At 52.8% G+C, this 57,671-nt stretch carries 52 protein-coding genes (2 of these 52 cut by a window edge); 26 read left to right on the top strand and 26 right to left on the bottom strand.

Translation table 11 applies throughout. The features are described 5' to 3' along the window. The 5 genes in view from nirB to ACTJI9_RS13760 are tightly spaced (at most 5 nt apart) and all read left to right on the top strand, a layout consistent with a single transcriptional unit that may run on beyond the window. A protein-coding gene (gene nirB, locus ACTJI9_RS13780; protein WP_336442006.1) for a nitrite reductase large subunit NirB crosses the window boundary here: on the top strand, nt 1-2,301 show its 3' portion. It extends 159 nt beyond the left edge of the window; 2,301 of the gene's 2,460 nt are visible here — the last part of the coding sequence; its start codon lies off the left edge, out of view; its stop codon occupies nt 2,299-2,301. A gap of 5 nt (nt 2,302-2,306) precedes the next feature. After that, complete coding sequence (gene nirD, locus ACTJI9_RS13775) at nt 2,307-2,639, top strand: nitrite reductase small subunit NirD (RefSeq protein WP_440808681.1); 333 nt, start codon at nt 2,307-2,309, stop codon at nt 2,637-2,639. After that, entirely contained in the window at nt 2,639-5,299 is a 2,661-nt protein-coding gene (locus ACTJI9_RS13770) for a nitrate reductase (RefSeq protein WP_440808678.1), read from the top strand. Before nirD ends, ACTJI9_RS13770 begins: the two co-directional genes overlap by 1 nt. Further along, on the top strand, nt 5,220-6,416 hold the full coding sequence (locus tag ACTJI9_RS13765; RefSeq protein WP_337345102.1) for an SAM-dependent methyltransferase: 1,197 nt from the start codon (nt 5,220-5,222) through the stop codon (nt 6,414-6,416). Before ACTJI9_RS13770 ends, ACTJI9_RS13765 begins: the two co-directional genes overlap by 80 nt. A 2-nt stretch (nt 6,417-6,418) precedes the next feature. Then, the gene (locus ACTJI9_RS13760; RefSeq protein WP_336442010.1) at nt 6,419-6,739 is read left to right on the top strand and encodes a hypothetical protein; all 321 of its coding nucleotides are present in this window, start codon (nt 6,419-6,421) and stop codon (nt 6,737-6,739) included. Here ACTJI9_RS13760 and ACTJI9_RS13755 read toward each other — a convergent pair. Further along, a complete protein-coding gene (locus ACTJI9_RS13755; protein ID WP_115053790.1) occupies nt 6,736-7,776 on the bottom strand; it encodes an alcohol dehydrogenase catalytic domain-containing protein in 1,041 nt (346 codons plus the stop codon). The two genes, ACTJI9_RS13760 and ACTJI9_RS13755, sit on opposite strands and share 4 nt — an antisense overlap. A gap of 176 nt (nt 7,777-7,952) precedes the next feature. Between ACTJI9_RS13755 and ACTJI9_RS13750 the strand changes: the two genes are divergently transcribed. Continuing rightward, nucleotides 7,953-8,870 carry an AraC family transcriptional regulator gene (locus ACTJI9_RS13750; RefSeq protein WP_440808673.1) on the top strand — a complete coding sequence of 306 codons (918 nt, stop codon included), beginning with the start codon at nt 7,953-7,955 and terminating at the stop codon, nt 8,868-8,870. Between the two features lie 27 nt (nt 8,871-8,897). Here ACTJI9_RS13750 and ACTJI9_RS13745 read toward each other — a convergent pair whose 3' ends face one another. The 3 genes from ACTJI9_RS13745 to ACTJI9_RS13735 are packed head-to-tail and all read right to left on the bottom strand — an operon-like array spanning nt 8,898 to nt 10,602. Further along, the gene (locus tag ACTJI9_RS13745) at nt 8,898-9,413 is read right to left on the bottom strand and encodes a nuclear transport factor 2 family protein (protein WP_440808672.1); all 516 of its coding nucleotides are present in this window, start codon (nt 9,411-9,413) and stop codon (nt 8,898-8,900) included. A gap of 42 nt (nt 9,414-9,455) precedes the next feature. Then, nucleotides 9,456-10,190, bottom strand: a complete 735-nt coding sequence (locus ACTJI9_RS13740; protein WP_440808669.1) for an SDR family oxidoreductase — start codon at nt 10,188-10,190, stop codon at nt 9,456-9,458. 34 nt (nt 10,191-10,224) lie between these two features. Next, the gene (locus ACTJI9_RS13735; RefSeq protein ID WP_370878660.1) at nt 10,225-10,602 is read right to left on the bottom strand and encodes an Atu4866 domain-containing protein; all 378 of its coding nucleotides are present in this window, start codon (nt 10,600-10,602) and stop codon (nt 10,225-10,227) included. Between the two features lie 112 nt (nt 10,603-10,714). Here ACTJI9_RS13735 and ACTJI9_RS13730 point away from each other — a divergent pair, with 112 nt between their 5' ends. Next, nucleotides 10,715-11,611 carry a LysR substrate-binding domain-containing protein gene (locus ACTJI9_RS13730; RefSeq protein ID WP_115053794.1) on the top strand — a complete coding sequence of 299 codons (897 nt, stop codon included), beginning with the start codon at nt 10,715-10,717 and terminating at the stop codon, nt 11,609-11,611. On the opposite strand, the gene ACTJI9_RS13725 is transcribed toward ACTJI9_RS13730, so the two are convergent. From ACTJI9_RS13725 to bglB, 7 genes are all read right to left on the bottom strand, one after another. Continuing rightward, nucleotides 11,612-12,685 (bottom strand): ABC transporter ATP-binding protein, encoded by a 1,074-nt coding sequence (locus tag ACTJI9_RS13725; protein ID WP_440808665.1) that lies wholly within the window; start codon nt 12,683-12,685, stop codon nt 11,612-11,614. A 10-nt stretch (nt 12,686-12,695) separates the two neighbouring features. Beyond that, a complete protein-coding gene (locus ACTJI9_RS13720; protein ID WP_115053796.1) occupies nt 12,696-13,748 on the bottom strand; it encodes a carbohydrate ABC transporter permease in 1,053 nt (350 codons plus the stop codon). After that, nucleotides 13,748-14,785 carry a carbohydrate ABC transporter permease gene (locus tag ACTJI9_RS13715; protein WP_115053797.1) on the bottom strand — a complete coding sequence of 346 codons (1,038 nt, stop codon included), beginning with the start codon at nt 14,783-14,785 and terminating at the stop codon, nt 13,748-13,750. Before ACTJI9_RS13715 ends, ACTJI9_RS13720 begins: the two co-directional genes overlap by 1 nt. A gap of 84 nt (nt 14,786-14,869) precedes the next feature. Then, a complete protein-coding gene (locus tag ACTJI9_RS13710) occupies nt 14,870-16,135 on the bottom strand; it encodes an ABC transporter substrate-binding protein (RefSeq protein ID WP_440808662.1) in 1,266 nt (421 codons plus the stop codon). Between the two features lie 52 nt (nt 16,136-16,187). Beyond that, entirely contained in the window at nt 16,188-18,671 is a 2,484-nt protein-coding gene (locus ACTJI9_RS13705) for a hypothetical protein (RefSeq protein ID WP_440808659.1), read from the bottom strand. Beyond that, nucleotides 18,668-19,504: a 5-dehydro-4-deoxy-D-glucuronate isomerase gene (kduI, locus tag ACTJI9_RS13700; RefSeq protein WP_440808656.1), complete on the bottom strand. Its 837-nt coding sequence runs from the start codon at nt 19,502-19,504 to the stop codon at nt 18,668-18,670. Before kduI ends, ACTJI9_RS13705 begins: the two co-directional genes overlap by 4 nt. Then, nucleotides 19,501-20,601 carry a beta-galactosidase BglB gene (gene bglB / locus ACTJI9_RS13695; protein WP_440808896.1) on the bottom strand — a complete coding sequence of 367 codons (1,101 nt, stop codon included), beginning with the start codon at nt 20,599-20,601 and terminating at the stop codon, nt 19,501-19,503. The genes kduI and bglB overlap by 4 nt, the downstream gene beginning before the upstream one ends. A gap of 140 nt (nt 20,602-20,741) precedes the next feature. On the opposite strand from bglB, the gene ACTJI9_RS13690 reads away from it, so the two are divergent. Then, complete coding sequence (locus ACTJI9_RS13690; protein WP_115053801.1) at nt 20,742-21,785, top strand: LacI family DNA-binding transcriptional regulator; 1,044 nt, start codon at nt 20,742-20,744, stop codon at nt 21,783-21,785. 54 nt (nt 21,786-21,839) lie between these two features. On the opposite strand, the gene ACTJI9_RS13685 is transcribed toward ACTJI9_RS13690, so the two are convergent. The 3 genes from ACTJI9_RS13685 to ACTJI9_RS13675 form a co-directional block, all read right to left on the bottom strand. Beyond that, nucleotides 21,840-22,940, bottom strand: a complete 1,101-nt coding sequence (locus ACTJI9_RS13685; protein ID WP_115053802.1) for a porin — start codon at nt 22,938-22,940, stop codon at nt 21,840-21,842. A 565-nt stretch (nt 22,941-23,505) separates the two neighbouring features. Beyond that, nucleotides 23,506-24,429, bottom strand: a complete 924-nt coding sequence (locus tag ACTJI9_RS13680) for a hypothetical protein (RefSeq protein ID WP_440808653.1) — start codon at nt 24,427-24,429, stop codon at nt 23,506-23,508. 116 nt (nt 24,430-24,545) lie between these two features. Beyond that, nucleotides 24,546-25,157, bottom strand: coding sequence for a LysE family translocator (locus ACTJI9_RS13675; protein WP_115053804.1), 612 nt, complete (start codon nt 25,155-25,157; stop codon nt 24,546-24,548). Nucleotides 25,158-25,267: 110 nt separating this feature from the next. On the opposite strand from ACTJI9_RS13675, the gene ACTJI9_RS13670 reads away from it, so the two are divergent. Continuing rightward, nucleotides 25,268-25,729 (top strand): Lrp/AsnC family transcriptional regulator, encoded by a 462-nt coding sequence (locus ACTJI9_RS13670; RefSeq protein ID WP_115053805.1) that lies wholly within the window; start codon nt 25,268-25,270, stop codon nt 25,727-25,729. 470 nt (nt 25,730-26,199) lie between these two features. Here the strand turns inward: ACTJI9_RS13670 and ACTJI9_RS13665 are convergent, their stop codons facing one another. After that, nucleotides 26,200-26,856 (bottom strand): peroxiredoxin, encoded by a 657-nt coding sequence (locus tag ACTJI9_RS13665; protein ID WP_337345101.1) that lies wholly within the window; start codon nt 26,854-26,856, stop codon nt 26,200-26,202. 187 nt (nt 26,857-27,043) lie between these two features. Here ACTJI9_RS13665 and ACTJI9_RS13660 point away from each other — a divergent pair, with 187 nt between their 5' ends. After that, nucleotides 27,044-27,925 (top strand): MBL fold metallo-hydrolase, encoded by an 882-nt coding sequence (locus tag ACTJI9_RS13660; RefSeq protein WP_440808894.1) that lies wholly within the window; start codon nt 27,044-27,046, stop codon nt 27,923-27,925. 28 nt (nt 27,926-27,953) lie between these two features. Here ACTJI9_RS13660 and ACTJI9_RS13655 read toward each other — a convergent pair whose 3' ends face one another. Continuing rightward, nucleotides 27,954-28,472 (bottom strand): winged helix-turn-helix transcriptional regulator, encoded by a 519-nt coding sequence (locus ACTJI9_RS13655; protein WP_440808649.1) that lies wholly within the window; start codon nt 28,470-28,472, stop codon nt 27,954-27,956. A gap of 91 nt (nt 28,473-28,563) precedes the next feature. On the opposite strand from ACTJI9_RS13655, the gene ACTJI9_RS13650 reads away from it, so the two are divergent. Together ACTJI9_RS13650 and ACTJI9_RS13645 are read left to right on the top strand one after the other, a co-directional pair. After that, complete coding sequence (locus tag ACTJI9_RS13650; RefSeq protein WP_440808647.1) at nt 28,564-29,208, top strand: dihydrofolate reductase family protein; 645 nt, start codon at nt 28,564-28,566, stop codon at nt 29,206-29,208. 28 nt (nt 29,209-29,236) lie between these two features. Further along, the gene (locus ACTJI9_RS13645; protein WP_440808645.1) at nt 29,237-29,890 is read left to right on the top strand and encodes a glutathione S-transferase family protein; all 654 of its coding nucleotides are present in this window, start codon (nt 29,237-29,239) and stop codon (nt 29,888-29,890) included. A gap of 28 nt (nt 29,891-29,918) precedes the next feature. Here ACTJI9_RS13645 and ACTJI9_RS13640 read toward each other — a convergent pair whose 3' ends face one another. From ACTJI9_RS13640 to ACTJI9_RS13620, 5 genes are all read right to left on the bottom strand, one after another. After that, nucleotides 29,919-31,250: a sensor histidine kinase gene (locus ACTJI9_RS13640; RefSeq protein ID WP_307275693.1), complete on the bottom strand. Its 1,332-nt coding sequence runs from the start codon at nt 31,248-31,250 to the stop codon at nt 29,919-29,921. Next, a complete protein-coding gene (locus ACTJI9_RS13635; RefSeq protein ID WP_115053324.1) occupies nt 31,247-31,909 on the bottom strand; it encodes a response regulator in 663 nt (220 codons plus the stop codon). Before ACTJI9_RS13635 ends, ACTJI9_RS13640 begins: the two co-directional genes overlap by 4 nt. A 42-nt stretch (nt 31,910-31,951) precedes the next feature. Beyond that, on the bottom strand, nt 31,952-32,338 hold the full coding sequence (locus tag ACTJI9_RS13630; protein ID WP_307275688.1) for a diacylglycerol kinase: 387 nt from the start codon (nt 32,336-32,338) through the stop codon (nt 31,952-31,954). Further along, a complete protein-coding gene (locus ACTJI9_RS13625) occupies nt 32,335-33,975 on the bottom strand; it encodes a phosphoethanolamine transferase (protein WP_440808642.1) in 1,641 nt (546 codons plus the stop codon). Before ACTJI9_RS13625 ends, ACTJI9_RS13630 begins: the two co-directional genes overlap by 4 nt. A gap of 332 nt (nt 33,976-34,307) precedes the next feature. Beyond that, nucleotides 34,308-36,047 carry an ABC transporter ATP-binding protein gene (locus ACTJI9_RS13620; RefSeq protein WP_440808639.1) on the bottom strand — a complete coding sequence of 580 codons (1,740 nt, stop codon included), beginning with the start codon at nt 36,045-36,047 and terminating at the stop codon, nt 34,308-34,310. 314 nt (nt 36,048-36,361) lie between these two features. On the opposite strand from ACTJI9_RS13620, the gene ACTJI9_RS13615 reads away from it, so the two are divergent. The 9 genes from ACTJI9_RS13615 (at nt 36,362) to ACTJI9_RS13575 (ending at nt 45,883) form a co-directional block, all read left to right on the top strand. After that, nucleotides 36,362-37,504 carry an acyltransferase family protein gene (locus tag ACTJI9_RS13615; protein ID WP_354345227.1) on the top strand — a complete coding sequence of 381 codons (1,143 nt, stop codon included), beginning with the start codon at nt 36,362-36,364 and terminating at the stop codon, nt 37,502-37,504. Next, nucleotides 37,491-37,823: a hypothetical protein gene (locus tag ACTJI9_RS13610; RefSeq protein WP_440808636.1), complete on the top strand. Its 333-nt coding sequence runs from the start codon at nt 37,491-37,493 to the stop codon at nt 37,821-37,823. The genes ACTJI9_RS13615 and ACTJI9_RS13610 overlap by 14 nt, the downstream gene beginning before the upstream one ends. A gap of 373 nt (nt 37,824-38,196) precedes the next feature. Further along, complete coding sequence (locus ACTJI9_RS13605; protein ID WP_115053330.1) at nt 38,197-40,218, top strand: BTAD domain-containing putative transcriptional regulator; 2,022 nt, start codon at nt 38,197-38,199, stop codon at nt 40,216-40,218. A gap of 21 nt (nt 40,219-40,239) precedes the next feature. Beyond that, nucleotides 40,240-40,488 carry a hypothetical protein gene (locus tag ACTJI9_RS13600; protein WP_115053331.1) on the top strand — a complete coding sequence of 83 codons (249 nt, stop codon included), beginning with the start codon at nt 40,240-40,242 and terminating at the stop codon, nt 40,486-40,488. A 119-nt stretch (nt 40,489-40,607) separates the two neighbouring features. Continuing rightward, nucleotides 40,608-40,943, top strand: coding sequence for a hypothetical protein (locus ACTJI9_RS13595; RefSeq protein WP_307275670.1), 336 nt, complete (start codon nt 40,608-40,610; stop codon nt 40,941-40,943). 38 nt (nt 40,944-40,981) lie between these two features. Then, nucleotides 40,982-42,238 carry a YcaO-like family protein gene (locus tag ACTJI9_RS13590; RefSeq protein WP_115053333.1) on the top strand — a complete coding sequence of 419 codons (1,257 nt, stop codon included), beginning with the start codon at nt 40,982-40,984 and terminating at the stop codon, nt 42,236-42,238. A 9-nt stretch (nt 42,239-42,247) separates the two neighbouring features. Next, nucleotides 42,248-42,988 carry a TfuA-like protein gene (locus ACTJI9_RS13585; protein ID WP_336442127.1) on the top strand — a complete coding sequence of 247 codons (741 nt, stop codon included), beginning with the start codon at nt 42,248-42,250 and terminating at the stop codon, nt 42,986-42,988. 370 nt (nt 42,989-43,358) lie between these two features. Next, entirely contained in the window at nt 43,359-44,579 is a 1,221-nt protein-coding gene (locus ACTJI9_RS13580) for a glycosyltransferase (RefSeq protein WP_307275657.1), read from the top strand. A 14-nt stretch (nt 44,580-44,593) separates the two neighbouring features. Beyond that, nucleotides 44,594-45,883 carry a glycosyltransferase family 4 protein gene (locus tag ACTJI9_RS13575; RefSeq protein WP_440808631.1) on the top strand — a complete coding sequence of 430 codons (1,290 nt, stop codon included), beginning with the start codon at nt 44,594-44,596 and terminating at the stop codon, nt 45,881-45,883. A 334-nt stretch (nt 45,884-46,217) separates the two neighbouring features. On the opposite strand, the gene ACTJI9_RS13570 is transcribed toward ACTJI9_RS13575, so the two are convergent. The 3 genes from ACTJI9_RS13570 to ACTJI9_RS13560 all read right to left on the bottom strand — a co-directional run bounded on the left by ACTJI9_RS13570 (nt 46,218) and on the right by ACTJI9_RS13560 (nt 49,224). Beyond that, nucleotides 46,218-46,451: a hypothetical protein gene (locus ACTJI9_RS13570; RefSeq protein WP_162802518.1), complete on the bottom strand. Its 234-nt coding sequence runs from the start codon at nt 46,449-46,451 to the stop codon at nt 46,218-46,220. A gap of 146 nt (nt 46,452-46,597) precedes the next feature. After that, nucleotides 46,598-47,275, bottom strand: coding sequence for a sugar transferase (locus ACTJI9_RS13565; RefSeq protein ID WP_307275650.1), 678 nt, complete (start codon nt 47,273-47,275; stop codon nt 46,598-46,600). Between the two features lie 383 nt (nt 47,276-47,658). Beyond that, on the bottom strand, nt 47,659-49,224 hold the full coding sequence (locus ACTJI9_RS13560; protein ID WP_440808628.1) for a glucosamine inositolphosphorylceramide transferase family protein: 1,566 nt from the start codon (nt 49,222-49,224) through the stop codon (nt 47,659-47,661). 291 nt (nt 49,225-49,515) lie between these two features. Here ACTJI9_RS13560 and ACTJI9_RS13555 point away from each other — a divergent pair, with 291 nt between their 5' ends. Genes ACTJI9_RS13555 through ACTJI9_RS13545 form a run of 3 tightly spaced genes read left to right on the top strand, consistent with a single transcriptional unit; the run spans nt 49,516 to nt 52,791 of the window. Beyond that, nucleotides 49,516-50,979 carry an oligosaccharide flippase family protein gene (locus tag ACTJI9_RS13555; RefSeq protein ID WP_440808625.1) on the top strand — a complete coding sequence of 488 codons (1,464 nt, stop codon included), beginning with the start codon at nt 49,516-49,518 and terminating at the stop codon, nt 50,977-50,979. Then, the gene (locus ACTJI9_RS13550; protein ID WP_354345240.1) at nt 50,979-51,671 is read left to right on the top strand and encodes a N5-glutamine methyltransferase family protein; all 693 of its coding nucleotides are present in this window, start codon (nt 50,979-50,981) and stop codon (nt 51,669-51,671) included. The genes ACTJI9_RS13555 and ACTJI9_RS13550 overlap by 1 nt, the downstream gene beginning before the upstream one ends. Before the next feature lie 19 nt (nt 51,672-51,690). Then, a complete protein-coding gene (locus tag ACTJI9_RS13545) occupies nt 51,691-52,791 on the top strand; it encodes a hypothetical protein (RefSeq protein ID WP_440808623.1) in 1,101 nt (366 codons plus the stop codon). A 34-nt stretch (nt 52,792-52,825) separates the two neighbouring features. Here the strand turns inward: ACTJI9_RS13545 and ACTJI9_RS13540 are convergent, their stop codons facing one another. Together ACTJI9_RS13540 and ACTJI9_RS13535 are read right to left on the bottom strand one after the other, a co-directional pair. Next, nucleotides 52,826-53,308: a hypothetical protein gene (locus tag ACTJI9_RS13540; RefSeq protein WP_115053341.1), complete on the bottom strand. Its 483-nt coding sequence runs from the start codon at nt 53,306-53,308 to the stop codon at nt 52,826-52,828. Between the two features lie 5 nt (nt 53,309-53,313). Then, complete coding sequence (locus ACTJI9_RS13535) at nt 53,314-54,129, bottom strand: response regulator transcription factor (RefSeq protein ID WP_115053342.1); 816 nt, start codon at nt 54,127-54,129, stop codon at nt 53,314-53,316. 640 nt (nt 54,130-54,769) lie between these two features. Here ACTJI9_RS13535 and ACTJI9_RS13530 point away from each other — a divergent pair. Both ACTJI9_RS13530 and ACTJI9_RS13525 read left to right on the top strand, forming a co-directional pair. After that, entirely contained in the window at nt 54,770-55,678 is a 909-nt protein-coding gene (locus ACTJI9_RS13530; protein WP_307275637.1) for a hypothetical protein, read from the top strand. 107 nt (nt 55,679-55,785) lie between these two features. Then, nucleotides 55,786-57,671: the 5' portion of a hypothetical protein gene (locus ACTJI9_RS13525; RefSeq protein ID WP_440808619.1), read on the top strand. Its footprint extends 106 nt past the window's final position; the window shows 1,886 of its 1,992 coding nt (coding positions 1-1,886); its start codon is at nt 55,786-55,788; its stop codon lies beyond the right edge, outside the window.

Raw genomic sequence — 57,671 nt, 5'->3', positions numbered from 1 at the left:
CTTTCGGGTGAAAAGGATTTTGAAGAAATCATCATCCATGGCGATGGCTGGTACATCAAGCACGGCATTACCCTCTATAAAGGCCACAAGGTTATCAATATTGACCGCGAGGCGAAGACGGTTACCTCCGATGCTGGCACGACGGAAAGCTATGACAAGCTTCTCATCGCCACCGGCTCGGTGCCTTTCATTCTGCCACTTCCGGGCAAAGACCTTCCGGGCGTTTTGACCTATCGTGATCTTGATGATGTCAACGCCATGCTGTTGGCTGCGCAGTCACGGGCAAAGGCAATCGTTATTGGCGGTGGTCTGCTTGGACTGGAAGCGGCGGCGGGTCTTGCTTCACGCGGCATGGAAGTGACCGTGCTGCACGTCATGCCGACACTGATGGAGCGGCAGCTTGATCCGGCGGCAGGCTACCTGCTTGAAAAGGCTGTAGAGGCACGCGGCATTAAAGTCATCACCAAGGCCAATACCAAGGAAATTATCGGCGACGGCAAGGTTGAAGGCGTTTTATTGGCCGATGGCACCACATTGCCAGCCGATCTGGTTGTCATGGCAGTCGGCATCAGGCCGAACGGAAATTTGGCGAAGGATGCAGGATTGGAAATCAATCGCGGCATCGTCACAAATGCCGGCATGCGGACTTCGGATCCTGACATTTATTCCATAGGCGAATGCGCGGAAGTGGGCGGTCAATGTTACGGGCTTGTCGCGCCATTATATGAAATGGCACGCGTGGTTGCCGCGCAACTTGCAGGCGATACAAGCGCAGCCTTTGTTCACAGCGAAACGCCGACAAAATTGAAGGTCACAGGGATCAATCTGTTCTCCGTGGGCGATCTTGCAGAGGGAGATGACCGGCAGGAAATCGTGCTGCGCGATGCTGCCGCCGGTGTCTATAAGCGCCTTGTGCTGAAAGATGACCGGATCATCGGAACCGTGCTTTACGGTGAAACCTCCGATGGCGCATGGTTCCATGACCTCACCAAGAAACGCACCGACATTTCGGAGATGCGAGAGACCCTGATTTTTGGCCAATCCTATCAGGGAGGGTCCCCGTTGGACCCTATGGCGGCCGTTGCAGCCTTACCGGATGATGCGGAAATCTGCGGTTGCAACGGCATATGCAAGGGAAAAATCACCGGCGCGATCACATCCAAGGGCTTGAGTTCGCTTGATGATGTTCGCGCCCACACCAAGGCATCGGCCTCATGCGGCAGTTGCACGGGTCTTGTCGAGCAGCTGCTGACGCTGACGCTCGGCGACAAGTATAATCCATCAGCCGTTACGCCTATGTGCGGCTGTACGGATCTTGGTCATGATGATGTGCGCCGCCTGATCAAGGCAAAGGGGTTGAAGTCGATCCCCGCGGTCATGCAGGAGCTTCAATGGAAGACATCCTGCGGCTGCGCCAAATGCCGCCCGGCATTAAACTATTATCTCGTTTCCGATTGGCCGGATGAATATGCCGACGACTATCAGTCGCGGTTCATCAATGAGCGTGTGCACGCCAATATCCAGAAAGACGGCACTTATTCGGTCGTTCCCCGCATGTGGGGCGGTATGACCAACTCATCGGAATTGCGCGCAATCGCCGATGTTGTCGACAAGTTCGCGATACCTGCGGTCAAGGTCACAGGCGGCCAGCGCATCGACATGCTGGGGGTCAAGAAGGAAGACCTGCCCGCCGTTTGGGCCGATCTCGGCAAGGCCGGTTTTGTATCGGGCCAAGCCTACGCAAAGGGCCTGCGCACGGTCAAAACCTGCGTCGGGTCCGATTGGTGCCGCTTCGGTACGCAGGATTCAACGGGCCTCGGCATCCGCATTGAAAAGTTCATGTGGGGATCCTGGACTCCGGCAAAGCTGAAAATGGGCGTATCCGGCTGTCCGCGCAATTGTGCGGAGGCCACCTGCAAGGACATAGGAATCATCTGCGTGGATTCCGGCTATGAAATTCACTTCGCCGGTGCAGCGGGTCTGGATATCAAAGGAACGGAAGTGCTTGGTCTCGTCAGGACAGAAGACGAAGCGCTGGAGCACGTCGTTGCTCTGACGCAAATGTACCGCGAGCAGGCGCGCTATCTGGAACGCATTTACAAATGGGCCAAACGCGTCGGCCTCGATGAAATACGCCAGCAGATCATGAATGACACGGACAAGCGCAAAGCGTTTTTCGAGAGGTTCGTTTTCAGTCAGAAATTTGCACAGGTCGATCCGTGGTCGGAACGTGTATCGGGCGTGGACAAGCACGAGTTCCGGCCGATGGCGACGATCGGCTATGCGCAGGCAGCGGAGTAAAGGCCATGAGTGATTGGATTGCGATAGGTTCGATACACGATATTCCACGTCGCGGCGCTCGCTGCGTCATGACTCCGCAGGGAAAGATCGCAGTTTTCCGCACGATGGAAGATCAGGTTTACGCCATTGATGATCATTGTCCGCACAAGGGCGGCCCTTTGAGCCAAGGCATTGTGCATGGCGCATCGGTTACATGCCCTTTGCACAATTGGGTCATTTCGCTGGAAACAGGAAAGGCGCTTGGCGCCGATGAGGGCAGCGTCAGAACCATTCCGCTCAAGCTGGATGGGGACAGCATCCTCGCGCATCTGCAAATCACGGCTGTTGCGGCGGAATAATGCAGACAGCGACAGCAACAACTCGCACCACATGCCCCTATTGCGGGGTGGGGTGCGGCGTTCTCGCCACCAGGGAGGAGAGCGGGGCCATCGGCATCAAGGGTGACCCCTTGCACCCTGCCAATTTCGGGCGTCTTTGCTCGAAAGGTTCCGCTCTTGGCGAGACCGTTGATCTGGAAGGGCGATTGCTCCAGCCCAAAATGTTTGGCGAAGAAGCGGGCTGGGATGAAGCATTGGGGCTGGTGGCGAGCCGCTTTTCCGATGCGGTTCGCCAGCATGGGCCGGACAGTGTTGCATTTTATGTTTCGGGCCAGTTCCTGACAGAGGATTACTACGTTGCCAACAAGCTGATGAAAGGCTTCATCGGCTCGGCCAATATTGATACGAATTCGCGCCTGTGCATGTCTTCTTCAGTTGCAGGTCATGTGCGCGCCTTCGGTTCAGACACAGTTCCCGGGACCTATGAGGATTTGGAGCTGGCCGATCTGGTCATCCTCACCGGCTCAAACCTCGCATGGTGCCATCCCGTTCTCTATCAGCGGTTGATAGCAGCCAAAACAGAACGACCGGAAATGAAGATCGTCGTTATTGATCCGCGCCGGACAATGACCGCCGATATTGCTGATATGCACCTTGCCATCAGGCCCGATGGCGATGTTGCCCTGTTCCTTGGCCTGCTGGGTTTTCTGGCGGATTCGGCAAATCTGGATCATGATTATATTGAAAGGCACACATCCGGCTTTGCGATGGCTGTCGCTGCCGCGCGTCAATTGAGCATTGATGAGCTGACCCGAAAGACGGGTCTGGATGCGCAGCAATTAGAGGCTTTCTACACACTCTTCGTTGCCACGCAAAAAACAGTCACTTGCTATAGCCAGGGTGTAAACCAGTCTTCCTCGGGGACAGACAAGGTAAACGCCATTATCAACTGCCATCTGGCAACGGGCCGTATCGGCAAGCCGGGCATGGGGCCGTTTTCGCTGACAGGCCAGCCAAATGCCATGGGCGGGCGGGAAGTCGGCGGACTTGCCAATATGCTCGCTGCCCATATGTCCATCACCAGCGATGAAGACAAAGACAGGGTGGCGCGGTTCTGGGGCGCGCCACGCATCGCTTCCAAACCCGGCTTGAAGGCGGTTGACCTGTTTCAGGCCGTTGCCGATGGCCGGATCAAAGCCATCTGGATTATGGCGACCAATCCCGTTGTCTCCATGCCCGATGCGGATGCAGTCAAAGCCGCGATCAAGGCCTGTCCATTCGTGGTTGTGTCTGATGTGACCCAAACCGATACAAGCCGCCATGCGCATGTGTTCCTGCCCTCGCTCGGATGGGGCGAGAAAAGCGGAACTGTCACCAATTCCGAACGCAGAATTTCACGGCAAAGGTCATTCCTGCCCATTCCCGGCCAAGCGAGGGCGGATTGGTGGCAATTGACCGAAGTGGGCCGGAGAATGGGTTTTGAGGCTGCTTTCCCATATAATTCGCCCGATGAAATCTTTGCAGAACACGCCGCTCTTTCTGCTTTTGAGAATGACGGCACCCGCGATTTTGACATTGGCGCCTTTGCGCAAATTGACGGGCAAGCCTATGACGCGCTTCCTCCTGTGCAGTGGCCACAGCCACAATCAGGGCCAGGTGGGACAGAGAGGTTCTTTGGCAATGGCGGTTTCTTCCATGCCGACCGGAAGGCGCGTTTCATCGCAGTAGAGGCTGGAAATGTGGAACGGCCAGCTAGCGCCTTTCCGCTGGTCCTCAATACGGGCCGTATCCGCGATCAATGGCATACAATGACAAGAACCGGCAAAAGCGCTCGCCTTGCAGCGCATATTGCCGAGCCCTTTGCGGAAATTCATCCCTTTGATGCAAAGGCGATCGGAATTGAAAGCGCCGATCTGGTGGAGCTGGAAAGCCCCTATGGCAAGGTTATCGTCAGAGCATCGGTGACGGATCGGCAGGCGAGGGGCAATATCTTTGTTCCCATGCACTGGAATGATAATTTTGCCGCCAGAGCCCGTATTGATAGCCTGGTCGCGCCTCTGGTTGACCCATTTTCCGGACAGCCGGCTTTGAAAAGCAGCGCCATTGCAGCGAGAAAATTTGCAGTAGCTCATTACGGTTTCGCCGTTTCCCTTGCAAAGCCGGAAAGCATCGACCTGCCTTATTGGGCAATGGCAAAGGCGCAAGGTGGCTGGCGCGTTGAGTTTGCCGGAAACGATGTTGCTGACTGGACCGAGTGGGCGCGGGCAAAGTTCGGCATTCCGGCAGGAATAGAACCATTGGGCTATCATGACGGGCAATCGGGCGATTATCGGCTGGCGTTTTTTGACGAGGGCAAATTGTTGGCGGCCTTGTTCACCGCCCGTAAACCCGTAGCAGTTGCGCGCAGTTGGATGATCGAGCAGCTCTCCTGCGATCATGCCGATCTATCAAAGCGTTTTTCCATCATAGCAGGCCGTCCTGGGGACAGAAGCGCGGATCGGGGTGCTATTGTCTGCTCCTGCTTCAGTGTTGGCCTGAACCAGATTGTTGCAGCTGTTCGCAGCGGCTGCGGCAGTGTCGAAGCTGTGGGAGCGACCACGAATGCGGGAACAAATTGCGGTTCCTGCCGCGCTGAAATCAGAGGGATCATCGATGGATGCAACGCTGTCGCCGCTGAATAAGCGGCAGGAAAAACAAATGAATGCGCGGGTTACCGATTTGGCGAAACTGCCGGTTTTCTGGGATTTGAAAGGAAAGCGTGTCGTTATTGCCGGTGGGTCGGACGCAGCGGCATGGAAGGCCGAGCTTCTGGCGGCATGTGGCGCAATTGTGCATATTTATGCGGAAGAGCTATCAGGCATCTTCGCCAGTTTGGTTGATGTATCCCAGGCTTCGCAGCGGCGCCGTTATATCCACCATGCAAGGCCTTATACAGCCGCCGATATGAAAGGTGCCTCGCTCGCAATTGGCGATTTTGAAAGCGAGGCCGATGCGGATATTTTCTTTAACGCGGGTGTTGCTGTGGGCACCCCTGTCAACGTGATCGATAAGCCGGCTTTCTGCCAGTTTCAATTCGGTTCGATCGTCAATCGCTCACCCGTGATCGTGTCTATATCCACCGACGGCGCTGCACCCGTTCTGGCTCAGGCAATACGGCGCAGGATCGAGGCGATATTACCCGCTTCGTTGCAGCTTTGGGGACAAATGGCGCAAGGTCTTCGCAGCAAAGTAAATGCCCGGCTGGAATCGGGGCAAGCGAGGCGACGTTTCTGGGAGGGTTTCGTCGACCGTGTTTTCACCGGGGTGCCGAATAGCACCGCGCTGGCGGAGCTGCTTGCTGATGCAGCAAAGGGTGACAGCCGCGTCGCCCGCGTCGGCAAGATTACATTTGTTGCTGCTGGGCCTGGAGACCCCGAACTGCTGACGCTGAAAGCCATTCGTGCATTGCAGGCAGCCGATATCGTTCTTTTCGGATCGCAGGTATCAAACGAAATCCTCGAATTCTCAAGACGGGAGGCGCGCCGGATACAAGTTGACCGGTTTGCAGACCAAACGGTCGATAGTATTGCAGCGTTTCTGGATGAGGGAAAAAATATTGTCCGCGTTGATTTGAGCGGCACGCTGGAAGGCCGCCGGTTTCGCGAGGAAATTACCCGGCTCAAAGCAAGCGGGGCGCGCGTAAGCACGGTTCCTGGTGTAACGGAAAGTGCCGAAGTGCTGCACTATGCGCTTACCGCTGTTCCCTTTGGGGGATACGCCAATGCAGGGCATGGCGAACAGTTTGGGAGCGCAAGATAAGTATGGATCAGTTTGCTCCGTTCCTGCTAAGCATGATCATATGCCTTACCTTGCCGGGTGTTCAGGGTATCTTTAACACTGGAACGAATGCGGCATTGCTCACCACTGTTCAAATGACAGTGGCAACCGCTCTGGCCATATCAAGCATTGGCCTGGCTTTGAGCGGCCTCGCTCCGGCGCATGCAAGCATTGTTATATTGCTTGGCATTTTGTCAGCGCCGGTCGCAAGTCAGTATGCGCATAAGCCTTTATTCAGGCTTATGGCATCTTGTGTCATGTTTCTTTTATATCTGCGCCTGGGACTTCCGCAGGCAGGATTTTAGAGCGTGGCCATATCGATGACGAAACGGTAGCGCACGTCGCTCTTCAGAACCCGCTCATAGGCTTCGTTGATGTCCTTGATGTCGATGGTTTCGATCTCGGCAACAATATTGTGCTTGCCGCAGAAATCCAACATTTCCTGGGTTTCCTTGATCGAGCCAATCATGGAGCCGGCAAGGGTTTTGCGCCCGCCAATCAGGGAGAAGGCATGCACGGGAACCGCATGTTCCGGAACGCCCACCAGCACCATTGTGCCATCAAGCTTCAGCAGCGTGAGATAAGCATTCCAGTCAATCGTGGTGCCGACAGTGCAAATGATCAAATCGAACGTGCCTGCCAGACTTGTAAACGTCTCAGCATCGCTGGTTGCATAATAGTGGCTGGCGCCAAGCTTCAACCCGTCTTCTTTTTTCGACAGGGTTTGGCTGAGGACTGTGACCTCGGCACCCATGGCGTGTGCGATCTTGACGCCCATATGGCCAAGCCCGCCCATGCCGACAATCGCGACTTTTTTGCCGGGGCCAGCTTTCCAATGATGAAGCGGCGAGTAAAGGGTGATGCCCGCGCAGAGCAAGGGAGCAGCTGCATCCAGTGGCAGGTTCTCGGGGAAGGAAAGAACATAGCCTTCCTTTACGACGATCGAGTCCGAATAGCCGCCATAAGTCGGGGTGGTACCATCTGCCTCGTAATCATTATAGGTCTGGACGAGACCGGGCATATACTGCTCGAGATCGACATTGCGCTCGGCGCATTTCGTGCAGGAATTGACAAAACAACCAACGCCGACGCGATCACCAGTCTTGAATTTTGTCACTTTGGAGCCGACCGAAGTGACAATACCTGCCACCTCGTGGCCGGGAACCATGGGGAATATGCCATTACCCCATTCGCTGCGAGCCTGATGGATATCGGAATGGCAAACGCCACAATATTTTACCGATATGACAACATCGTCTTCGTTTGGCTCACGGCGTTCAAAGGTGAAGGGTGTAAGAGGTTGTGACGCATCCGTCGCAGCGTAGCCTTTTGCAATAGCCATGGGTATTTCCTTTTTGGGGATGTAGAGCGCTACTATGCAGCCCATCGGAATTGGAGCGGTAGAGCAATCCTGCAAGCTTATTGCACAATCCTGCAAAAGTGATGGGGCGGCATGATGCGGAGCCGCTCAAGCGTGGTATAAGTTCTGTCTCTCGGCAATCCGGAACCCAACACTATATGACACTACCATTCTCTCCCTATCAGGAAATTGCTGCGATCATTGATCGGTTTACCGGCGCGGACGGTAATTTTTCGACAGCGATCAGCAATCTCAGTTTTTATCGACACAGTGCCCCGACGATGCCCCACCATAGTGCTTATCGACCCGGCTTCGCCATTGTCGTGCAGGGCGCAAAAAGCTTGACCGTAGGGCAGGAGATTTATCGCTATGGCGCGGGTCAATATCTTTTGACCTCACTGGACCTGCCGGTTGAATCGCATGTGACGGAGGCCACTCCGGAGTCGCCTTATCTGTGCCTTACCTACACGATTGACAGCGCCCGTTTGAGCGACATGATTGCTCGTGTCAGTATTCCGCGTCAGGCGACAGCAGAGGGCATAAGGGGCTGGGCCGTGAATATTGCATCGCCGGAAATCCTTGATGCGTCAGTGCGGCTGCTGCGGCTTCTCGACAGGCCCGACGATATTGAAGCCGTCGCCCCGTTGATAGAACAGGAAATTCTCTACCGCCTTCTCTCTGGCCCTGACGGGCCGCGTCTGCTCCAGATTGCAATGTCCGAAAGTCAAAGCAATAAGGTTGTCCGCGCTATTTCATGGATAAGGGACAATTTTGCCGAAACATTACGGATTGAGGATCTGGCGGAACGTGTCAATATGAGCGTTTCTTCGCTGCATCACAATTTCAAGGCTGTCACTGCAATGACGCCTTTGCAGTATCAAAAGCAGCTTCGTTTGCATGAGGCGCGTCGGCTTATTTTGGTGGATCGGCTGGATGTCGGCATGGCTGGACACAAGGTCGGCTATGACAGCCCGTCTCAATTCAGCCGCGAATATAGCCGTCTCTATGGCTCGCCTCCACTGCGCGATGCCGAGCGGATAAGGGGCGCTACCGGCGACAGCAAATCATTGCCTTGATCGCTGGCGGAAGCGCCCCTCATTCTTTTAGTTGGATTTGGCGGGAACTCTGCGGAGCACGTCGTCATAAGGTGCAAGGTCGAGAAAGGCGGTTACTTCGACGGCCTTTCCATCCCGCATATGGAATATCCAGGCATAGCTATTGCTGTAAGGAACGCCATCTCCCGCCACGGCAACACCTTCCCAATTGATTATCACGTGGTCTCCATCGGCCCATATCTTTTTGCTGACCGGTGTGACCGGTTTGGACAGGCGGGATACGAATGGGCGAACTGCCTGCTCAAGGAATGTTTCGCGCCCCCGAAACAGGCCAGCGCTTGGCCCGGACCCTTCGATCCTCCAATTGACTTCCGGTGACAGCACATCGGTAAAGAAGCTTTGTCCACCGGCGGCCCAGGCATCGAATGCCTCGGTTACGATCTGCTTGTTGCGCGAGGTGACATCCTGAGACGCTTGCGCCTGCGTGGTGGGCAGAAGGGGGAGCGTCAGCAAAGCCACTGTCAATGCCGCGCTGCGGATCAGGGATAATATTGATTGCATCATTTTACTCCTTCAGATCTGTGATTAAGCGGATTTCAAAGACGATCAGTGGGGGCTGGCTGTCGGGCGGATAATGATTTCGCTCACATCCACCTCTGCTGGCTGGCTGATGGCATAGAGAATGGAGTTCGCGATGGCTTCCGGACTGATCGTGACGGCGCGAAAGCCTTTCATCGCGTCACGGGCAATAGGGTCACTGATTGTGTCCGCAAGTTCCGATGTTGTTGTGCCCGGTGAAATGACGGTAACCCGAATTTTATCGTTCTCTTGCCGCAAGCCATCGGAAATGGCGCGCACAGCAAATTTTGTAGCGCAGTAAACGGCGGCCGTCGGCGACACGGTGTGGCCGCCAATCGAAGAGACATTGATGATCTGGCCGCTTTCCTGTTGCTTCATGATAGGAAGCGCTGCTGCAATGCCGTAAAGTACGCCTTTAATATTGACGTCAACCATCCGGTCCCATTCGTCGACCAAGAGAGCGTCCATTGGTGATAAGGGCATGACACCGGCATTATTGATGATCACGTCGAGACGACCGAATTCCGAGACGGCAAAATTTACAAAACTGCTGACGTCCTCCCTGTCGGTGACATCCAGTTTTTTGGTCAGAACCGAACCGCCATCAAGCGCGATCTCTTCAGCCAATCTGTCGAGCCGGTCGGCACGCCGCGCACCGATGACAATATGCGCGCCAGCCTTGGCAAGAACCCGGGCCGTTGCTTCGCCAATACCGCTACTCGCACCGGTAATGGCAATGACTTTTCCTTGAATATCAAGCATTTCAAACTCCATGGTTTCTTGAGATTATTGGATATTATTTGCGGCGCAGGATCATCCCGCCGTGGTGAAGCGTGTTTTCGTCCACGAAATCGCCATCGGCGGTAAAGCCTGTGTCGTCCCAATATTCGATATGATTGCCGGTCACTTCGTAACGGCCCTGATAGGCACTTTCGCGATTGCCGCGTGCCTCGTCATAGCGGTTATTGGGAAGCAGTTCATGGCGGACCCGGCCATCATCGGTGACCCACATGCCAACATATGCGTGTTGCAACATTTGAACCTCTTTTGTTTTGCCATTTTCTGTGTCGACGGACTTTTGCATCTTTTCCGATGCCCCACTGAAAGAACCAGACATCGATGCAAGAAGAGCAGTCATGACGCCTGCTGCTATTTTGGAGCTGTGCATTGGCATGAGTTATTTCCTTTCGAGCCGGTGTGAATTCTATCTACCGGACGAAAATACGTGGTCGTATTAGGATTATAAAGTTGCCAATAGCGGATGAGCTGGTTAGTAATGCTTACTAATGATGGATGATCTTGAAGGTATCCCGGTATTTCTGGCGGTTGCTGAAGCGAAGAATTTTCGCATCGCAAGCGAGCGGCTCGGCGTTACGCGCTCTGCGGTCAGTCAGGCGCTTCAACGTCTCGAGGATCGTGTCGGCGTGGCGCTGGTACAACGAACGACCCGGAGCGTAAGGCTGACGGAAGCCGGCGAATTATTCTATGACGCAGTGCAGCCTTCTGTTTCGCAAGTCCGACAGGCCGTTGAGGCTGCGCGCGAGATTCAAGGCAAGCCCAGCGGGCTGCTGAGGATTGCTGTTTCGTCAATCGCAGAGAGCTTCCTGTCTGGCCCGCTGCTTGCGGGATTCATAGAGCGCTATCCTGACGTGACGCTCGACATCACTGTTACCGATGAAGAGTTTGATATTGTCAGCACCGGATTTGATGCAGCAGTGCGGCTTGGTGAAGTCATCGAACAGGATATGATCGCTGTTCCTGTATCATCGCAGCAAAGGCAATGTGCTTTCGCCTCGCCGGAATATCTGGAAAAAAATGGCAGTCCCACGCATCCAAGCGAATTGCCGGACCATATTTGTATTGGCTGGAGGCCCCGCCCGGACAGTGCGCCCTATCGCTGGGAGTTTACAGAAAATGGTCGCGACTTTGATGTCGCCGTCAATCCCGAAGTGACCACCAACGACATGCAGTTTATGATACGCATGGCCTGCGCCGGTGCTGGGATTACCTTTGGCATGGTCGATACATTTCAACCATGGGTTTCACGCGGCGAACTTGTGCCGCTTTTGGGAGCTTTCGGACCACCGTTCAACGGCTTTTATCTCTATTATCCAAGACGCCACAGGCAACCCATCAAGTTAAGGGCGCTGGTGGATCATATACGTGCCGCACGTCATGGCTGATCAGATGCGATGCCCATCCTTGTCAAAAAGATGGATTGGAGCGCTGGACAGCGAGAGGTCAATATCCATGCCTGAGGCAAGGTCATGCTGTCCGGGGATAACGACCAGGAATTTTTGCCCCGCGACTTCCGTGTGAAGCACTGTTTCGGAGCCAAGCGCTTCAACGAGCTTGATTTTGGCTTTAATACTCTTGTCACCTGAACCGAAAGTGACATGCTGCGGACGAATGCCCAGGGTGATCCGTGCGCCCTGCTCGAGACTTGTCTCGCGAGCAGGAATCGCAAGCTGATAGCCATCGGCCAGCGCGACCACCAGATTTCCCGATTGGACGGAACTGACAGTTCCTTCCAGAAAGTTCATATGGGGAGCGCCGATGAAGCCCGCTACAAACCGGTTTGCCGGCGTATTGTAGAGTTCAAGGGGTGTGCCAACCTGTTCGATTTTTCCGGCGCGTAGTACGACGATCCGGTCAGCGAGGGTCATCGCCTCCACCTGATCGTGGGTTACGTAAATCATGGTGGATGAAAGGCGGGCATGAAGTGCGGCCAGCTCGGCGCGGGTGGAAACCCGCAGCTCAGCATCCAGATTTGACAAAGGTTCATCCAGCAGAAAGGCGACGGGGCGGCGCACGATGGCCCGGCCGATTGCAACTCTCTGTCGCTGGCCGCCGGAAAGCTGACCGGGCCGCCGGGCCAAATAGGGCTCGATCTCAAGCATGCGGGCGGCTTCCGTTATCCGCTCCTCAATCTCGGCTTTGGGCATCTTGGAGTTCTCAAGGCCAAAGGCAAGATTTTGGCGCACACTCATATGCGGGTAGAGTGCGTAGGACTGGAATACCATGGCGAGGCCGCGATCAGCAGCCGTCACATCGTTGACCGGTTTCCCGTCAATGGCAATCTCGCCGCTGGTGATTTTCTCCAACCCGGCAATGGCGCGCAGCAAGGTAGATTTTCCGCAACCCGACGGGCCGACGAAAACAACAAGTTCACCATCGTTTATGTCGAGGTTGATGCCATGCAGGACATCGATATTTCCGAAGGATTTTTTGACATTGGAGAGTGTGATCTGGCCCATATGAGTTTCCTTATTTTAGGCCTGTGCCGGCGATGCCAGTGGTGATGAAACGCTGCAGGAAGATGAACACAAGCACCACCGGGATCATGGTGACGACGGTCATCGCCAGGATGAAGTGCCATTGCACATTAAGTTCGCCGGAATAGATGCTCAGGCCAACTTGCAGTGTGTAAAGCTCTTTGCGCGATAGAACGATCAGTGGCCAGAGGAAGTCATTCCACCGCCAGACGACCGAGAAGATTGCAAGCACTGCAAGCGCAGGCGCAGTCAGTGGCAGGACGATGCGCCAGTAGATCTGCCACTCGGACGCCTTGTCCATCCGCGCCGCATCGATAAGCTCATCGGGAATGGTCAACATGTACTGGCGCAGTATGAAAACGCCGGTGGGCGTTGCGACTGTCGGTAAAATCACGCCCCAGAGATTGTTGAACAGACCGAGCGCCGAGATAATTGAATAGAGCGGCACCATGATGACCGAAAGCGGGACCATGAGCGTGGCAAGAATGATCAGCATCGCCACCGAGCGGCCTCGAAACTCGTATTTCGACAGGGCGAAGGCCGCCATTGAATTGACGATGAGCGTAATCAGCGTTGCCATGACTGTGACGAACACCGAATTCCACAGATAGCGGAAGAAGTCGAAATGCACGAATGGTCCGGTGTAATTCTCCGTGGCGAAGGACAATTCCTGTACAGGTTTGCGGCTATTGATATTGACCCGAATGGTTTCGTCAGGCTTGGCGGGATCAACCATCTGGCTGAAAAGCCCGATGCGGCGCACTTCGGCAAGCTTCTTCGTCGTGCCATCTGGCAGTGTCACATCATAGAGAGTCAAAGGCTTGTCATGCCCCTCAACACTGACCTGCTGGCTGGTATAGGGCAGGATTGATGGAGGGAATTCCGCCAGTGCCGCCGGTGTCTTGAAAGAAGAGAACATCAGCCACAAGGCGGGGCCGAACATGATGAACAGTCCGCCTATGAGCCAAACCCAAGTGACGATATCGGTCCAATGCCAACCCTTGCCGCCTCGGCGGCGCAGAATGAAAGCTGCGGCTCTTCCCATCAGCGTTTCCCCTTCTTTTCGCCGCGACGGCCAAGGCCAAGCTGCACCAATGTGAGCACGACAAGGACGAGGCCCATGAGTATGGATGCTGCGGCTGCAAGCCCGGGATTGCGTGGCTGCGATACAAAGCCCGTTTCATAAATATACTGGGTGATGAACAAGGTGCTCGTTCCCGGGCCACCGCCGGTGAGTATGTACACCTCGTCAAAGACCTGCACGGAGCGGATCAGCGCGAGCACAATAACGACGACGAGATTGGGCATAAGAAGCGGCAGGGTGATACGCCAGAAGACTCTCGCCGGTTTAGTGCCGTCCATATCTGCGGCTTCATAAAGATCTTTCGGGATTGCCTGCAGGCCAGCCAACAGGATCAAGGCATAAAAGCCCATATGCGCCCAAAGCGAAACCCCAACCGCGGCGGCGAAGGACCAGGTGCGGTCTGTCAGCCAGGTATAGGGGTCAACGCCAAACGGATAGAGAATGAAATTCAAAAGACCTTGCCGCTGAAGAATCCATCGCCAGATGAGCCCGACAACCACGGGCGAGAGCAAAACTGGGAAGAAGAATACCGCGCGCCAGAAAGAACGGGCCGCAAGGTTGCGGTTCAAGATCAGCGCAGTCACCAATGCTGCGCCGATCATCAGGGTTACCTGCAAAACCACAAACCAGAATGTATTGCTGACGGCGGTCCAGAATGCATCTTCCTGACAGGTGAGAGGGTCAAGATAATTGCTGCAGTCGAAAAGACGCTGATATTGATCTGCGCCGACATATGAGCGCTCCGGCAGAAACAGCGCGGAGCCGCCGGTCGTTGAATAGACAAAGTTGATGAACAGCGGCAACAGCACGAAAATGCCGAAAATCAGCATATTCGGCGCAAGGAAAAAGATTGCCATGCCGCTGAGACCGGTCATTCTCTGCAATGCACGCAAAGGGCGGTCGATCAAGCCCATGACAAGCCGGACCGGGGCAAGCGCAATAGCGCCCAAGTGCTGGACTGCCGATGGTTTTGATGCAGTTTCAAGCGGCGCCGTCATTGCGCATCTCCCGTGCCGAGGTGTCAGGATTATGCGGCTTGTCTTCCATTATGAAGGCGAGAACAAGCCGCATTGCCAGTTCTGTCAAAGGCCGGAGTCCTTGACCTTGGTCGCAACGTCAGAATCGATACGGGTGAAGGCGTCGTCGAGCGGCAGCTCGCCGGCAATCACCTGAGCCACACGGGTAACCAAGGCGCCATAAACCGTGTCAGCCCAACGCCAGCCGGGCATTTTCTGAGCGGCGGGCGCAGTCGTCTTGCTGGCTTTGACGAATACATCAAGCGCTGCTTTGACCTGTGGGTCCTCGGTCTTGAAGTTGAGATCGCCCTTGTCGAGAATTCCCTTATGGGCCGGGATGAAAAGCGTTCGCTCTGAAAATTCTTTGACGACTGCTTCGCTTGCCAGATAGTCCATGACCTTGGCAACGTCTTTCGGGTTCTTTGTATATTTTACCGCAACCAGGCCTGCCCCTCCAGGCATGCCGGTGCAAGCAGCCGGGCCACAAGGGCTGCCGGTGGCAACCCAATCAAAGCCATTGCCGATTTTGGTCGCGAAATTAGGGATCTGCCATGAACCGGAATAGTAATAGGCAAGCTGCGCGTTGATAAAGTCGTCGGCGGCAGCGCGGTAGGTCTGGCCAGCAGCGGAAACCCACACATCCTTGCTCATGACCCCGTCATTCGTCCATCCGACAAATTTGGTGATGAAGTCCTTTGCGCCTTTATCCAGCGGCGCGGGTTTGCCATCAGCTCCGATGTAATTTGCACCGAAAGCAATATTGGGCGCCGTGATGCGATGGCCGGAACGGTCCAATGCCATGGCAAAAGGAATTTGCTGACTGTCGGCGACCTTCTTTGAAGCAGTTGCCCAGTCGTCCCATGTTGCATCAGGGCCGGGCAGGGGAACGCCTGCCTGTTCGAACAGGGTCTTGTTGGCAAAGCCACCGGTCAAAGTGACCTGCGTCATGAAACCCGAAATCTGGTTGGAGCCATCAGGCCGCATCCAGTCGGCCTGAGCGCCGAAATTGGCGTCCCAATAGGCTGCGTCCGATATAAGGGGGCGCAGATCCAGCCAATGCCGGCTGAGGTCTTTCAGCGCCGTTACACGCGCAATATCCGGACCATGACCTGCTTCGAGTTGAACCGGCAATTGTTCCTTGATGACACCAAAAGCAACATTGTCGATCGTCACTTTGATATCCGGGTTTTGGTCGATGAAGCGCTTCATGAGGTCAGCCAAGACCTCACCTTCAACACCATCGGAATACCACATGATACGTACATCGCCAGCATAGGCCGTCGACGTCAGAAGCGCGAGCGTAGCGCCCGCCAGAAGCGATCTCAATTTCATGCCTGTTTCCTCCTCCAAGGACAAGGCGAGCCTCCACCCGCCGGGTTTATTCTTATGATTGGTCCAGCATTTTCGCTTCGCCCTTTACGCTATAATCGGCTCTTGTAAGAACGCGGCCTTCAGCCTCAATGCTGCCATCAGCACGAAAACGGACAGTCCCATATTCGGGATCGTCAATGATAATGGTCCCGTCACTTTCCTCACGGGCATCAAGGCGACCAAAGCGTTCTTCGACAGATGCCAAATCATTCGAGGTGCAGACGCGCACAATCCAGCGTGTTTTCATGCCATATTGGCGCAATTCCACATTCGTAGACGGGCCTTCCGTAACCTGCAACAGTGGTTGGCTGGCATGCAGCAAAACGGCTCCCGTTCCCGAGCGGGCTACAGCTAGATTGCCCGAGACATGGCTTTCATCAAACTCGGCAATTGGAAACCAGGCATGGGTGAAGTCTGGTTGTTCTTCGTGGATCGAAAAGTCGAGAACAGCCAGACCGCGATATTGCTGGGCGCGGGGAATAGTACCGCATCCGCCCCAGTAAGATGGCCGTCCATAACCGAACTGGATCGTTTCGCCCGGATGATTGATCCAGATCGCCGCCTCGGGCTTTTCTCCCAGGCGCAAATGCAGAATGGTTTCCTGATAACCCCATTCACCCCAGCGATAATGAGCGGCTGATCCTATGGCGAAATCAGCGCTCTTATAATGGTAGAGCGCGGCAAAGGCGTTTTCACCTTGCGCAAAACGCCATTCCTGATGCTGGTCTTCCCTGTAATCGGCGATCGTGGAAAGAGCTGCGGGAATTGCAAGGCCGTGGTCACGCAGGCAGACGGCGAGTTGCGGAAGGGCATGAACGCGGCGGCCATACCAGCCCTTGCCCCAGAGAAGGCGAGCCACGCCCGACAGTTCAAGCGAACGCCCTGCACAAAGCGTGTGTTCGTAAGAACGGCCCTGCGCTGCCGTCACCATGCCATGATGGGCAGAGCGGGCAATGATTTCACAAAGCCGGACAATGCCTGCCTTGGCGCGTGTGGCAATATCATCATCGGGAGCCAGAGCGGCAAGCGCCGTCAGACCTTTCAGGTCAATCGGGAAATAGGGCGCGGAGTTGAATTCCGCCATTTCCCAATTTTCGAAATGATCAAGCCATGCGCGTACCCGCTCCGCACCGATCCTGCTTTGCTCGGACCCCGTACGGCCCGAGCGGACAAAGGTGCTGTCCGAGAGAAGATGGCCGGCAAGATAGGCTGATGTATGAAAAAGCAGCGCGTGGTTTTCCGAGAAATACCACTGAACATCATTGCCCGGCTCATCCATCCAATAGCGGTAATTGAGAATGGCGGCATCAATCCGATCGCGCGTTTTGCTGTTGATGTCCTTGCCCCAGACTGTGCGCGACCAGATGAGCGGAACGAGCGAGAAGTCTGCGCAATCATGGCAATCTTCGATGGAGGGGAGAATCTCCTCAATCATCGCATCGGTTTGCGCACCGGCGCGACCGCTGGCAAGACGGGCAAAGGCCCGAACAGTGTCCCGTTCCGAATGTTCCGAAATTTCATCAAGCGTTTCGGCAATGCGGCTTTCAAGCGTTGCCCCGGCTTTACCTTGCCGTTCGGCATGACAAATCTCGACACCCAAGGAACGTGAGGCGACAAAACCGCCAGCGTTCAAGGTGATGCGGAAATGGCGGAAATCGGCGGGAGCTTCTTCTGACGGTCCAATCAGCAAGCTGGTTGCGCCAGCCGCAAGCTCGAAATCGAAATCAAACCGTTCGCGTGACATGAAGTCACCTTCGACGGCAACATTGACCTTGACGTCAACCGGTAGCGGCTGTGCGAGCAGGAGAGTAATATCACCGCCAAAATAATGCGGACGATCAAGAGACATTCCGTCAAGCGCCGCTTCGAGGCTATCGGCAATCGATCCGGCAACCGGCACGGGCAGTGCTATCTTCGCCGCCGGACCAGAGAGATAATCGAACTGGAAGAAATAGCGGGCGTCACGCTCGGCCAGATCATCGAAGAAAAGCGTAATTTCATTTATGCCTTCGATGAGGGGGAGTTCGAATTCCTGTTTTGCTTCGAGATTTCGGCTATAGGGCGCCATCCAGCCAATCTCAGCCCCGTTAAGCCAAAGAACTGCGCCGCCACAGGTTCCCAATTGAATTGTTGCGGTTCCGGCGGTTTCAGCGTCGATATAGGTCCGGGTCCAGGTGGCAAGACGCGTTGGCCGGAACCAGAAGCCGGATAAATCCAGCCGGGGCGAACCGAAAGGCAGCCACCATTTTGCAGCGTCAAATGTGCCGCGGACATCCGGGCGTTTGCCACGATAGGTATCGGCAAAAATCGTGCGGCATGGATATTCGTGCGGAATGAAATTCTTGACCTTGGTCAGGAAGAAGAACGGGTCCATCTCACCCTGCATAGGGGCATCAGCCACATCGAAGCGTTCTTCGGAAAGAGCGCTGACCTGCCAGTAGCGCAAGGGTTCTCCCGGCTTGAGGGGCTTGCGCATCCAATGAGTTTCCGCGTTCATTTCAAATCCGCTACGGCAACCGGTGCCACATCATTATATTCCTGATTTTCTCCCGTCATCCCCCAGACAAAGGCATAGGGACCTGTGCCAGCGCCCATATGGATGGACCAGGCTGGAGAGACGAGCGCTTCCAGATCGGCAACCACGAGATGGCGCGTTTCATCGGGACGGCCCATGAGGTGGATAACGCGATCTTCAGGAGCAAGGTCGAAATAGCAATAGGCTTCCATGCGCCGTTCATGCAGGTGGGGTGGCATGGTATTCCAGACACTGCCATCGGCAAGATCGGTAATACCCATCAAAAGCAGGCAGGACGGGGCGACTTCCGGGTGAATATACATACGCAGCTTGCGCTTGTTGGATCGTTGTTCGGCACCGAGTTCGAGCAATTTGGATTCTGATCTGCGGATCAGGCGATGCGGGATATCGCTGCCTGCGGGAACAGAATTCATGTAGAATCGGGCAGGTGCATCGCCGGACACGCTTGATAGCGAAATTTCTTTTGCGCCACGCCCAATATAAAGCACGTCGCGGTTTTCCAGGGTGAAGCTTTGGCCATCAACAGTGATCGTGCCGCTGCCACCCAAATTGGCGACGCCCATTTCGCGAGCGGAAAGCAGATAGGGCGTGCCGATATCATCGCCAGTCCCAAATACGAGTTGTTTTGTTACCGGCACTGCACCACCCAAGATCAGGCGATCCACATGGGTGTAGGTAAAGCTGACTGCGTCCGGCTGAAACAGGTCCTCAAGAAGGAACTCAGCGCGCAACCGCCCCGTATCGAAAGTCTTCGTATCCTCGGGGCCTGCCCCGTAAAGAACTTTCATTGTCATGCTGCCTGTTCTCCTGCTTCCACATGCTGCAACGCTTCGGAAAGGCAGAGAATGGAAAGCGCCTGTCCGTAGCCTGTCGGCTGAATGGGAATGTCTTTATAAAATTGCAGATCGTGGCCCATGCGTGTGCCATATGAGACGTTGAGCACGGTACCGGTTTCGTCGATATTATTCAGAACTGCCTTTACGGCTTTCAGCCCAGCCTTTCGCCATTCCGGTGTGCCAAGCCCGATGCGATATCCCTTCAAAAGGCCATAGCCAATACCGGCGGTAGCAGAGATTTCTTCGTAGGAAGACGGATCGTCGAGCAAAGTGCGCCATGCGCCCGATGCGGTCTGCAAGGGTAGCAATGCATTGACCTGCGCAACCAGCACGCCCATGAGAAAGTCCTTCACGGGTTTGGGCATATCTGCGAGATCAAAAAGATCAAGCATTCCGGCAGTTATCCAGGCATTGCCTCGCGCCCAACGAGCCTGCGCGAAATTATGACGTCCTCGGAAAGTCCAGCCATGGAACCAAAGGCCGGATTTTGTGTCAGCAAGATAACGGGAGTGAACAAGGAACTGGCGTGCAGCTTCATCGACCAGCTCTCGGCGGCCGCTTGCCTGCCCGTAAGAAGCAAGGAACAGGGCAACCATATAAAGTGTATCGTCCCAGAGTTCATGATCGTTCACCTTGTCTGAGACATGGTGTTCGAAGGCACCTTCTTCGGTGCGGGTCATTTGCGACATGACCTGATCGGCCCAATCATCCAGCGGCTTTTTCCAGCGCGGATCGCGCGTTTCCTTCCAGAGAACAGACAGAGCCAGCATGGGAGCAGTGGTATTGACGTTGAGCGCAGGAAGGCCAGCCGCAATGCGAGCGGTGTACCAATCTTCAATCAAGGTCTTGAGGTCATCACGGCCAGTGAAAAGCCATAGACGGACAAGCCCATAAAGCCCGACCCCTTGCGGCCATTCCCAACTTTCGAATGAGATGTAGTCGCCCGCAGTGCCGTCGAGATTAGGTTCATCGAAGCGGCCATCATTGTGGAGTCCGGTCATGCCGGCCACGATCAGATCCAGCTGGTTGCGGATATTCTGGCCAGTAAGGCCCATCTGCTTTCCTCCAAGTCCCGCCATGCAGATGCATGACTGCAATCTACGCTTCTCCCGAGCGATAAGACTATGGAAGCACCAGAAAATAATTTGCGCAATATGAAAATTTTTTGCAGTGTGGGTTGAGCGGAGAAAGTTTCATGATCGCAAAACCCGAACCCGGGAAACGGGGAAAACAGAGCAGGCGTGTCAGACTTGAGGATATTGCCGAGAAAGTCGGTGTTTCGTTGAGCACTGTGTCGCGGGCGCTTTCCGGTGAAAAAGGCGTGCGTGCTGATATACGCGAAAGGGTGGTGGAGGCCGCCAAGGCCGCCAATTACACCGTGCCGACGCCGGTTGCAGGCAAGAAAGTTATTGTTGCCGCCTCGAGCGCTGCGATGATTGATTATGTGCGCAACCAGTTCACTCTTTACGTGCTCGAAGGATTGCGGGACCGGGCACAGGTGCTTGGACTGGAGATCATCACGCGCGCCGTGGCCGGGCAGGCGGAAGAAAACGCCATGCTGGAGGAGGCGCTGGCCGATCCGGATGTGGCAGGTCTCCTGTTTCTTACTGTCGACGACGAATCGATCCTTGCGGCGATGCGGGATTTCGGCAAACCGGTTGTGATGATCAATGGCGACGATCCGCTTATGCGGCTTTCAAGCGTAACGCCCTGCAACCGATCCGCTGCGCGTGTGGCGGCGGAACATCTGATCAAGCTTGGCCATGAACGTATTCTCTTCCTTATGCGCCCGGGCCGTCACACAATTGAGAGGCGGCGGGAAGGATGGCGGGATGCGCTGGTGCATCACAATCTTCCCTATACGGATGATCTGGTTGTCCCGGTTGAGGACTGGTTGCCGGAGCTTGCAGCTCAGGCAATCACCAAGCGGCTGAGTGAAAAAGGCCTGGATTTTACAGCAGTGCTTGCTGCCGGAGACAGTCTGGCAGTTGGTGCGATGATGGGCGTTCAGCAAGCGGGCTATTCGGTGCCGGGTAACGTCTCGGTCATGGGAATGGATGACCTGCCACAAGCAGCTTTCCTCAATCCGCCATTGACCACCATGCATATTCCCATGCGTGAATTGGGTTATGTGGCGCTGGATCTGTTGCGGGACAGTCTGACAAGTGTTCCGATGCCACCCCGCCGTGTCGAGCTTGCTTGTCATCTTGTGTTGCGGGCTTCCACTGCCAGCAGATAAAAGCGAAGGCGGCGAGTTTGCACCCGCCGCCTTGCAATCTTGTTAGGGTAAGGATTAGAAATTGCGCTGGAAGCGGATGATGCCGCCAAACGCGTCATCGCTGCCGCCATTGGCAATCGAGTCGTCCTTACGTGCGCCGTCAAACTTGGTGTAGTTGATTTCCGGCGTGATCTTCAGGCCTGGAACCAGTTCATAAGCCACGTTAACTGCGAAAGCGTAGGTGCCTTCTTCTTCATAGGCTGCCTGTGCATTCAGGACTGCCTTTTCGGAGAGCTTGGCGGCAACGCCACCCCAGACAGCATAATCACCCTGGAACTGGGCAAACCAGTTGGTGTCATGATCGTAGAAGCTTTCACGTCTGAAATCTGACTGGTATGCACCCATGACCCATGCGGAGATGCGGTCAGTGATGTTCACGTCAAGGCGAAGATTGACTGCAACATCTTCGACTTTGGAGTCGTAGCCGACAGTACCGGCGATCTTACCCCATGCCTGCTCAAACTTCGCACCGGCAAGAACGTGAGGCATGTAATCATCGATCACATTGTCGCCGAATTCATCCGAGCCCTGTTCAGCTGCGATAATTGCAGAGAAGCCATTGCCCGCTGCGAATGTATAGCTGATCTGGTTGGACTTGCCCGACTGATAGTTGATCACATCGTCCTGAATGATATCGCCGGCATAACCGACCCAGGCGCCGAAGATTTCGTCGGCGACACCAACGCGGAAACCGCCAAGTTCGATATAGGCTTCAGGAATGGTGGCGTCGGAATTATCGCCGTCATCATACTGGAAGCGGGTTGCGATGTAGGAGCGCAAGGTTCCGAGTTCTGTCTCGGAACGGGCATCGAAGGTAACCTGCGCACGGGTACGGATATGATAGCTTTCATCATTCCGGCCTGACTCGTTTCTGCGGCCCGAATTCGAACCATCATAGGGATCATCGCCCCCCTGCAGGTCGAAACGCAAATATCCGCCTACCTTGAGGCAGGTTTCTGTGCCTGGCAAATAAAAGAACCCGGCGCCATATGTATCGCAGACGCGAACATATTCGACCGGTTCAGGTTCAGCGACGACGACAGCGTCGGCGGCGCGGGCTCCTGATACCGCTGTCAGTGCAGCGGCGGAACCAATAAGAATGCTTCTAAAATTCATCTGGAATCTCCAGTAAAGATCATGAGTGAGGGATCACATTCAAGAGAGTGAATGCCTCCACTATGTCTTACTTTCGGGCCGTTCAGGTCAAAGGACAAAACCGGTTGCTTCTTACAAGCGCCATAGTGTTGCTTAATTGGCACGAATGAATATTTGAGTGAGGCCATTCTGTGGATAAATCTGCTTGAAAACATGGATTACGGGCGTCAAGCGCACATATTTATTCACGATTGCGTGAGCGGTCTTGAAATCATAAGTCGGAGTTACGGTGGCTAAAAGCCGTTGAAATAGTATTAACTACTACATACATCGATAAAATTAGAAAAAAATACCGCATGGAAGCAACTGATTATGTCCTTTGACGCCCGGGGCATTTCATTGCAGATTGTCTGCGCGTCCTAGAACCTTTTGATGTTTCATAAGAAATCAGGACGATTGAGTTTACTTGATCTCCAGTCAATGCTCAAAGACCCCGCCCTAACCGGTGGGGTCAAGTCTTTTTATGTATTTGTTGATTGGAGTTCCCAAATAATTCAAAATTTGAAATATAAATGACGATATAAAATCAAGCACAAAGCTCAGCAGGAAGAAGATCGTAGTCTTCATTTGCAAGGTGAATATCGAATTGCACCTTGGCGATATGGGAGGCGACAATATTGTTGAACACCTCTTTCAAGGGCTGCAGCAATTCGATGTGTCGTCCACCAGCATCAATAAGCCGGACCATGCCTTCGGTCTCGGCCTTCTTCATCAAACGCCGGATATGGGTGCGTGACACACCATAAAGATGGCCGATCTCATCAAAGGGCAGGCTAACGACATTCTGGTCGCGTTCGGTCCGTCCTGCCATCAGCTTACAAAGCAGCATTTCCCCGCTGTCGCTCGTGGCGAACAGGCGTGAACGGCGATCCTCAATGATCAAGGGTTCTATATCAAACAGCGAATGCAGGCTGGTGGCGAAATAGCGCTCAAGAAAACCGGACGAACTGTCGAGCAGAGCGCGATAGCGCCGCAAGGGGAAAAGCCGGTCTGCCGCAGAAAGGCAAACCGCAATAATATCGTGCAGAACTGAAACCAGTTGCCCTGTGGGCTCGATAAGGTGGCTGCGGTGGTCCGCCTCGTCTTTGACCCGTGTTACATGACCGATATTCTCAAGCAGATTAACAGTAGCCGCTGTGGTGCTCTTGCTGCAAAGACCAAGTTCCGTGGTGACGTGCTGAAGATTTGAAATGGACGCACCGTGATGCACCTCATCGCGTCCGTAATGCATGGCGGCAATTGCCATGCAGATAACTTGCCGTGCAGCATTGGCCATGACTTTATTGGCCATGTACTGGCCTTCGAAAACCCCGACAATGCCATGGGCATATTCAAACGAGGCCTGGCAGAAATTCGGATTATTGCGAAGGATTGCAACACGCTGTCGCAGCCAAAGAGAACGGGCCTCATTGCGTCCACACGATGAGATCTGAACTGCGCTGCCGTCCATGCGATTTATCCTGACTGATATGCCCCGCTTTTATATGGGCATGGGCCGACTCAATTTAAACCGGTCGGTTCGATTTCAATAGAATTATTTTTTGCGGCGGTTTTAGGGTCGAGAGCCTAATGTCCTGCCATGAAGGTGGCAGCAATAATCAGAAGCCCTCCCGCGCTGGCTTCAATGGTCCGTCGGCGCCTGTCATTGAAACCGCTACGGTGCCCGGCTTTGCCGATGGCGATGCTCAAAAGCGTGTAGACCACCGCGCACCAGCACACAAAAACGGCAGAAAGGATGCCGGCTTGTAAGGCGCCATTGCTTCCCTCACGCATGAATTGCGGCAGGATAGCTATGTAGATCATCATGCCCTTCGGGTTGAAAAGTGCCGTCAGAAATCCGCGCTTGAGTTGTCCCGAAGAGGATTTTGCCGCGATGCTTAAAATACCGGGCGTAAGAGAGGAGCGTATCAGCCGGCACGCAAGGTAGATCAAATATGCAATGCCCAGCCAGCGCAGGCCTTCGAACAAAAGAGGTGAAGCAGCTATGATGGCGGCAACACCGCATGCAACAAGTGCGGAATGGATCATGTAGCCGAGGCAAACGCCAGCAGTAGCTCGCAGGCCAGCAATGGTGCCTGCGGACAGAGCCTGCGATGCCACGAAAAGCATGTCCGGCCCCGGAGTGCAGATCAGCGGCAGCACGGTTGCAGTGAAAAGGGCTATCGTTTGAAATTCCATATTGAAATATTAAGATAGTGCTGCCGCAATTTTCTTGCAAAGATTGCTGGGAATTGGAAAAACTTAGCATCAAATAATGATTGTAAGCACTTATATGGCATGGAACTCCAATGGTACTCGATGAGATCGACAAGCGAATTTTGAAGGCGCTGCAGCGGGATGCGCGCATGCAGAATGTAGAACTAGCGCAGCAGGTCGGTCTGTCGCCCTCCCCATGCCTGCGCCGTGTCCGCTTATTGGAGGAGGCGGGTATAATTGATCGTTATGTTGCCGTTCTTAATCCAGCCAAGCTCAATCTGGCACTTTCCATGTTTGCTCGCGTGTGGCTGACGGCGCAGGACGCGGAAACCATCGAGCATTTCATGGATGCCATGAAGAAGCTTCCCCAAGTGGTCGAGTGTTATATTATGCTGGGTGAAAGCGACGCTCTGTTGAGGGTAGTCGTTGCCAATCTCGATGAGTACCGGCGTTTTCAGTCAACGCACTTGACGAAGATCAATGGCATACAGAACGTTAAAACCGATGTGCCCAGCCAGATCGTTAAACAGACCTATGCCTTGCCAATTGATTAGAGCCGTGTTCTGGCGAGTTTTCGCAGGTCGGAGGAATTGGAGGTGCCATATTCCGAATTGTCTGGCGAACACACTTCTTTCACCGATGACCAGTTGCAGATATAGGCACCACATTCCCGGCAATGCACGGGGGCTTCGTCAAACGATTCCTCCGGAATTTGCAGGAATATGGTTTTGCATTCCACACAGGTAAGTGGCTGCTTGAGCTTAAAGAAATCCGACAAATAACGCGACAATGATCCCGCTCCAATCTCGGAGCATTCACGCTCGATTCAACTAAAGATGAATTGCATCACATTTTAATAAAATTAGAAATGAGTCAATTGTTGTTTTATGGCGCAAATGTTCAATCGGCAGAAAGATCGATTTTCCCGTCGGCATCAAACGAAATCGATCCAATAAGTTGAAAAAATTGCGGTCTCCGCGGGCTGTGCGGAGACCATCTTGACGGTGTGCAATTGTAGCGGTTGCTATGTCGGCTGTTTGGTTTTGCGTAGATAAGGCAAAATGCGTTCAAATCCGCCAAAGCGGGCATTTGCATCCTCATCGGAAACACCGGCGGTGATGATGACGTCCTCGCCCTGTTTCCACTGAGCGGGCGTTGCAACCTGATGCTTGGCCGTCAATTGGATACTGTCTATGGCGCGCAGTATCTCATCAAAATTGCGCCCCGTCGTCATCGGATAGGTAAGAACCAGCTTTATCTTCTTGTCAGGGCCAACAACGAAGACTGAACGAACAGTGGCATTGTCTGCAGGCGTGCGGCCATCAGACGAATCTCCAGCCTCTGCTGGCAGCATGTCATAAAGCTTGGCCACTTTAAGGTCGTGATCACCGATCAGAGGATAATCGACCTCATGACCGGTTGCCGTCTTGATATCTGCTTTCCATTTTGCATGGCTTTCGACGGGATCAACAGAAATGCCAATGATCTTGGCATTGCGTTTTTCGAATTCAGGCGCAAGCCCGGCCATGTAGCCAAGTTCTGTGGTGCAGACTGGTGTGAAATTCTTCGGATGACTGAACAGAACGGCGTAGCTATCCCTTATCCAATCATGGAATTTGATCTCGCCTTGCGTGGTTTCGGCGGTAAAATCCGGCGCAACATCATTTATTCGTAAGCCCATTTTGCGGTCTCTCTTCGATGGATGTCGGTTCCACAATAGTCGCAAAGGGTAGCTTGCCCTTGGCGGCTGATTTGACCAATATCCTAACCGTGTGAGGCTATCGGAGTCTACTACGCACATAATATTACAGCGAAATGCCAAGCAATTACGAGTTTTCGAGGCCTGATCTTTGGAGAACGCCATGAACATGTCTGCCCGGCCCCATGTCGAAGCTTTTTTCGATAAGAGGACGTTCTCCATACAATACGTCGTGTCAGACCCGGCCACGGGGGCATGTGCCATCATTGATCCTGTGCTCGATTTTGAGGAAAAATCCGGCGCAACCGGCACATTCAATGCCGACCGTATTCTTCAATATGTGACAGCAGAGAACCTGAAAGTTGAATGGATTCTCGATACTCATCCTCATGCGGACCATTTTTCAGCCGCAGACTATTTGCATTCGCAGACCGGCGCGCCTTGCGCGATTGGCAGTCACGTCGTTGAGGTGCAATCCTTGTGGAAGGATCTGTATAATTGGCAAGGATTCGTCCCTGACGGATCGCAGTGGCACAAGCTTTTTCAAACCGGAGAAACGTTCAGGATCGGCAATCTCAATGCATCCGTGATGTTTTCTCCAGGACATACACTCGCATCGGTCACATATGTGGTTGGTGACGCCGCATTCATTCACGACACATTATTCATGCCTGACAGCGGTACGGCCAGAACAGACTTTCCGGGTGGAAGCGCGGACCAGCTCTGGCATTCCATCCAGGATATATTGGCTTTGCCCGGCGAAACCCGGCTTTTCGTTGGGCATGATTACCAGCCCAATGGTCGTGCTCCAATGTGGGAAAGCACAGTGAGCGAACAAAAAGCCAGCAATTCACATTTAAGCCGCTGTCACTCCAAAGATGAGTTTATCGCTTTCAGGCAGGCGCGGGACAAAACCTTGCCTATGCCAAAGCTGATGCTGCCTTCTCTCCAAATCAATCTCAACGCCGGACGTCTTCCTGAACCGGAATCAAATGGCGCGCGCTTTCTCAAAATACCGTTAAACGCCCTAGGCAATGCTATTTGGGAATGATCAAATCCGCCCGGAATGTTCCAGCGGTCTAATCGGTTTCCGCCATTGTTGCACATACCTGTCTGTAGGCCGCTGTCAGATCGATGAGAACTGGTGAAACGACCTTGCCACTCGCGCCACCAATCGGATCCTTGATGTGAATATCGCGCAGTTCACTCATGAACTTTTCCCACATGACCGGGCCGCCATTTTCCAGAAGCTCGGCACGGATGCTTAATTCCGGAGTAACCGGGAGATGTCTGCGTCCCCAACCGCCCATCATGGCAAGCAATGGCACGAGCTGTATGGCTGGTTCCGTCAGGCTATAGATGGCTTTTTGGCTGTGGCTGGGGTCATCCTGTTTGCTGATCAAGCCAACTGACAACAGGTGCTTAAGCCGCGCAGCCAGGATATTGGAGGCAATTTTCTCTTGCGAATGGGTCAGCAGGTCGCGGAAATGCCGCCGATTTCCAAACATCATATCGCGTATGATTATGAGGCTCCATTTATCGCCCATGATCTCCAGCGACAGATTTATCGGGCATCCAGATCGTTTTTCAATGTTCAAATAGGTTTATCTCCGCAGCAACCAGTTGCATTATAAGATCAGTTGTGGCATAAAACAACCAGTTGCAAATCGCAATTGGTTGGAGGGTGCGATGACAAAAGTGAAAGTAGGCGGGTTCTCCGTTTCGATTGACGGGTTCGGGGCAGGGCCGGAGCAAACTCTGGCTGATCCGCTGGGCAAGGGGGGAGAAGACCTGCATCAGTGGATATTCGGAACAAAGACTTTCCACGCAATGCTCGGAAAACAGACCGGCGAAACAGGCTCTGACAATGACTATGCCGCCCGCAGCATGGCTGGTTTTGGTGCATTCATTCTGGGCCGCAATATGTTTGGCCCAATCCGGGGCGAATGGCCGGAAGACGACACATGGAAAGGCTGGTGGGGTAACAATCCGCCTTACCACGCTCCGACCTATATTCTCACGCATTACCCGCGCGCGCCGATCGTCATGGAGGGTGGCACTACCTTTTACTTTGTAACGGAGGGAATTGAAGCTGCACTTGATCAGGCAAAAGCTGCAGCTGGAAACGCTGACGTGAAGATTGGCGGGGGTGTAAGTACTGTGCGCCAATATTTGAAGGCGGGGTTAATTGATGAGCTGCACTTTGCCGTCTCGCCGGTGATTTTGGGTAAGGGTGAAGCAATTTTCAGTGGAATAAATCTGCCGGAACTTGGGTTCAGCGTCACCGAACGCACCCTGACGGAACATGCGATTCATATCGTGCTTGCGAAGTAACAAAGTCCTCCTGCACAGGAAATGAGCAATGGCGCTTATTATGTACCTTCATCCTCTCTCGTCATATGTACAAAAAGCCAAGACCGGCTTTTACGAGAAAGGCGTGGCCTTCGAGACGCAAATGCTTGACGGTACCGAGCCGATTGCAAGCGAGTTCGCCGCATTATGGCCAATCAAGAGATTTCCTGTCGTAAAGGACGGTGAGGAACTGATCTTCGAGGCCACGGCTATTATTGAATATCTTGAGGCCCGCTATCCAGACACGCCAAGACTGATACCTGACGATCCGATGAAAGCCGTGCAAGTTCGGATGTGGGACCGGTTTTTCGATAATTATGTCAATTATCCGCAGCAGAGACTGGTCTATCTGTCAATCGGCCGCGAACCGGATGATGGTGAAGATGGCGCGAAATGGAAAGCGGCGTTCGACGAAGCCTACGCGCTTCTCGATAGGCGCATGGCAGAGCGTGAATGGGTGGCTGATGAATTCAGTCTGGCCGATTGTGCCGCTGCGCCGTCCTTGCTTTATGCGGATTGGACCTATCCAATACCGAGGAATTACCAAAACCTCTGGGCTTATCGCGATCGCCTTCTTGCGCGCGCCAGCTATGCCCGGGCCCTTGATGAAGCCCGGCCATACCGTCACATGTTTCCTTTGGGAGCGCCGGAGGGTCGTGACTGAAAAGCGCCCTCAACTTGGTGAAAAGGCTTCAACTGAAATGCAGGATGGATTCAAAGCCTGTGCTGGCGTTGGTTGCCGGAGATTTCAGTTCCAGTGTCGCCCCCATTTGAGAGGCCAGTTCAGTGGCAATTGACAAGCCAAGGCCTGAACCTGGAGATGTTGTTTTGCCACGGCTGAAGCGTTGGCGGATTGATACGAGTTCGTCGGCACCCAGCACAGGTCCATCATTTGCAATGCGAACTGTACCGCCAGGCTCAAGGCTGATTTTGACCGGAGCTTGTTGATCGCCATGGATCAGGGCGTTTTCTATAAGATTACGAAGCACAATTGCAAAAGCATCCTCGCTTACTGGGCGAACAAGCGTGGCAGCTTTGGCCCGGCTATATCGAATTCTGCCATCTGTCTCGGACGCCCGATTGAAATCTTCAATCACGAGTTCCAGGACTTTCCCCAAATCGGCGGCTTCATTTGAAGTGCCTATCTTTGCCTCGGCACGCGCCAGTTGCATAAGCTTTTCGACAAGCCTGATGAGCTTTTGCAACGACGCCTCGATAAGCGCCAAGCGCGACTTTGAACCCTCACTGCGCAGCTCAGATTTAAGCATCTGCGTCTGAGCGAGTGCTCCGGCGAGGGGAGTGCGCAGTTCATGCGCGCTGTTGGCGGTGAATTCCCTTTCGGCTTTAAGCGTCGACCTTAGCCGCTCAAGCAGGCGATTGACCGACGTTACGATCGGTTGAAGCTCGCGCGGCAAGGTTGACAGCTCAATTGGAGCAAGATTGCCGCTATCCTTGCCTGCAATCGCCTCGCGTAAATCGTTGACTGGTTCAATCGAGCGTCGGACAATGAGCCATATGCCGATAATGCTAACCGGAATCAGCACCAGAACGGGCAGAAGCAGGGCCAGACCTCCTTCAACAGCGGCTTCGGTGCGATGTGCAAGGGAGTCCGCGACCTGCACGAAGATAGTGTTGTTGACGGCGGGAACCGTATAAAATCGTGAGACATCATCCTGGAAGAAGCCGCGCTTTAAAGGAGCAACGAAGGGTGTTGCCGAAACATCGTGCGAGTGAAGGATGACTTTGCCCGTCGCATCCCTGACTTGATAGGTCAGATAACCCTTATGGGTGGATTCGTTCAAACTTTGCTGACGGCGTGCGTCCGATACTTCTGCGCTTTGCAGCACATCGTCGACAACGAGGGGTGTCAGACGCTCGGTTGTTGCCTGCAGTGAGCCATCAAATATTTCCCCGAACTCGTCCTGCATGACAAACATGCCGGCTATTGTAGCCAGTAGCCAAAAAACGATCAGTGTCGCCGTCAAGGAAAAAATCAGCCGGCGGGTCATGCTGCGGTTTTTCATGAGCGGCCTTCAATCTTATATCCGACGCCGCGTATCGTCGCGACATGTTCGCGCCCGAGTTTTTTACGCAGACGGCTGATATAGACCTCAACCGTATTGCTCTCGACTTCCCAGCCGAAAGCATAAAGCGCCTCTTCTATCTGAGACTTGGACACGACGGCGCCCGCGCGGGCCAGGAGTTTATCGAGCACGGCCCATTCCCGTCCGGATAATATGATCTCATGCTTTCCTGAAAAGATGCTTCTGCTGGCAATATTGATACGAAGCGTCCCAACTATAATTTCTGAGCTTGAATTGCCCGAATGACGCCGTGTGACCGCCAATATGCGTGCGGTTAATTCGTCCAGATTGAACGGCTTGACCAGATAATCATCTGCACCAGCATTCAACCCCTCAATACGATCGGAAATCTGGTCGTGTGCGGTAAGAATAATGACGGGAGTTGCGTTGCCCCTTGACCGGAGTGTTCGCAGGAAATTTATGCCACTCCCATCCGGCAATCTGAGGTCGAGCAGTATCAACCCATACTCAACCACACGGACCGATGCCGTGGCATCGTCGATCGTCTGCATCCAGTCGACCGCATGGTAAGTGCTGGCGACGTGATCACGCACAGCCTCGCCAAGGGTTTGATCGTCTTCAACAAGGAGAACCCGCAAACCTGACCCCGGTCTTGTGTAATGTTAACACTCAATACCTAATTAAGTTGAGGTCAGCAAATCGATTGCAACGTAGGCGATAAAGAGGGCGTTGATAGCGAGAATACAGGACACTGCAAAGGAACCAAGATCCTTGGCATTTCGTGCGAAAACCGAGTAATCACGCGAAAGATGATCAATGATCTCTTCAATCGCTGTGTTCAAAGCCTCGACAGCAAGCAGCAGCAGAAACAAAGCTGTCAGCACCAGATAGTCAAGAAGCGCTGCCCCCAGAACCGAGAACAAAGCAACTCCGCCAAGATAAGCAATGATCTCGTGCCGCGCCGCTGACTCGCGCAGGAGCCGTTCCGCTCCTTTCACAGAGTAGCTTGCAGCGGCAAAAAGGTGACGAAACCCGGTTGTCTTTTTAAAGTAGGGGCTTTCGCTCACGATGACTGCCCCTGCCTGCATGGCGCAAGCGCATCAAGCGCCTTGTCGTGCACTGTTGTCTCGACATGCATCATGCCCAAAACCGTATGAAACAGATTATCATGCGAGTGGGGTTTTACGGCCTCGGCAGCAAGACATTTGGCGTCCACTTCCGTTTTTGCCTCCTGACCGAGCCACAGGACAAAAGGTACATGGGTCTGTTGTGTCGGGGCCATGAAGTAGGGTGCGCCGTGAAGGTAAAGCCCATATTCACCCGTCGACTCGCCATGATCCGACATATAGATCATGGATGGTGATATCCGCGCCTCGCGCGCTTTCAGCTTGTCGATCACTGTCGAAATAATGTGGTCGGTATAAAGAATGGTGTTGTCGTAGGCGTTTATTATTTCCTGGCGGCTGCATTTTGCGAATTCGGATGTGCGGCAATCCGGTTTGAAGCGACGGTACTCTTCCGGATAGCGCAGATAATAAGCCGGGCCGTGACTGCCGAGCTGGTGAATGACAAGCACTGAATCGGATTTCACATTGTCGAGCCAATGGTCGATCTGGTCGAGCAAAATGCTGTCCAGACACTCGCCATCCTTGCAATAGGCAGGATTTCCAGACTTGTAGAGCGGCTGGTAGGCGGTGCGATCGGCAATCTTCTTATCGCCCGTATTGTTGTCCCACCACTCCGTCTTGATCCCGGCATGGCCGAGTACATCCAGAAGGTTCTCGGTTTCGAGGCCCTTGCGATGCGTATATTGCTTGCGCGTGTAGACGGAGAACATGCACGGCAATGAAACCTCGGTGATGGTGCCGCAACTGCTCGTCTGGGGGAAATAGGTAATATCCTGCTTGGACAATTCGGGATTGGTAAGCTGGCCATAACCTCCCAGCGAAAAGCTCTCGGCGCGCCCGGTTTCTCCGGCAACGATAATAGTGACACGGGGTTTGCCTGATGGAGCGGCAGAGTAGACGCGTGCATCTGTGCCAAGCGGCTGCACAACAATATGTTGGTTGCTGGTCGTGCGTATCACGAGTTTAACCACATTCACGATAGGCGCGATGGGATTTAAAGTGGCGAACCAGTCACGATGTTCACGCCCGAGCGACAGATAGGTGCTCGCATGAGAAAGAGCAGCGACGAAGAAAAACACCAGCGCAGGTATAATGACAATCATGTTCCATTTGACTTTTTGCAGATAGGTCCGGTGCCTGATCCGCACCCAGCCAACGAGCAGGGCTGGTAGAATCCCAAAGATAAACATGTGCCACATATAGGCAGAGGTCACGAGATGACCGGCTTCCGCATCTGTCGTATCGACGGCGCTTTGAAGCATGTTCACATCAATGATCGTGCCGTAGCTATCCATGAACCAGGATGTCGAGGCGCTGAAAAGAATAAGAACAATCAAGAATGGTTTGATGAGAAATTTCAGGGAAAAAGACACACACAGGGCGATGAAAGCGCATGTCAGCCCGAAGGCCAGATAGATCAGCGCGACGGTCTGCCCTTGCAGCAGCAGGGTGGCTTTCCCCCAGAAAGTATTATTGGCGGTGGCCATCAAAAAGATTGCAACCAGAACGCTCAGCGTCACACTTCCAATTTGCGGGCGAAGCGAGCGACCTTCGGAATAGTTTAATACGATTGACACGTGCGACTTCCTTGCAGGACTCAAAGTCAGGGATGCCGCCATTGGGCGGCACTGATTGGAGCTGCAATCGCCCTTTTTCCTGACAGGAAGCTGAATGGAACATTCCCCGGCTAAGGACGGGGATATGAGGGTTCAGGTCCGTGTCAGCTTTTAGAAGGAAAATGTCCGCACTGTTTCAACGTGGACTGAGATATGAAGTTTAGAATGAATTATGGAATCTGCTTGATTATCGGGCTTATTGCAGCGCTCTCACTGGTTCCGTTAGCTGCAAAATACGATTCAAAGCACCGCACCAGAATAGCACCAATTTCATATCAGCAGTGATCGGCAATTCAGCTTGCCGCGGTAGATAAATTATTCTCGCCAAACTGGGCATCATGAAGCCGCCGGTAAAACCGGTCTGACTTGAGCAGTTGCGTGTGTGTTCCCTGTTCAAGGATACGGGCATTTTCTACAACAACAATACGATCGGCATTGCGGATCGTGGCAAGTCGGTGGGCGATAACCAGTGTGGTGCGTCCCTGCGCAAGTTCGGCTAGAGATAGCTGGATTTCCCGCTCGGTCTTGGTGTCAAGAGCCGATGTCGCTTCGTCCAAAATCAGAATTGGCGGGTTTTTCAGGAACATTCGCGCAATGGCAAGCCTCTGTTTTTGCCCACCGGAAAGCTTGACTCCGCGTTCGCCGACAATCGTTTCATAGCCAGCAGGAAGCAATGCAATCATCTCGTCAAGCCGGGCACGCCGGGCAGCTTCAGCAATTTGTTCGTCTGTTGCGTTGAGACGGCCATAGGCAATGTTCTCCCGTATGGTCCCGCCGAACAGAAACACATCCTGCTGAACGACGCCGATCTGGCTACGCAGCGAGGCCAATGTCATGTCGCGAATATCGATGCCGTCAATCGTTATGCTGCCCGAGTTTACTTCATAAAAGCGCGGCAGCAGCGAGCAAAGCGTGGTTTTTCCGGCACCTGATGAGCCAACAAACGCGACCGTTTCACCGGCCTTGATAGTCAGGTCAATCTCATGCAGCGCATCGCGCTCCGGTGAATATCGGAACGTTACGTTTTTATAAGCGATATTGCCCTTCAGATTGGAAACGGTCAGGGCATTGACGCGGTCGGCTATGTCCGGCTCCGTATCGAGAAGCTCCGTGTAGCGGCGGAACCCTGCAATACCCTTGGGATAGGATTCAATGACCGAGTTTATCTTTTCGATCGGGCGCACAAAAACAGCAACCAGCAGGAGAAAGCTGACAAAACCACCATTTGTCATCTGCCCGGTGATGACAAGGTAGCTTCCGGCGATCATGACAATGACCTGTATCAGCCGCATGCTCATATAGTTCAGTGACGTGCTTGCAGCCATAATCCAATAAGCGGCAAGCTTGGTCTCGCGATAGCGTGCATTGTCGCGGGCGAAAAGAGAGCGTTCATGCTCTTCATTGGCGAATGCCTGAACGACGCGCATACCACCGACATTCTCTTCGATACGCACGTTGAAATCACCGACGCGGCTATAGAGATTTTGCCAGTTCCTGGTCATGCGGCCACCATATTGACCAGCGCCCCAAACAACGATCGGCACCACGATCAGTGTCAGAATTGCCAATAGAGGATTGACATAGACCATCAGCCAGAAGGCACCGACGAAGGTCATGATCGCAATGAAGAGGTCCTCAGGACCATGATGGGCGACTTCGCCGATTTCCTCTAGATCCTTGGTTACGCGCCCGACGAGATGACCAGTCTTGTGATTGTCGTAAAAGCGGAAGGACAGTTTTTGCAGATGGTCAAAGCTTTTGCGGCGCATTTCGGTTTCAATATTGATGCCGAGCTTGTGCCCCCAATAAACGACGACCGCGTTCAGACCCGTGTTAAACAGATAGACCGCCAGCAGACCGAAAGATGCCAGAAGGATAAGTGTCCAGTTCTGGCTGGGCAGCAAAACATCAATGAAGCTGCGCACGGCCATGGGAAAGCCGAGTTCCAGCAAGCCCGATATGATTGCGCAGGAAAAATCCAGCGCAAACAGTCCCTTGTAAGGGGCATAATAGGCAAAGAAACGTTTGATCATTTTATACGCGCGAGCACTGTGGGAGAAGCGATTGTGCCTGGAAAGGCACGGGCAGGAGTTAGCACATGTTTGCCTTTTGCCCAATAGAATCGACGAATACAGCGATAATAATGGTCGGCTTTTACAAGCGCTTGAACAGAACTGCCGCGACTTGAACGGAAATGGTGCGGATAGGCCGGAAAGCTTTGCTTAGACCACTAGTTCAAATTGCTGACACGACAGCGATATGCCGTCAGGCCTATAATTTAAGTGCAGCACCGCCCGGCCTTCCCAGTGCCACCAAAAGGCCGGACGGAGGGGGCTTGGGGAAACCGATGAACGTCCAACGATACGACATGCTTGATGGACTGAGAGGCGTTGCTGCCCTCCTTGTCGTTGGCTTCCATCTGTCGCAATTCGGCATGATTCCGGCTATCGTACCGAGAGGTTATCTTGCCGTGGATTTCTTCTTTGTGCTCAGCGGGTTTGTTGTTGCCCACGCCTATGAAAGGGACCTCCGGACTCATTTGTCACTTGGGTCATTCATCATAAAACGCGTGATCAGACTCTATCCGCTGGCGCTGCTTGGTGCTGGCATGGGCCTGGTGGTCCTTTTGCTGAAATGGCTGTTTTTTCCCGGAAAAGTTGAATCTCTGGAGGTCCTGCTGGCGTCCGGAATGCTCAATCTTGCAATGGTTCCGTCTTTCCTCAGTGCAACAGCAACATCTCACGATCTTTTCCCCGGAAATGGTCCGCTCTGGTCGCTTTTTTTCGAGTTGCTTATCAATCTATTATGGGCGGTCTGTGGCATTTGGCTCCGTACCAGCACCCTGATCCTGATCATCGTGGTCAGTCTGGTTTTTCTTGCGGTTTTTGTGAACCGATATCACACGCTCAATATTGGATATGACACCGCAACCTTCTGGGGCGGTCTGGCCCGGGTATGTTTCGGCTTTCCCTTGGGTGTGGTCATATATCGTGAGCAGCACCGCCTGAGTGCAAATGCGCGGCATTGGAGCATGTTTACCCTTTCGGCCGCACTGGTTTTTGTGCTTGCAATTCCAGTTGCCGTATCAGAGCGAAATTTCCCTTGGCTGGACTTGGTTTTTATCAGCCTGTGTCTGCCTGCCATCGTCATTGGAGGCACCGGGCAAACAAACACCATGCGTTTCGGCTCCCTGCTCGGCAGTTTGTCCTATCCAATTTATGTTTTGCATTTTCCTATTGTCTTGATGATGTCAGGTCTTAGCCAATCATTGCTTTCAGGCTGGAATACGCACATTATCGCCAGCATGAGCTTCGTCATGATCCTGGCTTTTTCCTGGATGGCCTTGCGTCTTTATGATGAACCCATGCGAAGAATGCTCACATCTTTGACGCGCAAGGGCGATGGCAAATTCTACAAACCCTTCCCGACACCGGAACCTGTAAGCGGAGCAACTCAACCAGACGGAGGGCAGATCGATGTTCGGCTTTAACGTCAGAGATCCGGAACGGGATCGCGAGAGTGATACAGCCCGATTCAAACGCATTATTACGACGCTGACGGTTGTCCGAAATGAATTGGAACTGGAGAAGCTCGGCCTCAACAAGCGTTTTGCCGAAGCATCTGCGGATGCGGCACTGACGCTTGAAGCAATGACAGATATTGCCGAACCGGAATCCTATGAAGGTCGCCTGGAAAATCTGACGAGCGTTATGAAAGCCTATGAAAAGCGGGTTGCGTTTCTTGAAAGCCAGTTGACTTTTGTTGAAGGCATTTTGGGAAAAACCTCATCTTTTCACGACGATTTATAGTAACGCAAATAACTATCTGCTTGGCAGAGAAGACACTAACTTTTAGGCACTTGTGTCTATGTAGCAATAGTTTGGCAGATTCTTTGACTTTTCTTTCAAAAATCCATCAACCCTCTTGCACAATGTCATTATTTTGCGGATAGTCGAGACTTAAAACGAATTTATCTTATGAAAAACGAACCCGGAACGGACATTCCGTACTGTCGGTCTCTTTGCAAGTATTTCAGAGGCAGTATTAATACAAATTTATTATAGTTTTACCTTTATATCTATATATAGATATGGGGTGGACTTGGTTAAAATTGTGACTGATAGCCTATGCAGATCGTATATCGGGAAGAAAACAGTTAGATAAATCCGGGGCTTATTCGGAATGAAGATTGCAGTTTTTGGAGAGGCAACTGTAAGTCTGGGCGGACAACTTGTTCCCCGTGTCCCTGCCAATTTTCTTCGCATTATTGTTTACCTTCTGCTGGAAAACCCCAACCATTCCGTTTCTCGTGGCAAGCTGTCACAAGTTCTTTGGTCCGAGACGGACCAATCCCACGCTTCCATGAATCTGCGGCAAAGTCTGGCGCGTATCCGCAAATTTCAGGAGCAATATGGCTTAAGTCTTATACAGGGCGATGCTACTTATGTTTACCTGAACCTGTCGCAGGTGAGGGCCGATCTTCTGCGGATCGATCTTCTTGAGTATATGGAGCTAATGCAGAAGGGCGATATTGAGTCCTTGCTGCCGATGATCGAGCTTTATGCCGGCGATCTTCTGGCGCAGAACGAGCCGCAAGCTTCTGATTTTGATGAATGGCTGGACGTCAAGCGCGTAAAGATTCGCGATGATCTGACCGCGATGCTGCTTTTGATGATTGATCAGCCCATAGGCGTAAGTATCGATGAAAAGCGGCAATGCGCCCGTAAGCTGATCGAAATTGACCCCTATCAGGAGGTTGGTTATCGCGCATTGATGCAAACGGCGTCGCAGCTTGGGCTGATTGCCAAGGTGGAGCGGACATTCCGGGAATGCACGAAAAAGCTCCGCGATGATCTTGATGTCGAGCCGGAAGAGCAAACGATTGAGCTCTATCAGCAATTGCTGCCGAAACTTTCCCCGGCAACGACAAGAGGGCTCATTATCACGCAGCCAGCACAACCTGTTGCAATCCGGACCGAAATACAGACACCGACCGCGATCCGCGCCGTATCCCAGCTGCAACAGGCCAAACAAGCGGGCCTGCCGCGGGTTATGGTTCTCTATTTGCCGCATAATGCATCCGACCCAATGGAGCAACTTGCCGCGTCGCTGGTAGATGATATCACGATCGGCCTATGCCGTTTGCGCACGCTTTCAGTTGTGGCGCCCTATACGTCCAAGCGCGTGGTAACAGAATCCCCGATTGACAGTTTTGACGGTCTCAAAGCGCAATTCGGAGTCAGTTACGCGGTTGACAGCAAGATTGTGCGCCGCGACGGGTTTTGCTTCCTTTCAGTGAAACTCATTGACACCGAAACGCAGGAGATCGTCTGGGCAGAGAAAACAAAGTTTGATTATGTCCTGCCCGAACAGCAATACCGGCAGCTTTCCATCCGCATCATTCTTTCTGTTGTATCGACAATCGAGAAGTCGGAACTTGACCGCTACAACAAGCTCTACCAAGACCCCAATGCCTATTATTGGTACCTCATGGGCAAGCGCGATATCGACAAGTTCGATTTGTCGAAATTGCGTCAGGCTCGCCAATCCTTCAAGAATGCCCTGACAGCGTCGCCTGACTTTGTTCCTGCGCTTAGTGGTATCGCGCGCACAATGCAAAAGGAATGGCTGATGCTGGCGCGCAGTGAAAAAGATATTTTGCTTGAAGGGGAAAAAATCGCCAAGCGCGCTACCCCCAATGACCCAGACGATGAGCGGCCTCTGCGGGAACTTGGCACAATCAGTATGTATCTGGGCAAATTCGACGACAGTCTCGAATATTTCGACCAAGGCGAGGCGATCAACCCGCAGCATGCGGATTTGCTGGCCGATTATGCGGATGCTTTAACGCATTATGGTTGGCTCGATCAGGCTGTGGAAAAGATACAGCAAGCCATAGAACATAACCCGCTGGCCCCGGATTATTATTATTGGGTAGGAGCCGGTGCTTTGCATGCATTGGACAGACATAAGGAGGCGGTCGCCTACACAGATCAGATGCAAAATCCACGCGTAGCGTCAAGATTGATCTCAGCATGTTGGGCGATGCTCGGTGAAAAGGAAAAAGCCGCAGAATTTCGAACGCAGGCGCTGGCGGATAATCCTAATTTCCGTATCGATGAATGGACAAAGAGCATGGCGCTAAGGTTGCCGGAACAGCGCCAGAAATATGTGACGTCTCTCAAGGAAGCTGGCTTCCAATAGTTGAAAACAAGGGGTTCAGGAATGGCGAAGTACTTTATTATTGGCGAGGCTGGGGAAACTGAATTATGGCTTGTAGATATTGATAATCGCACAGTGACGCCAGTCGCTGAGACAGATTTGGAAAATGCTACCACCGCAGACATTTTACAGCTTATCGGCACTGCGCGTAAGTCCGGGATTATTGCAACCAAAGGAATTAGCATAGCCATCGCATCAGACACTCGCGCGGGAATGAAATCTCAGTCGTATAGCGAGAGTAAAGAGAAATGATCGAGGCTGGCTATAAAATCAATGTATTAAGTATTGATAGGACTTTCGGATCGATTGACGTATGAAAGAATCAGCATAACCTCTCCCAGGTGAGCTCTCTACTTGGAAAGGTTATTGTCATGTCGAAATATTACATCGTTAATGAGGAAGACAAGCTTTGGCTCGTCAATTCAGATACGAACACTGCCGAATGTTTGGACAAGGATGTCATTGGCTCAATAAGCGCTGCTGGTTTGGAATTTCTGGCTAAGGTGAATATGAGCGAGACTGGAATCGATATGGAAGCGCGGACTGATCCATCAGATCGCGCTTATTCATTCGATGGCAGAAGTGATGCCTCAGATCGCGCCTACTCGTTTGATGGCAGAAGTGATGCGTCAGATCGCGCTTATTCATTCGACGTACGGAATGGCCCCTCAGACCGTTCGTTGTCAGCCAACGCGGCGGTTTCGTAAACTGAGCGAATGTTGCCAAACGGTCTGCTGGAGTACTTATGAAGTCACGGGCCGGGATTTCGGTTTATGAAAGGCTTGCGGCGGATGAAGCCAAGCTTCGCTCCGCCGCAAGCAATAATGATCCGTCTTCCACCAGATTGCATGATGCGGATGTGACCGTGAGCCGGCTGCGTCCACATTTCTCGCAGCTGGGCATTGTTCGAATGGCGGAAGTGACCGGCCTCGACCGCATCGGTATTCCGGTGTGGATGGCGGTACGCCCAAATAGCCGTACATTGGCGGTCAGCCAAGGCAAAGGTATCACGGCACCACATGCGCGTGCTTCCGCTGTTATGGAAGCCGCAGAAATCGCTATTGCCGAAGACATTCCCGCCACGTCAATCACAGCAACGAAAGCTGCCCTGCAAGACAGCGGACACATTGTTTTTGACGGGCGCATGCTTCTCATGCGCGGTGCTGATGAGCCCGGAAATGACGAGCCGATCGAATGGTTGGAAGGCTTTGATCTCCTCAAGCAACTCCCGGTCTACGTGCCGCGCGAGGTCGTCTCGCTTGACTTCACGTCGCAGCGGCAGAACTGGCACTATAGCCAATCCACCGATGGGCTGGCGTCCGGAAACTGCCTGCTGGAAGCGGTTATCCATGGACTTTGCGAACGGGTGGAGCGTGATGCAACGGAGCTATGGCGGTTTCAGCGTGACGCTGGTGTCCAGGCGCGATGCGTCGATCCGCGCGTGTTCTCTGACAGCAATATTGATTGGCTAGCCGAACGCATTGCCAGTGCAGGTTTTGTGCTGAGGCTCTTCGATACGAGCTCGGATATTGCGCTGCCGGTTTTCATGGCGACCATCAGTCCGGCAACACAGCACGGCAGCTATCTGCATTTCGATCTCGCAGCGGGATATGGCTGCCATCTTTCTCCGCGCGTAGCCGCCATGCGCGCGATCACCGAGGCGGCGCAGACCCGTATCACCAATATTTCGGGTGCCCGGGACGATTTCGATCCATCGGAATATGCGCAGCGGCTTGCGCCGGACCTTGCCGTCTATATCCACGCACAACCTGGAAGTGATTTCCATTTCGAAGACCCATCGCCGGTCGCGCGGGCAAGTCTGGAAACCTATCTCAACCCACTTCGCCAGCGCGGCATTAGAAGCGTGGTTGCTGTTCCGCTTGGCGGAGAAGAATATGGATTTTCCGTCTGCCGGGTGCTGGTCAATGAGTTGGAAAGCCCCGCAGGTATTCGCAAACATCGCTTCGGCGGGAGGGCTCTCAATGCAATGCTCCGCCAGTAAAGCAACGCCATGAAGATTCTTTTTGCAGGCCCGAGTCTTTCGGGAACCAAGTTCGTGCCGTTGCGCAGCGGAGAGGATGTGCTGCTGCCGGATCATGAATTGACTTGCCGTGGGCCGGCCAAATGCGGTGACATTACCCATGCCGTGGATCAGGGATTTCGCACGATCGGGCTTGTCGATGGACGCTTTGAGGATGTTGCAGCCGTCTGGCACAAGGAAATTCTCTATGCCTTGTCAAAAGGCGCAGTGATTTACGGCGCTGCCAGCATGGGCGCTTTGCGTGCCGCCGAATGCTATCCATTCGGCATGATCGGCATTGGGGAAGTATTCGAGCGTTATGCTTTTGGCGGGCTGGAAGACGATGCGGCTGTTGCGCAGGTTCATGCGCCAGCCGAGTTTGGCTATATCGCATTCAGCGAGGCAATGGTCACTATTGATGCCACTTTGGAAAGGGCCAAAGCCGCCGGAGCCATCAATCCGGATGAAATGTATTATATTCGCTCAGCAGCGAATGCGATATTCTTCAAGGAGCGCAGCTGGCGACGGGTTTTTGACAAGATTTCAACCGAAATTGCCGATGGTGAAGCCCGCATAAGACCGCATATCTGCAACATCAAGCGACTTGACGCCACATTGTTGCTGGAAACCATGCTGGAGCAACGCCAGCCGAAGGAAATGGGCGCGCCTGACGATCATTTTCAAGATTGGACCTTCAATGAAACCAGCCAGTGGCTCAAACTGAAGGTCTAGTTTCCTCTACTCCTTAAGTTTCGGGCCTAACCGAATTCAGTACAATCTTATTGGTTAGCGCAGATTTTGTAAAAATTTCCGGAAAAAGCCCTTTGAGTCACGCTTGCGTAACGGGCAGAGATTTAGCTTCATATGTGTGGTCGCAAGTTTTAAACGCATGAAAAACAAGATCAAAAAAATCAAGCGTGTGTGGGAGCAAGCGGGCAGTCAGTGGGGGACCTACGCCGGAATTCTAAAGTGAATTGAATGTAGAATTTCGGCGTAGCACTGTTCTTATCCGTCCTGAAGAATCCAACCCAATAATCAAGATCCGGGCATGACGCGCGCGCTCTCGTGCGCGTACGCCATGTCATGGACGAGGGGCAGTATTGTGAAAGTAGCTATCGTTCATTATTGGCTTTTATCGATGCGCGGTGGCGAAAAAGTCCTCGAAGCACTGAGTGAGCTTTACCCCGAGGCAGATATTTTCACGCTGGTCTATGATCCCGACGCGATCAAGGGCCGGTTGAAAAACCACAAAATCACAACGTCCTTCCTGCAAAAAATACCGGGTTCAAAGAAACATTATCAGATGTTGCTGCCTCTAATGCCGCTGGCATTGGAAAGCATGGATCTGACCAGCTATGATTTGATCATCTCAAGCGAATCCGGGCCGGCAAAGGGGATTATCCCCAAGCCCGATGCGCTGCATATTTGCTATTGCCACTCGCCGATGCGCTACATCTGGGATCATTATTTTTTCTACCATGCCAGCGCGGGCTTCGTGAAACGATTGTTCATGCCGGTAATAGCATCCTGGTTGCGGCAGTGGGATGTTTCGACCAGCGCACGCGTTGATTGCTTTGTCGCAAATTCGCGCCACATAGCCAATCGCGTGCAGAGATATTACCGGCGGGACGCGGTTGTTATACATCCGCCTGTCTCAGTGAGTGAATTTGCAATATCCGATACGGTCGAGGACTTCTACCTTTGTGCCGGGCAATTGGTAGGCTACAAGCGCGTTGATCTTGCGGTTGAAGCATTCACCAGAATGAACAAGAAGCTTGTCGTGATTGGGACAGGCGAAGAGATGGCCAGCCTCAAGAGCAAGGCGGGGCCAACGGTGACATTCCTGAATCACCAGCCATTCGCATCATTGAAGAGCCATATGGCACGGTGCAAGGCTCTGATTTTTCCTGGCGAAGAAGATTTTGGTATCGTGCCGGTTGAAGTAATGGCAAGCGGCCGCCCGGTTCTCGCCTATGGCAAAGGCGGGGCGGTTGACACCGTGGTCAATGGCCTGTCAGGCATGCTGTTTTCAGAACAATCCGTGGAAGCATTGATTGATTGTGTCGAGCAGTTCGAGCTGGTGGAAAAGAGCTTCGTGCCTGCCCGAATTCGCGCGCATTCGCTGCGTTTCAGCAAGGAAACATTCAAGGATAAAATGAGCCAGCTCATTCGCAAGGAATTTGAGCACCGGAATGCGCAACAAACCATGGACATGATTTCGCAGACACAAGGAACATCCGACGCGAGAGGGCGCTCGGGCGCTCTTGTCCTTGCCCTGAAGGCTCCGGCACAGACCAGCACAAATTCGCTGCGGCCAAGCTGAAGGATATAGCAGCTATGTTGGAACGCGTCGTGATCATCAATGATGAAGCTGTGGCCAGCGGCGGCGCGGCGGCTTTGGCTCTGCTGTCAGCACGCCTGCTGCATGAGGCCGGAATACCCGTTACTTTCCTGACAGGCGATACTGGCGCCGGCTTTCCATTGCAGGGCAATCATAATGTGGAAATTGACGGGTTGGGAAGCCAGCCGCTGCTGAAATTGCCGGTTCACAGGCGGATCATGGATGGCGCCTATAACAAGGCCGCTTATGAGGCGATCACGCGTTACATTGCGCAAAAGGACACGCCTGGCACGGTCTATCATGTCCATGCATGGGCCCAGATACTCTCACCCTCGATATTTTCAGCGCTTAAGCCGGTCTATAGCCGCCTGATAATATCGGCGCACGATTTTACTTTGGTGTGTCCCAACGGGAGCTATGCTAATTTCAAGACAAATAGCGTGTGTTCCCTAACACCGCTAAGCGGACAATGTCTGGCTTCAAACTGCGACAAGCGACGCTATGCCGACAAGCTGTGGCGTTTTGCGCGGTCGTGGTTGCGCACACGGCTTCTGGACATGTCCAAATCCAACTGCACGATTGCGTCCATTCATCCAATGATGAATCCATGGCTCGAAAGAGGGGGAATTCCCTCATCGCGCATCAGAACGGTGCTTAATCCGGTCAAGCCATTTGCGGAAAGGCGCATCCCTGCCGAAGAGAATAGTGACATATTCTTTATAGGGCGGCTCGAGTTTGAAAAGGGCGTCGATATCGCTGCTGAAGCCGCGCGGACGGTAGGACGGCGGCTGCGCGTTATTGGAGATGGAGCATTTCGCGAGGAGTTGCTCCAGCGCTATCCGGAGGTTATCTGCGAGGGCTGGAAAACTCATGACGAGATCAGTGCCCTTTTACAGGAAGCGCGGTTTGTGGTTATGCCGAGCAGACTTCCCGAACCCTTTGGCCTGGTTGCTCATGAAAGCCTCCAAAGCGGAATTCCAATCGTAGCCTTCAAGTCTGCATTCATCGCCAATGAAGCGCAGGAGCTCGGATGCGGCATAGTTGCCGAAGCGTCTGACGCTGAAAGCCTGGCAGCAGCCTTTGCAGAACTCGACAGCGATGACCGGGTTCAGCACATGAGCAAGACCGCATTTGCTCTTTCTCCAGGCTTGGCCAATACGCCGCAAAGTTGGTGTAATGAACTGATCGCCCTTTATGGCGAATGTCTGGCCGGTGAAAAATTGCCGGACACTGCACCGGCGCTTGATTCCTCCGCCGGAATGCACCCTTCTTTCCAAGCGATCTGACCATCAAGCCTTTAAGGACGCCTACTTCGATTGTTCGGGGTTAGGCGCGCTATCCATTTATTCATACTTTTTGGTTAAAGTTGTAATTGATTTAGGAGAGGTCTAAATCTGCCGGGCTATCTTTGGTCCAAATTCAAGGTTAGAATTGACCTCAGTGTAAAAATGCATCGTTAAGAGATAGATGAAAAATACTTCTGAAAATCTTGAGACCACAACCCAACGACCCTCGAAGTCATTCTTTGACCTCGTTGAGGAGAAGTATCTTATTCGTTGGGCTGCATTCTTTCTTTGCGTGGTTTTCTGGCTCGTCATTTGGCGGATGACTTAAAGCGATTTATCGCTCGTTTAACTCATCATCACCTGCCGCAAGCCACTCCCGCAAAATAGCTACAGACATTGGTCCGAGATTGGGAATGAGATTCAATTCCAGCGTGGATGCCCATTGTCTGTCCGGCTCCCAATCAGGAGGCATGTCCCATGGTGCTCCGCCATACTCGACCCACAATGCGTTAGCGATCCGCGTATGGACCGTTTTGGAAGGACAAAACGTTTGAAGAAGATGGGGCATGAGTAACCCAGATAAGAGTTGCATCCGTATCACACCGATCACTATGTTCGTCAGAGCCGTTTGAAGTGCATTGCCCTAACTCTCTGTTGCTACGCAATTCCCGATGGAAAGCCCGTTTCAGCTTTTCCTGGAGCAAGTTTCAATATTCAGCAGCTGCCTTTCGCAAATAGCACCACCGACGCCGTGCGGACCATGATTTTCAGATCTACCCAGATGGAGCGCGACTTGAAGTAGTCTGTGTCCAGCTTTACCCGCGTATCATACCCGGTATCACTGCGGCCGCTGACCTGCCACAGACCCGTTATGCCCGGCTTCATCGCGATGTAATACCGATAGGAATCGCCGTAGCGGCCGATCTCATCCATGACGATGGGACGTGGCCCGACAATACTCATTTCCCCACGCAGTACATTTATGAGTTGGGGAAGTTCGTCCAAGCTTGAAATCCGCAAAATGCGACCGACCCGATGGATTCTCGGATCAGTTTTGAGCTTTTGTGTTTCCGTCCATTCACGCAAGGATTCCGGACAGTGCGCCAGAAGCGTAACCAGACGCGCATCGGCATCTTTCGCCATGGAGCGGAACTTGAAACAAGTGAACTCTTTGCCGTTCAGGCCGATTCTGCGTTGCCTATATACGATAGGAAAGCCGTCAGTTGCTGCCAAAGTACCTATGATGCAGACTAAGACCGGAAAGAGAAATATTAGCGCGGCGGTGGCCAGTATAACGTCAAGAGTTCTCTTGATTACAATGTAGGACATCCGGTTCTTTGCCGGCATTTTTTCGGTCCGCTGTTCTATCAGCGGTTCTGTTATGTAGGACATAATCCTGACCCCAACCATTCCCATAGTTTCGGCTGCCCAGACGCGTAGCGCTGGAAATCCTCTTGAATCGCGGCAAAATCATTGCGTCCTAAAAAACCACCCAAGCAAAGCAGTATTTTTAGTTACGAAATTTGCATTCTATACGCTGTGAGCACAGTATTGCATGTCTGGTTGCATGGTTTTATTTGTTTTATGATTCCCTGCATACAATTAAACTATAGTATAAATGTTTTGCGTCAATAATTAATAGTACTTAAAGAAATATGTTATGCCCTTAGTAATAATCATTAAAATTAGAGCTAAACGTCGTTATGGCCTAACCGGGCAGCGAGAAATATGTTGCAATGTCAAGAGGATGGTAGCACCAGACCTTGAAGCAAAGGTTATTTTGTTTTGCACAGATCTATAACAAACCGGGTTCCGAGCGTATCCAGATGGTGGCAGCCAACAATACCAGTCATGAAATCGGGTCTAACGGATTTTATGGTTTCTTCGACATAGTCTTCGGAATCGAGTCTGGTAATTTCCTGGATATTCAGACCGTAGCCGTAAATCCCATGAGAGTTACACTGCGACGGGCGTAGAACCCGATCACCTATGATATGAACGCGGCCCCCATTCCTCGCGATATCACTTCCAATAATGACGGGGTTGCGTTTGTGGGGGACAACTCTTTTCAGGTCAGGTCCATCAACGGCGAATGCATAAAGTTCGCTGGAGTGATCCATGAAAGTGTGATGATCCGAAAGGGAGGTCAGCAACCACCATTGCCCTTTGACCTTGAACATAGTGGTGTCAGCAGGGCTTTTGCCTTCAAGCGCTGTTGAATGAAGCTCCCATCTCAGGGGAAATTGTGTGCAGCGCCATATCTCCACCCGGTCTGTCTGGTGGGTTTCCGGAATCATGTAAATGTCCGGGCCGTCATTGAAGACGAATGGATAGGAAAGATGGTAACTCGTACGCAGGCAAGTTCCGAGAAATTCGACTTCTGATCCGGACAGCCGCGCGACAGATATCCAGGCGTTCATACTGTTATCCGGGAAACATTCGAAAAAGACATAGTCCTGGTTTTGCCATCGAAACAGGAAGGGATCGGCGGCCCACATTCTGTCGGCGAGCTTTAGAGGGGTAGCCTTATCGGGGGTAAAGTTTTCGATACTCCCATCCCCCATATAAACGCCCCAGCTCCTTGAATTGAGCCCAAGAATTGATCTTGCTCGCACTGCAAGTTTTCCAATGATGTTACGGCCAAGCTGTCCCAGATAAAGGATAGAATCGCTAAGTTGAGGTGCGGCTCGCATATCTACGGAGAGCGTGGCGGGGCTTGTGGAAAACTTCCTCGTCTCTGCCAATCTGCGTAACTCGCGCAGCAGCAGCAGGACAGACTTCTCCTTGATAAAGGCTCCATTGAGCGCCGCGCTATATTTGGTGTTGTAACCGGCACTGGAAATGACGAGCGGCTCAGGCTCCGAGCCAAGGCGAGCTGACAATTGAACCACAGTCAGTGCCTTGCGCTCTTTCACTTCCCAAAACCCGGTCCAGTCATGGCCGCTGGCTCCTTTATCGACGAAATCGAGAGACCATTCGCCAAACTCGATCTGGTCGAGACATTGCTGCGGAAGCGGTTTTGCCGTCAATCGCACTGCCACATCAATATTTACGCCCAGCAGACCGTCGCGGCCTACACGTATGGATTCGGGTAATTTGTATTGCTGATTTCCGAAAGGTTGAGCGGGATAGCGCCGTTGTTTAACAAATACCTGCTTCTCTACCCGATCAATCAATTTTCCAACAAACGACGTGTCATGCGCCGGCACTGGACCAGTTTCGATAACAGCCTTCAGATTGAACTCAGGACAATCAAGAACACCCTTTAAAAACTTGATCTCCCAATTCTGTAATCGATCCATGGAATCAGTGATGATTCCAATACGAAGTCTCGTAGACATTCTGCCCCCTAAACCTGGTCTCATCGATCCTCGGATTGCGTTCAAATGCGCGAATTTCTCAGGATGAGCACGGCTTAGCATTGAATGTTCCACTTTCATGAGCATCCGTCCAGAATGCCTAATCCAATTGATTAGAGGGGTAATTCCTGAAACAAAACGGGCCATCTGGTATGGATGAAGCGATCGTTTTGAGCAGTCAGGTTGGTGTTCAAAGCATGTGCCGGAGGCATCACGCTGAAACAGGGTTCTCAGATAATAGCCGAGAGGCTCACGCCCAGGAAAGCTGCCGTCATGGCGTTTATGGCGATGGCTTCGCGTATCTGCGCCCAACTTGCGCAAGTGCTGGTATTCATTCTGGCAGCGCGAATGCTGTCGGCGGCTGAATTTGGTGTTTATACCCTGATCCTTGCCATGGCCATACTGCTGACCCGTGTCGCCGAAGCGGGCTCGCGGGAGTTTATAATGAGCTGCCGCGAGGATATCTCGCTGTTCAATCAGATTGCTACAATGGCTCTCGCCAGCGGTGCGGCGGCGATGGCTATCGGCCTTGCCGTTTCCGGCGTACTGGACCGTTTTTTCGAAATGAGGCTGGCGGCTGAAATTCTCGTCATCTTTTCAGTCTGGGTGGTATTTGCAACCTTTAGCGCAGTTTATGCCGGCATATTGGTTCGTCAAAGCAGATCCGAAATGCACTCGATTCTGCTCATGGTCGGCGAAGGCGTTGGCCTGGCGATCACCTTGGCTGGATTGCTTGCAGGATGGGGAATATTTGCCTTGGCCGTGGGCAAGCTCTTCATGCAAATCACCTATCTTTGCAGCGCGATGCTCATAACGCGGTGGGTTCCGCGTCTGCGGCTTCACTGGGCCATCGTAAAAGAACTCGCAGCATTCTCCCGCTATATATTGGCGACCCGTATGGTCGCCTATTTCCATACTTATGCGGTGACTTTCGCAATCGGAATATTCTTTGGCACGGCGAGCGTGGGTTACTACCGGGTGGCAGATCGTCTGGGATCGTCCTTCGCCGATATGATGGATGAACCAAGCCGGTTGATAGCTTGGGTTAGCCTGAGGCGTTCTATCCGGGAAAATCAGACCCTTCAGGAACTCAAGCGAGGTGTGGGGCGGGAAGCGACCGTGCTTTTGCCCTTCCTGCTGGCTCTGGCTGCCCCTATTTTCATTGGCCTTGCGCTTGTGTCGGAGACGCTGGTTGTTCTTCTGCTTGGCGATCAGTGGCATCCGGCGGCTCCACTGACGGCTCTCCTTGCCCTGATGTATATGCTGTATAGTCCAGGCGTATTAACCGAGCCGCTTTTGTCGCTAACGGGGCAGGTGCGACGGTTACCGCTCGTCTCGCTATGCAACATGGTCGTCGCCGTTATCTTCCTGCTTGGAGCCGTGCCCTTCGGTATAATGGGTGTCGCTATCGGCCAGGTAATGGCAGCCGCGATCACGGCAGGCGTAACGATATGGCTGCAAAGCCAATACGGCGGCGTTAGCTGGAAGCGTGTCGGGGCCAGCAGCATTATCATCGTGCCGAGCCTGATCGCGATGGTCGCCTGCATAATCTGGGTATCGCAACTCTCTCTATCGCCCGCACTAGACCTCGGACTAAAAATTCTGACGGGGGCTTTGGTCTATGTTTGCGTACTCGTCGTGCTCTACATTTCCTTTTTCAAAGTGAGCAACACTTTTACCTGGAAGAAGGTGAAAGTGCCACCAAACCCAACGTCTGAAGTCGAGGAGAGTTACTGATGCAGCCGATGACGAAAGACACGGATAATATGCCGGCCACTCGCCCGGAAATGAGCCGTCATAGCTTTCTTGGCATAGAACTCGAAATTGCTGGCGGCGTTCTGATCCCCCGGGAAGAGACCGAACTCCTGGGCCGCACGGCAATCGGCATTGTGGCAAACAGCACCTCGCCGCTGGTTATCGATATGTGCTGTGGCTCGGGCAATCTTGGGCTTGCTATCGCCAGTGCAGTTCCATCAGCAAAAGTCATGAGTGCGGACCTAACCGACGAGACCGTCAATGCTGCCCGGCACAATACACAACGGTTGGGCCTATCGGATCGTGTTGAAGTCTATCAGGGCGACTTGTTTGCAGCATTTGGCGATAAATCTCCAGCCGGAAAAGTGGATCTGGTTGTGTGTAATCCTCCCTACATTTCTGCAAAGCGACTACACGAAACACTTGCGCATCTCTTGGAGGAGGAGCCACGCGAGGCCTTTGACGGTGGACCTTTCGGCATCTCTATCCTTCAAAGGCTGGTACGCGATTCTGCCGATATGTTGAGGTCCGGAGGCTCTTTGGCTTTCGAGTTCGGAGAAGGGCAACATCATCAGGTCGCTCATTTGTTATCGCGCTCGGGCGCTTATGAAGAGATATCGTTTGTCGACAATGAATTAGGGATCGCCCGGGTGGCGATTGCCAGAAAAAAATAGCAGTCGGTAGGAGCCTTCTATGGACGGCGTAGCATTCAGCGAGGTTCGGAACTTGGCGCCCCAGGATATCCCTGCGGTAGCGGCGATGTTTTGGCGAATGTTCAAGCCAGCCAACACAAAAATTCCAGCATCATTAGCGGACTATCTATCGGAGCTTTATCTCGCTCCCGGAAACAGCACGGGGATCATCTCACAAGTCCATATCCGGGGCGATGGCGTGCTGACGGGGTTCATTGGCGCGCTTCCATTGAAAATGGCTTTTGGAAACGCTCCCCTGCAGGCGGCAATTTGCGGCCCCTTGATGGTCGAGGATCATATTGAGGATCCGCTTGCCGGAGCACGGTTGCTTCGCGCTTTTCTCACCGGACCCCAAGACCTTTCATTAAGCGAAACAGCCAACGAAACATCGCGAATTATGTGGAGCAAGCTGCGTGGCAGGGTTTTGCCCGGATATAGCCTGGAATGGCTGCGCATTCTTCGTCCCACTGCCTTTGCTGCTGAAGCGGCGTCGCGTCGTTTCAAGTTCTTGCGGCACGGCAAGCTGCTATCGGGGCCATTCGATCTCTTCGCTCATGCAATTATGAAAACCTCCATACCGGAGAAACCCCAAGGCGTGAATGATTGCAGCATTGAGCTGGATATGTTGCCCCCGCTCATTGCGTCCTGGCTGAAAGACTACGAATTACGCCCGGATTGGGATCTGTCGACCTTGAGCGATGTTCTGGCGACGGCCTGCACAAAATCAACCTACGGCACCATGCACAGCAGAGTGGTGAAGAGCCGGACAGGCAAGCCTTTGGGTGCTTATCTGTTTCACGGCGATCGCGGGGAGACTGTCCGTGTCCTTCAAATCATTGCCGCGAAAGGGCAGGAAAGCACCGTATTGGATAGCCTCCTTTACTATGCCAATTCCATAGGTGCCGTTGCTGTACGGGCTCGTTCACAACCGCAATTGCTGGAAGCGATGATGATACGCCGCGGCCTGTTTTTTCAGCGTTCATCCACCGTGGTGCATACTGGCGACCCGCGCGTCCTGGAAGCTTTTTCAAAGGGGAATGCATTTTTCAACGGCCTTGCGGGCGAAGGCTGGAATCGACTGAATGGCGACGAGTTTGTTTGAGAATCGAGCGGAGAGAATTTCCACCGAAGTGATGTCAAATATTTATATTATTGACCTTCATGAAACCCCATATGGATTTGTTGACGTCGATTATTGAATCAATTGTTGCCTGTATTCGCAACATCTCTTCGTCATCGAGTGCTTCAACTTTTCCATATTTCAGGTTCTCGTCCATATCGACAATCCGCATCAGCTGAGTTGATGCGGTTCGGCCTGATTCATCGAACGAATATATGCAGTGGTTGTACTTGTTGCGCAGGCGTTGCTCACGCGTCATTCGGGCTGTGATCTTAAGGACTGCTGCCTTGGTTTCCGGCGTTGTAGAATGTATTTTTGCAAGGCGCTCGATGAGATCAATGCGCGCTCGTGTCGTATTCAGCGTCAAGAAAATGACAGTTGCCGCTTCCTTGTTCGTATCCAGCAGGTGGGCAATCAGATAAATGAACAAACTCTCCGTGTTTGTCCAAGTATAGTTCAACTTGCCCACCAGCATGAGAATGTCGTCGAGCCGCGACATTGATACTACATAACCCGAGCCATTTCTGGCGAAGCTGCATAGTGGCTCATCGGCGCCTTGTACCCCCTAAAAGGGGGCTGAAAGGCCTCTTGATCCCTCGTATTGCGATATACGGCAGCGGCCTGCGTACGGTTATGCACACGCAATTTGCGGATGAGATTGTGCACATGGACCTTAACAGTATGTTCTGACAGCGTCAGGCGGTCGGCAATGATCTTGTTTTGCAGACCTTCCGACAACAGCTCCAAAATTTGCTGTTCACGGATGGTCAATGTCTTGATCGGCCGGATTACGCCGTCGGATTGCTGATGAGAAGTGCCCATTGAGCGTCCGCTATTGTCATCCCGTGCTCTATCCGAAGAGCGACTGATGTGAGGCGGATAATATTCACCACCATTCAGCAGCAGCCAGATGACCGCAAGCCATATATCCAGCTTTAAATTGAAAGGTAACAAGCCTTGGATAACCTTGCCGTCGAACAGGCTGTCGAGTTCATCCAGTCCCGATACATTATCGTCAACCATCATGGTAATGGAGGCGTTGGGAAAGCGCTTCCTGCACCGCAATGCCGATTCACTGAAGCTGGAAACAAAGCCGGCGTGGATGAGGACGAGCTGAATATCGTCATCATAAGCTTCGGCCTCGGTAAATGAGCTGCACAGATGAATGTCTATATCGGTGAAATTGCGTTCCAACGACTGCACCAGTCCCTGAAAGACCACGCCCGCTTCAGCATAGATAAATATCGAACTTTTAAATCGCCCATTCCCTGGATCAGTCTTGATGTGATCCGAAAGTTTGCGTGGTATTGTTCCACTCATGATAGTCCCCTGCGCCCTTTAGTCGGAAAAGTATTTCTTCCGAGGTTTCTTTTCGATTGTTGGATTTTATCTGAATAGTTTTGTTTAAGATCGTTAATCAGGATGCCTGTAGCCCCCGCTACTTGCTCTGATTAACCAAGGATTAATAAACGTCGCGTGACGCGGTCGTGACGTGAATTGAAAAGGTGTTTCGTCTGCACGTCACTTGATTCGCGCAGGTATAAAGCAGCACCTGGGCCCCGTTTGAGGCATATGAATTCGATAATATTGTTTAGAACTTATCTGCTGGTTCAACTGATCTATTGTACTGCCAATCCATCAATCGCCTAAAACGGCGGGATTCATAAGGTTACGCCGCCCGTTTCGCGATTCACCAATGAGCTAAATATAAGTGCTATCTTCCGGTCTGCCCGTTTGCGTCATACGGTTATGAGGTCTTGAGTTTCCAGCGTAGCGTAAGTGAAACCAAGAAAATAAAACCAGTGTGCCAGTATTCTGAGTTGAATAGCCTGCGATATTCTATCGCGAGCTTGGGGATACTTTTGCTGTAACAACTTAACATCTGCCAGCGTGGACATCGTAGCCTCGTTAAAGAGCATAGAGGTTTTGTCTTCTCCGCAGATATTCCGGAGGAAATAATATGAATAATCGCAACAACAATCATCACCAGAATCCCGGTATAGACCCGTCAGCGTCGGCAAGTGCTGATGCTTCAGCATTCGCTGCCGCCTTGGCTCTTCAGATGCAAGGGCAGGGACAAGGTCAGGGCCAGGGGCAAGATCAGGGCCAAGGTCAGGATCAGGGACAAGGCCAGGGTCAAGGGCAGGGACAGGGGCAGGATCAAGGACAAGGTCAGGAGCAGTCATCTGTTTCGGAAAATCTCAATCTGAACGGCAATTTCAACGAGAGCTCCAGCGACAATTCCAATGCCAACAGCAACTCCAACAGTAATTCGTCGCACACGGATGTAAAAGTAAATGTTGGTGTCGATTTAGACGGCTATCTGCCGACTGATGACGACTTTGCCGATCTCGATTTGCATCACAATAGTTTTGACAACATCTTCCTCACCGAATCCGGCAACATCAACTTTGATCCCGGTAATGATGTGAACTTCTCTAACGTTCTCAATGGCGCATTTAGCGGCGGCGGCAGCGATACGGGATTTGCGCTCAGTCAAGTTGTTGATCTTGTCGATAATGACACCCTCTCCGGTGTAACCCAGACCAACAGTGGCATTGTCACCTTGACCGCAACCGGCGGTACTGCAAGCGCAGGTGATGGCATTGGTACCGATGATGGTGGCTGGGGCGGCATGGACCACAGCTTCTTCGGCGGTGGCCATGGCGGTTCGGGTGGTTCCGGCGATATTGGTGCAAGCGACGACGTATCGGGTTCAAGTGCGGCGAGCGCAGCAGCCAATCTTACATCCACGGCGTTCACCCAGGAAATTGTACTTGGTGCAAACCTGCAGCAGAACGCCTTCGAAGCGACCGTTATCAACGGCTCGTACACGCATACATCAAACGGCGACACCGACGCGGTTTGATTCAGTTAGCTGGCAATTTGCCGCTCGGAAAATGGTCTGCGCACAATGTGCGCAGGCCAATTACCGGATGAAAATACGGACAGCATAATTGGCGGGAGCCATCAAAAATGCTCGGATTTGGCGATCATATTTCAGAATCCATTGCACACTTCATGGGATACTTCAGCACGTCGGTTGAAGCGGTAAAAATGCGCCTCGAATATCGTGAATTCAAAGACGCGCCGGATGTTCCGCAATCGCACGGTGAAATATTGGCGATACAGACAGATCCGCAGATGCAATTGGCACCTGGTACATTTGTTCCCGATGGAAACTATCTACCGATGCCTTGGACAGCGAGCAGCAATGATGTTTTGCCTGGGGTGAATATCGAGCCGATTGATGTGCAATTATATGGGCACAATCTCTATCATACGGCGGTTCCAATACATTCTTCCGGCAATGGCAATGGTCAATCACTCGAACAAGGGCCATTCATCGGGCCAGAGGTTCCTGAAACATCAATGGTGCTTCAGCAGACCAGCCACATGGAGGACAATGACATTGTCATTACGGGCAATCACTCTCCAGCAAACTTGCACTGGGGCGACAATGCCGATTTGGCAACATTGTCGGTTAGCGCCTTGCTTGTTTCAAACGCATTCTCCCACGATTTGCCGGATACCGCGTCGGGCATGGCGCAGTTTTTCAGCGACCAGAGCGACAGCATGGATGTTGCGGAAGGGCTGCTAACCGGCATATCGGGTATTACCGTGGTCGCATCTCCAACCGCTGGAATTTACGTCAACGGGACCACGGTCTCGGAGGCCCCGGTTCTGGATGATTATAAGCCCGCGCAATTGGCTACTCCCAATACGCCAGCGTCTGCCACAGGCCATCAGGCACTGGTTATCAATGGGAAAGACATAGAGGGCACGGTTTCGCTAGAGGCGGGCTCCAACATTCTGGTCAACGAAATCGTCCTCACCAATACCGGAACATCGGGCGCTCATTTTGCCGTTGCCGGCAATTACTACAACATCAATGCCATCGTTCAAACAAATGCCTACAGTGACATAGACAGCTTCGGCAATGGATTTGTTGGCCAACAGCAGTCGTGCGGGCCATCCACCAACGCGATGAACATCGCAGATTTTATCTCTTCCACCGGGCATGTGCAGGTTCCAGCCGCAACAGGCGAGGCTCCTGTTTTTCCGCAGAACTGGCAGGTCACCGTTATGAATGGCGACCTTATGCAGATGAACTGGATATCACAATATAACTTCCTCTCAGACAATGACGCGCATGTACTCTCGTCGACAGGTTCTTACACGACGATTACGACCGGCTCCAATGGGATGCTGAACACTGCATCATTCGCCAATCTGTGTAATTCATATGATCTGGTCATCATTGGCGGGCATCTTTACAGCGGCAATCTGATCTTTCAGACGAATGTTCTTTTTGACGATGACACAATGACAACCGGAAACGGGACCGGTGCCTATAGTGGAACATTATCAACCAGTGACAATCTTTTGTGGAACTCGGCAAGCATTCAAAGCGCAGGTACAACGAACTGGGCCACTGGACTTCCAGATCATTACAAGGAAGCGATGAGTGGCCTGGCTGACGGCAACTATAAAATGCCGGATGGTTTTCGTTCCGATGCTGCACTCCAAGGCATGGCCGGTCTCAAGATGTTGTACATCTCAGGCAATGTTTACGACCTCAACTATATCAGTCAGACCAATATTCTCGGCGATTCCGATTTTGTGGCTCGTTACGAAGACGCATTGCGCGCCACTTCCCATGATACGGTTTGGGACATAAGCACAGGCTCAAATGCATTGATCAATGTCGCGACGATTGTCGATGGCGGACATGGCAATGGAACCTCTTATGCGGGTGGTGGCGTGTACTCGGACTCGATCCTGATTCAAGCAGAGATCATTGCCCAGCAACCTGGGCATGGAAGCGGTCAAGGCCAGCCACTTGCCAACGAAATTATCGC

It is taken from the genome of Phyllobacterium sp. 22552 (assembly GCF_052044585.1).
Taxonomy (GTDB): Bacteria; Pseudomonadota; Alphaproteobacteria; order Rhizobiales; family Rhizobiaceae; genus Phyllobacterium; species Phyllobacterium ifriqiyense.
This window is presented reverse-complemented; position numbering and strand designations above follow the sequence as displayed.

Bases quoted from the DNA above. Each gene is read 5' to 3' on its own strand.
- nirD (WP_440808681.1), top strand. From the start codon at position 2,307: ATGAGTGATTGGATTGCGATAGGTTCGATACACGATATTCCACGTCGC.
- ACTJI9_RS13770 (WP_440808678.1), top strand. From the start codon at position 2,639: ATGCAGACAGCGACAGCAACAACTCGCACCACATGCCCCTATTGCGGG.
- ACTJI9_RS13765 (WP_337345102.1), top strand. From the start codon at position 5,220: ATGCGGGAACAAATTGCGGTTCCTGCCGCGCTGAAATCAGAGGGATCA.
- ACTJI9_RS13760 (WP_336442010.1), top strand. From the start codon at position 6,419: ATGGATCAGTTTGCTCCGTTCCTGCTAAGCATGATCATATGCCTTACC.
- ACTJI9_RS13755 (WP_115053790.1), bottom strand. From the start codon at position 7,776: ATGGCTATTGCAAAAGGCTACGCTGCGACGGATGCGTCACAACCTCTT.
- ACTJI9_RS13750 (WP_440808673.1), top strand. From the start codon at position 7,953: ATGACACTACCATTCTCTCCCTATCAGGAAATTGCTGCGATCATTGAT.
- ACTJI9_RS13745 (WP_440808672.1), bottom strand. From the start codon at position 9,413: ATGATGCAATCAATATTATCCCTGATCCGCAGCGCGGCATTGACAGTG.
- ACTJI9_RS13740 (WP_440808669.1), bottom strand. From the start codon at position 10,190: ATGCTTGATATTCAAGGAAAAGTCATTGCCATTACCGGTGCGAGTAGC.
- ACTJI9_RS13735 (WP_370878660.1), bottom strand. From the start codon at position 10,602: ATGCCAATGCACAGCTCCAAAATAGCAGCAGGCGTCATGACTGCTCTT.
- ACTJI9_RS13730 (WP_115053794.1), top strand. From the start codon at position 10,715: ATGATGGATGATCTTGAAGGTATCCCGGTATTTCTGGCGGTTGCTGAA.
- ACTJI9_RS13725 (WP_440808665.1), bottom strand. From the start codon at position 12,685: ATGGGCCAGATCACACTCTCCAATGTCAAAAAATCCTTCGGAAATATC.
- ACTJI9_RS13720 (WP_115053796.1), bottom strand. From the start codon at position 13,748: ATGGGAAGAGCCGCAGCTTTCATTCTGCGCCGCCGAGGCGGCAAGGGT.
- ACTJI9_RS13715 (WP_115053797.1), bottom strand. From the start codon at position 14,785: ATGACGGCGCCGCTTGAAACTGCATCAAAACCATCGGCAGTCCAGCAC.
- ACTJI9_RS13710 (WP_440808662.1), bottom strand. From the start codon at position 16,135: ATGAAATTGAGATCGCTTCTGGCGGGCGCTACGCTCGCGCTTCTGACG.
- ACTJI9_RS13705 (WP_440808659.1), bottom strand. From the start codon at position 18,671: ATGAACGCGGAAACTCATTGGATGCGCAAGCCCCTCAAGCCGGGAGAA.
- kduI (WP_440808656.1), bottom strand. From the start codon at position 19,504: ATGACAATGAAAGTTCTTTACGGGGCAGGCCCCGAGGATACGAAGACT.
- bglB (WP_440808896.1), bottom strand. From the start codon at position 20,601: ATGGGCCTTACTGGCCAGAATATCCGCAACCAGCTGGATCTGATCGTG.
- ACTJI9_RS13690 (WP_115053801.1), top strand. From the start codon at position 20,742: ATGATCGCAAAACCCGAACCCGGGAAACGGGGAAAACAGAGCAGGCGT.
- ACTJI9_RS13685 (WP_115053802.1), bottom strand. From the start codon at position 22,940: ATGAATTTTAGAAGCATTCTTATTGGTTCCGCCGCTGCACTGACAGCG.
- ACTJI9_RS13680 (WP_440808653.1), bottom strand. From the start codon at position 24,429: ATGGACGGCAGCGCAGTTCAGATCTCATCGTGTGGACGCAATGAGGCC.
- ACTJI9_RS13675 (WP_115053804.1), bottom strand. From the start codon at position 25,157: ATGGAATTTCAAACGATAGCCCTTTTCACTGCAACCGTGCTGCCGCTG.
- ACTJI9_RS13670 (WP_115053805.1), top strand. From the start codon at position 25,268: ATGGTACTCGATGAGATCGACAAGCGAATTTTGAAGGCGCTGCAGCGG.
- ACTJI9_RS13665 (WP_337345101.1), bottom strand. From the start codon at position 26,856: ATGGGCTTACGAATAAATGATGTTGCGCCGGATTTTACCGCCGAAACC.
- ACTJI9_RS13660 (WP_440808894.1), top strand. From the start codon at position 27,044: ATGTCTGCCCGGCCCCATGTCGAAGCTTTTTTCGATAAGAGGACGTTC.
- ACTJI9_RS13650 (WP_440808647.1), top strand. From the start codon at position 28,564: ATGACAAAAGTGAAAGTAGGCGGGTTCTCCGTTTCGATTGACGGGTTC.
- ACTJI9_RS13645 (WP_440808645.1), top strand. From the start codon at position 29,237: ATGGCGCTTATTATGTACCTTCATCCTCTCTCGTCATATGTACAAAAA.
- ACTJI9_RS13640 (WP_307275693.1), bottom strand. From the start codon at position 31,250: ATGAAAAACCGCAGCATGACCCGCCGGCTGATTTTTTCCTTGACGGCG.
- ACTJI9_RS13620 (WP_440808639.1), bottom strand. From the start codon at position 36,047: ATGATCAAACGTTTCTTTGCCTATTATGCCCCTTACAAGGGACTGTTT.
- ACTJI9_RS13615 (WP_354345227.1), top strand. From the start codon at position 36,362: ATGAACGTCCAACGATACGACATGCTTGATGGACTGAGAGGCGTTGCT.
- ACTJI9_RS13610 (WP_440808636.1), top strand. From the start codon at position 37,491: ATGTTCGGCTTTAACGTCAGAGATCCGGAACGGGATCGCGAGAGTGAT.
- ACTJI9_RS13605 (WP_115053330.1), top strand. From the start codon at position 38,197: ATGAAGATTGCAGTTTTTGGAGAGGCAACTGTAAGTCTGGGCGGACAA.
- ACTJI9_RS13600 (WP_115053331.1), top strand. From the start codon at position 40,240: ATGGCGAAGTACTTTATTATTGGCGAGGCTGGGGAAACTGAATTATGG.
- ACTJI9_RS13595 (WP_307275670.1), top strand. From the start codon at position 40,608: ATGTCGAAATATTACATCGTTAATGAGGAAGACAAGCTTTGGCTCGTC.
- ACTJI9_RS13590 (WP_115053333.1), top strand. From the start codon at position 40,982: ATGAAGTCACGGGCCGGGATTTCGGTTTATGAAAGGCTTGCGGCGGAT.
- ACTJI9_RS13585 (WP_336442127.1), top strand. From the start codon at position 42,248: ATGAAGATTCTTTTTGCAGGCCCGAGTCTTTCGGGAACCAAGTTCGTG.
- ACTJI9_RS13575 (WP_440808631.1), top strand. From the start codon at position 44,594: ATGTTGGAACGCGTCGTGATCATCAATGATGAAGCTGTGGCCAGCGGC.
- ACTJI9_RS13570 (WP_162802518.1), bottom strand. From the start codon at position 46,451: ATGCCCCATCTTCTTCAAACGTTTTGTCCTTCCAAAACGGTCCATACG.
- ACTJI9_RS13565 (WP_307275650.1), bottom strand. From the start codon at position 47,275: ATGTCCTACATAACAGAACCGCTGATAGAACAGCGGACCGAAAAAATG.
- ACTJI9_RS13560 (WP_440808628.1), bottom strand. From the start codon at position 49,224: ATGTCTACGAGACTTCGTATTGGAATCATCACTGATTCCATGGATCGA.
- ACTJI9_RS13555 (WP_440808625.1), top strand. From the start codon at position 49,516: ATGGCGTTTATGGCGATGGCTTCGCGTATCTGCGCCCAACTTGCGCAA.
- ACTJI9_RS13550 (WP_354345240.1), top strand. From the start codon at position 50,979: ATGCAGCCGATGACGAAAGACACGGATAATATGCCGGCCACTCGCCCG.
- ACTJI9_RS13545 (WP_440808623.1), top strand. From the start codon at position 51,691: ATGGACGGCGTAGCATTCAGCGAGGTTCGGAACTTGGCGCCCCAGGAT.
- ACTJI9_RS13540 (WP_115053341.1), bottom strand. From the start codon at position 53,308: ATGTCGCGGCTCGACGACATTCTCATGCTGGTGGGCAAGTTGAACTAT.
- ACTJI9_RS13535 (WP_115053342.1), bottom strand. From the start codon at position 54,129: ATGAGTGGAACAATACCACGCAAACTTTCGGATCACATCAAGACTGAT.
- ACTJI9_RS13530 (WP_307275637.1), top strand. From the start codon at position 54,770: ATGAATAATCGCAACAACAATCATCACCAGAATCCCGGTATAGACCCG.